46 protein-coding genes and 2 pseudogenes (1 of these 48 running past the window's edge) are annotated in these 57,671 nt (G+C 55.7%); 29 read left to right on the top strand and 19 right to left on the bottom strand.

The genetic code is table 11. The features are described 5' to 3' along the window. Positions 1-501, bottom strand: partial view of a TetR/AcrR family transcriptional regulator gene (locus AQ1_RS15190; protein WP_042087522.1) — the 5' portion only. The gene continues 159 nt to the left of window position 1, outside the view; 501 of the gene's 660 nt are visible here — the first part of the coding sequence; its start codon is at positions 499-501; the stop codon falls past the left edge of the window. A 199-nt stretch (positions 502-700) separates the two neighbouring features. On the opposite strand from AQ1_RS15190, the gene AQ1_RS11805 reads away from it, so the two are divergent. Together AQ1_RS11805 and AQ1_RS11800 are read left to right on the top strand one after the other, a co-directional pair. Next, positions 701-1,942: an efflux RND transporter periplasmic adaptor subunit gene (locus AQ1_RS11805; RefSeq protein ID WP_042087521.1), complete on the top strand. Its 1,242-nt coding sequence runs from the start codon at positions 701-703 to the stop codon at positions 1,940-1,942. A 4-nt stretch (positions 1,943-1,946) separates the two neighbouring features. Continuing rightward, on the top strand, positions 1,947-5,105 hold the full coding sequence (locus AQ1_RS11800) for an efflux RND transporter permease subunit (protein ID WP_161760598.1): 3,159 nt from the start codon (positions 1,947-1,949) through the stop codon (positions 5,103-5,105). Here the strand turns inward: AQ1_RS11800 and AQ1_RS11795 are convergent, their stop codons facing one another. Together AQ1_RS11795 and AQ1_RS11790 are read right to left on the bottom strand one after the other, a co-directional pair. Continuing rightward, positions 5,106-5,339 carry a hypothetical protein gene (locus AQ1_RS11795; protein ID WP_052371251.1) on the bottom strand — a complete coding sequence of 78 codons (234 nt, stop codon included), beginning with the start codon at positions 5,337-5,339 and terminating at the stop codon, positions 5,106-5,108. Positions 5,340-5,381: 42 nt separating this feature from the next. Further along, on the bottom strand, positions 5,382-6,185 hold the full coding sequence (locus AQ1_RS11790) for a hypothetical protein (RefSeq protein ID WP_150007030.1): 804 nt from the start codon (positions 6,183-6,185) through the stop codon (positions 5,382-5,384). A gap of 240 nt (positions 6,186-6,425) precedes the next feature. Here AQ1_RS11790 and AQ1_RS11785 point away from each other — a divergent pair, with 240 nt between their 5' ends. Further along, on the top strand, positions 6,426-7,397 hold the full coding sequence (locus AQ1_RS11785) for a glutaminase (protein ID WP_042087514.1): 972 nt from the start codon (positions 6,426-6,428) through the stop codon (positions 7,395-7,397). Here the strand turns inward: AQ1_RS11785 and AQ1_RS11780 are convergent. After that, positions 7,342-7,656: a hypothetical protein gene (locus AQ1_RS11780; protein WP_042087513.1), complete on the bottom strand. Its 315-nt coding sequence runs from the start codon at positions 7,654-7,656 to the stop codon at positions 7,342-7,344. The genes AQ1_RS11785 and AQ1_RS11780 overlap by 56 nt on opposite strands. A gap of 173 nt (positions 7,657-7,829) precedes the next feature. Between AQ1_RS11780 and AQ1_RS11775 the strand changes: the two genes are divergently transcribed. Next, positions 7,830-8,384, top strand: a complete 555-nt coding sequence (locus AQ1_RS11775) for a tetratricopeptide repeat protein (protein ID WP_042087512.1) — start codon at positions 7,830-7,832, stop codon at positions 8,382-8,384. Here AQ1_RS11775 and AQ1_RS11770 read toward each other — a convergent pair. From AQ1_RS11770 to pyp, 3 genes are read right to left on the bottom strand one after another with little or no spacing between them, the layout of a single operon-like run. Further along, entirely contained in the window at positions 8,347-9,930 is a 1,584-nt protein-coding gene (locus AQ1_RS11770; protein WP_042087509.1) for an HAL/PAL/TAL family ammonia-lyase, read from the bottom strand. The two genes, AQ1_RS11775 and AQ1_RS11770, sit on opposite strands and share 38 nt — an antisense overlap. Beyond that, positions 9,930-11,270, bottom strand: a complete 1,341-nt coding sequence (locus AQ1_RS11765) for an AMP-binding enzyme (RefSeq protein ID WP_052371249.1) — start codon at positions 11,268-11,270, stop codon at positions 9,930-9,932. The genes AQ1_RS11770 and AQ1_RS11765 overlap by 1 nt, the downstream gene beginning before the upstream one ends. Further along, positions 11,267-11,644: a photoactive yellow protein gene (gene pyp / locus AQ1_RS11760; RefSeq protein ID WP_042087567.1), complete on the bottom strand. Its 378-nt coding sequence runs from the start codon at positions 11,642-11,644 to the stop codon at positions 11,267-11,269. The genes AQ1_RS11765 and pyp overlap by 4 nt, the downstream gene beginning before the upstream one ends. Positions 11,645-11,866: 222 nt before the next feature. Here pyp and AQ1_RS11755 point away from each other — a divergent pair, with 222 nt between their 5' ends. Continuing rightward, positions 11,867-12,622, top strand: coding sequence for a DUF4197 domain-containing protein (locus AQ1_RS11755; RefSeq protein ID WP_052371248.1), 756 nt, complete (start codon positions 11,867-11,869; stop codon positions 12,620-12,622). Positions 12,623-12,651: 29 nt separating this feature from the next. Here AQ1_RS11755 and AQ1_RS11750 read toward each other — a convergent pair whose 3' ends face one another. Then, positions 12,652-14,184: an acyl-CoA carboxylase subunit beta gene (locus AQ1_RS11750; RefSeq protein ID WP_042087505.1), complete on the bottom strand. Its 1,533-nt coding sequence runs from the start codon at positions 14,182-14,184 to the stop codon at positions 12,652-12,654. 119 nt (positions 14,185-14,303) lie between these two features. Between AQ1_RS11750 and AQ1_RS11745 the strand changes: the two genes are divergently transcribed. Beyond that, a complete protein-coding gene (locus AQ1_RS11745; RefSeq protein WP_052371247.1) occupies positions 14,304-15,044 on the top strand; it encodes a putative metalloprotease CJM1_0395 family protein in 741 nt (246 codons plus the stop codon). Positions 15,045-15,060: 16 nt separating this feature from the next. On the opposite strand, the gene dapE is transcribed toward AQ1_RS11745, so the two are convergent. From dapE to AQ1_RS11730, 3 genes are all read right to left on the bottom strand, one after another. After that, positions 15,061-16,236 (bottom strand): succinyl-diaminopimelate desuccinylase, encoded by a 1,176-nt coding sequence (dapE, locus tag AQ1_RS11740; RefSeq protein ID WP_042087502.1) that lies wholly within the window; start codon positions 16,234-16,236, stop codon positions 15,061-15,063. A 13-nt stretch (positions 16,237-16,249) separates the two neighbouring features. Beyond that, the gene (dapD, locus tag AQ1_RS11735) at positions 16,250-17,116 is read right to left on the bottom strand and encodes a 2,3,4,5-tetrahydropyridine-2,6-dicarboxylate N-succinyltransferase (protein WP_042087500.1); all 867 of its coding nucleotides are present in this window, start codon (positions 17,114-17,116) and stop codon (positions 16,250-16,252) included. Between the two features lie 132 nt (positions 17,117-17,248). Continuing rightward, positions 17,249-17,911 (bottom strand): pyrimidine 5'-nucleotidase, encoded by a 663-nt coding sequence (locus tag AQ1_RS11730; protein WP_042087499.1) that lies wholly within the window; start codon positions 17,909-17,911, stop codon positions 17,249-17,251. 128 nt (positions 17,912-18,039) lie between these two features. Between AQ1_RS11730 and AQ1_RS11725 the strand changes: the two genes are divergently transcribed. Both AQ1_RS11725 and AQ1_RS11720 read left to right on the top strand, forming a co-directional pair. After that, positions 18,040-19,797 (top strand): sensor domain-containing diguanylate cyclase, encoded by a 1,758-nt coding sequence (locus tag AQ1_RS11725; RefSeq protein WP_161760594.1) that lies wholly within the window; start codon positions 18,040-18,042, stop codon positions 19,795-19,797. Then, complete coding sequence (locus AQ1_RS11720) at positions 19,797-21,029, top strand: DUF2336 domain-containing protein (protein WP_042087492.1); 1,233 nt, start codon at positions 19,797-19,799, stop codon at positions 21,027-21,029. The genes AQ1_RS11725 and AQ1_RS11720 overlap by 1 nt, the downstream gene beginning before the upstream one ends. Before the next feature lie 13 nt (positions 21,030-21,042). Here the strand turns inward: AQ1_RS11720 and cysK are convergent, their stop codons facing one another. The 3 genes from cysK to AQ1_RS11705 all read right to left on the bottom strand — a co-directional run bounded on the left by cysK (position 21,043) and on the right by AQ1_RS11705 (position 23,808). Continuing rightward, positions 21,043-21,963, bottom strand: coding sequence for a cysteine synthase A (cysK, locus tag AQ1_RS11715; RefSeq protein ID WP_042087491.1), 921 nt, complete (start codon positions 21,961-21,963; stop codon positions 21,043-21,045). Positions 21,964-22,039: 76 nt separating this feature from the next. Continuing rightward, positions 22,040-22,912, bottom strand: coding sequence for a serine O-acetyltransferase (locus AQ1_RS11710; protein WP_081837309.1), 873 nt, complete (start codon positions 22,910-22,912; stop codon positions 22,040-22,042). A gap of 158 nt (positions 22,913-23,070) precedes the next feature. After that, positions 23,071-23,808, bottom strand: coding sequence for a lysophospholipid acyltransferase family protein (locus AQ1_RS11705; protein ID WP_161760592.1), 738 nt, complete (start codon positions 23,806-23,808; stop codon positions 23,071-23,073). Between the two features lie 159 nt (positions 23,809-23,967). Here AQ1_RS11705 and AQ1_RS14695 point away from each other — a divergent pair, with 159 nt between their 5' ends. The 4 genes from AQ1_RS14695 (at position 23,968) to AQ1_RS11685 (ending at position 29,741) form a co-directional block, all read left to right on the top strand. After that, entirely contained in the window at positions 23,968-25,923 is a 1,956-nt protein-coding gene (locus tag AQ1_RS14695) for a sensor histidine kinase (RefSeq protein ID WP_161760590.1), read from the top strand. A gap of 103 nt (positions 25,924-26,026) precedes the next feature. Further along, on the top strand, positions 26,027-27,250 hold the full coding sequence (locus AQ1_RS11695; protein ID WP_042087489.1) for a D-alanine--D-alanine ligase: 1,224 nt from the start codon (positions 26,027-26,029) through the stop codon (positions 27,248-27,250). Then, positions 27,243-28,067, top strand: coding sequence for an alpha/beta fold hydrolase (locus tag AQ1_RS11690; protein WP_161760588.1), 825 nt, complete (start codon positions 27,243-27,245; stop codon positions 28,065-28,067). The genes AQ1_RS11695 and AQ1_RS11690 overlap by 8 nt, the downstream gene beginning before the upstream one ends. Continuing rightward, positions 28,068-29,741: a Mur ligase family protein gene (locus AQ1_RS11685; protein ID WP_042087487.1), complete on the top strand. Its 1,674-nt coding sequence runs from the start codon at positions 28,068-28,070 to the stop codon at positions 29,739-29,741. A gap of 358 nt (positions 29,742-30,099) precedes the next feature. Here the strand turns inward: AQ1_RS11685 and AQ1_RS11680 are convergent, their stop codons facing one another. Beyond that, complete coding sequence (locus tag AQ1_RS11680; protein ID WP_052371243.1) at positions 30,100-30,468, bottom strand: energy transducer TonB; 369 nt, start codon at positions 30,466-30,468, stop codon at positions 30,100-30,102. A gap of 358 nt (positions 30,469-30,826) precedes the next feature. Between AQ1_RS11680 and AQ1_RS14690 the strand changes: the two genes are divergently transcribed. Continuing rightward, positions 30,827-31,543, top strand: a complete 717-nt coding sequence (locus AQ1_RS14690) for a peroxiredoxin family protein (RefSeq protein ID WP_052371242.1) — start codon at positions 30,827-30,829, stop codon at positions 31,541-31,543. A 5-nt stretch (positions 31,544-31,548) separates the two neighbouring features. Beyond that, positions 31,549-32,295: a glutathione S-transferase family protein gene (locus AQ1_RS11665; protein WP_042087484.1), complete on the top strand. Its 747-nt coding sequence runs from the start codon at positions 31,549-31,551 to the stop codon at positions 32,293-32,295. Between the two features lie 3 nt (positions 32,296-32,298). On the opposite strand, the gene AQ1_RS11660 is transcribed toward AQ1_RS11665, so the two are convergent. Further along, positions 32,299-32,652 carry a DUF2794 domain-containing protein gene (locus tag AQ1_RS11660; RefSeq protein ID WP_042087548.1) on the bottom strand — a complete coding sequence of 118 codons (354 nt, stop codon included), beginning with the start codon at positions 32,650-32,652 and terminating at the stop codon, positions 32,299-32,301. 184 nt (positions 32,653-32,836) lie between these two features. On the opposite strand from AQ1_RS11660, the gene AQ1_RS11655 reads away from it, so the two are divergent. From AQ1_RS11655 to AQ1_RS11630, 6 genes are all read left to right on the top strand, one after another. Next, positions 32,837-35,152, top strand: coding sequence for an NADP-dependent malic enzyme (locus AQ1_RS11655; RefSeq protein ID WP_042087545.1), 2,316 nt, complete (start codon positions 32,837-32,839; stop codon positions 35,150-35,152). Between the two features lie 189 nt (positions 35,153-35,341). Next, positions 35,342-36,649: a M24 family metallopeptidase gene (locus tag AQ1_RS11650; protein WP_042087544.1), complete on the top strand. Its 1,308-nt coding sequence runs from the start codon at positions 35,342-35,344 to the stop codon at positions 36,647-36,649. A 110-nt stretch (positions 36,650-36,759) separates the two neighbouring features. Beyond that, a complete protein-coding gene (locus AQ1_RS11645) occupies positions 36,760-37,770 on the top strand; it encodes a thiamine pyrophosphate-dependent dehydrogenase E1 component subunit alpha (RefSeq protein ID WP_042087481.1) in 1,011 nt (336 codons plus the stop codon). Continuing rightward, on the top strand, positions 37,758-38,735 hold the full coding sequence (locus AQ1_RS11640) for an alpha-ketoacid dehydrogenase subunit beta (RefSeq protein ID WP_042087479.1): 978 nt from the start codon (positions 37,758-37,760) through the stop codon (positions 38,733-38,735). The genes AQ1_RS11645 and AQ1_RS11640 overlap by 13 nt, the downstream gene beginning before the upstream one ends. A gap of 3 nt (positions 38,736-38,738) precedes the next feature. Next, complete coding sequence (locus tag AQ1_RS11635) at positions 38,739-40,187, top strand: NAD-dependent succinate-semialdehyde dehydrogenase (protein ID WP_042087477.1); 1,449 nt, start codon at positions 38,739-38,741, stop codon at positions 40,185-40,187. Positions 40,188-40,210: 23 nt separating this feature from the next. Then, positions 40,211-41,488 (top strand): dihydrolipoamide acetyltransferase family protein, encoded by a 1,278-nt coding sequence (locus AQ1_RS11630; protein ID WP_042087475.1) that lies wholly within the window; start codon positions 40,211-40,213, stop codon positions 41,486-41,488. Here the strand turns inward: AQ1_RS11630 and AQ1_RS11625 are convergent. Continuing rightward, the gene (locus tag AQ1_RS11625) at positions 41,481-42,512 is read right to left on the bottom strand and encodes a LacI family DNA-binding transcriptional regulator (protein ID WP_042087474.1); all 1,032 of its coding nucleotides are present in this window, start codon (positions 42,510-42,512) and stop codon (positions 41,481-41,483) included. The two genes, AQ1_RS11630 and AQ1_RS11625, sit on opposite strands and share 8 nt — an antisense overlap. 304 nt (positions 42,513-42,816) lie before the next feature. Here AQ1_RS11625 and AQ1_RS11620 point away from each other — a divergent pair, with 304 nt between their 5' ends. The 5 genes and pseudogenes from AQ1_RS11620 to AQ1_RS11600 all read left to right on the top strand — a co-directional run. Further along, positions 42,817-43,758: an NAD(P)-dependent oxidoreductase gene (locus AQ1_RS11620; protein ID WP_042087472.1), complete on the top strand. Its 942-nt coding sequence runs from the start codon at positions 42,817-42,819 to the stop codon at positions 43,756-43,758. A gap of 139 nt (positions 43,759-43,897) precedes the next feature. After that, the gene (locus AQ1_RS11615) at positions 43,898-44,644 is read left to right on the top strand and encodes a sulfite exporter TauE/SafE family protein (RefSeq protein WP_042087470.1); all 747 of its coding nucleotides are present in this window, start codon (positions 43,898-43,900) and stop codon (positions 44,642-44,644) included. A gap of 217 nt (positions 44,645-44,861) precedes the next feature. Further along, positions 44,862-47,336, top strand: coding sequence for a TonB-dependent receptor (locus AQ1_RS11610; protein WP_081837305.1), 2,475 nt, complete (start codon positions 44,862-44,864; stop codon positions 47,334-47,336). A 25-nt stretch (positions 47,337-47,361) separates the two neighbouring features. Beyond that, on the top strand, positions 47,362-48,318 hold the full coding sequence (locus AQ1_RS14685; protein WP_081837304.1) for a RidA family protein: 957 nt from the start codon (positions 47,362-47,364) through the stop codon (positions 48,316-48,318). Between the two features lie 32 nt (positions 48,319-48,350). Then, positions 48,351-48,566 (top strand): annotated as a pseudogene (locus AQ1_RS11600) (transposase); the annotation flags it as partial. 28 nt (positions 48,567-48,594) lie between these two features. Here the strand turns inward: AQ1_RS11600 and AQ1_RS14935 are convergent. Both AQ1_RS14935 and AQ1_RS11590 read right to left on the bottom strand, forming a co-directional pair. Beyond that, positions 48,595-48,974 (bottom strand): annotated as a pseudogene (locus AQ1_RS14935) (transposase); the annotation flags it as partial. After that, entirely contained in the window at positions 48,919-50,595 is a 1,677-nt protein-coding gene (locus tag AQ1_RS11590) for an alpha-glucosidase (RefSeq protein ID WP_462687138.1), read from the bottom strand. The pseudogene AQ1_RS14935 and the gene AQ1_RS11590, both read right to left, overlap by 56 nt. A gap of 215 nt (positions 50,596-50,810) precedes the next feature. On the opposite strand from AQ1_RS11590, the gene AQ1_RS11585 reads away from it, so the two are divergent. From AQ1_RS11585 to AQ1_RS11570, 4 genes are all read left to right on the top strand, one after another. Beyond that, positions 50,811-52,391, top strand: a complete 1,581-nt coding sequence (locus AQ1_RS11585; RefSeq protein WP_042087462.1) for a sodium:solute symporter — start codon at positions 50,811-50,813, stop codon at positions 52,389-52,391. Between the two features lie 28 nt (positions 52,392-52,419). Then, positions 52,420-53,196: a DeoR/GlpR family DNA-binding transcription regulator gene (locus tag AQ1_RS11580; protein WP_042087460.1), complete on the top strand. Its 777-nt coding sequence runs from the start codon at positions 52,420-52,422 to the stop codon at positions 53,194-53,196. A gap of 90 nt (positions 53,197-53,286) precedes the next feature. Next, positions 53,287-54,864, top strand: coding sequence for a glycerol-3-phosphate dehydrogenase (gene glpD / locus AQ1_RS11575; RefSeq protein WP_462687137.1), 1,578 nt, complete (start codon positions 53,287-53,289; stop codon positions 54,862-54,864). A gap of 28 nt (positions 54,865-54,892) precedes the next feature. After that, positions 54,893-57,499 (top strand): TonB-dependent receptor, encoded by a 2,607-nt coding sequence (locus tag AQ1_RS11570; RefSeq protein ID WP_081837302.1) that lies wholly within the window; start codon positions 54,893-54,895, stop codon positions 57,497-57,499. Positions 57,500-57,671: the final 172 nt, after the last annotated feature.

Below are 57,671 nucleotides of genomic sequence, written 5' to 3'. Positions count from 1 at the left end.
CCTGTCCTCGCACGTAAAAGCCCCTTGCGCCGCCGCATGGGCCAGCACTTTTTCAATGCCCGCCGCCAGCCGCCCGGGGCCTTCTTCAAAAAACATCTCCACAAGCTTTGGATGGCTTTCGCAATTCACCGCCAAAAGCCGGAACAAAGCCACTGCATCTTCAGACACCACCAATGTCACATAGCGCCGCCCAATCTCGCGCAGCCGATCTTCCAAAGATCGGGGGGCCGCCCCTGCCACCGGATCATCAGGAAAAAATTCCGTAACCCGATGTTTGATCACCGCCCGAAAAAGCCCTTCCTTATTGGTGAAATGGCTATAGACCGTTTGTTTTGAAACGCCCGCCCGCTGGGCAATCTGATCCATCGCCGCCCGATCAAACCCCATTTCCAAAAACAAATCCCCGGCGGCATCCAATATGGCCTGATGCTTATCCGTGCTGCGCGGCCGCCCGCGCACCGCCAAACAATCGCTTTTCGCTTTTTCCGGCTGCTGTTTCATCCAGACAAAACCCTCAAATTTATTTATTGGACTATAAAGTCCAGTTTTGTTATAAAGCGAGACTGTTGGAAGAGCAAGGCCCAGGAAGAGCGCGATTCTCAAAGGACGGATCGTCTCTTTTCTGATCACAGGCTGGTTCTGAGCACGATGGATAGGCTGACCCTGTGGCTGATAGGCCCCTTTTTTGGATAGCAACGGCATGACCGATTCTTCTTCACCGCTTTGGCACAGATTTTCCCCTTCTGTCTGGAAAAAGCTGGCGATGGCCGCCGGGCTTTTGGCGCTGATCGGGCTTGCCTTTCTCATCATTCTCGATGGCATGGGCAAGGGCCTGTCGCCTTTGGCGGGCTCTGGTGATCAAGGGGCGGAAGAACGGGCCATGCCGGTTTCCGTGCTGGTGGTGGATATGCAGGCGCATTATGAAATCGCCCGGGGCTTCACCGGGCGGGTGGTTTCGCGCCGGGCGGTGGATCTGGCCTTTGATAATGGCGGCATCATCAATCAGATCACCGTGGATAATGGGGCGCGCATCGAAAAAGGGCAGGCGCTGGCTTTTCTCGATACGGATCGGCTGATGGCCCGCAAATCGGAATTGGCAGCGAGCCTCGCCGAAGCCGAAGCCAATCTTTTGCTCAGCCGTAAAACCGTGGAGCGCATCCGCGCGCTGTACAAACAAGGCCATGTGACCGAACAAAGGCTGGATGATGCCATCGCCGATACGGATATGGCTCTGGCCCGGCAAACCAGCGCCGCCGCCGCGCTCAATTCTATCGAGGTCGATCTGGAAAAAGCGGTGTTGCGCGCACCGTTCGATGGGATCATTTCCCGCCGCCTGCGCGATGAGGGCAGCATCATCGCAGCGGGCACGCCGGTTCTTAATCTGATCGAGGGGGGCAGCCTTGAAGCCGAAGTGGGGATGCCCCTCGATTTTTCCCATCGCTTGCAATCGGGCGATCATGTGCCCTTGAAAACGCAGGATGACCATCTGGTTTTTTCCAGGGTAAAAAGCGTGGTGCCTTTGGTGCGGGGGTCCACCCGCACGGCCCTTGTCACCCTTGATATCACCGGCGATGTTGCCGATCTGATCGCCGATGGATCGCTGGTGACCGCCGAAATAGAAGAGCCGGTGGAAACCCCGGGCTTTTGGGTTCCCCTGCGGGCGCTGACCGCCGATGTGCGCGGCCTGTGGCGGGTTTATAAGGTGATCGAAACCGATGCGGGCGATGAACGGATCGTTTTTGAAAATGTCCAGATTCTGCATAGCACCGATGATCGCGCCTTTGTTTCGGGCACGGTATCGGATGGGGATCGGCTGATCGATGGCGGGGTTGCCCGCATTGCCCCCGGCAAGCGGGTAGAGGTGGTGAAAACCAGCCATTTCGATGGCGGGACAGCCGATCCATCAGAAGCCCAATCCCCCCAAACCGAACAAAAAGGCTAGGATGATGGGCAGTCTTTATCGCTATCCGCGCCTGATCATTCTTTTGCTGCTTTTGATCATGGTGGCAGGCAGTGCCGCCATCACCACCATGCCGCGCCTTGAAGATCCGCATATGGAAAATCGGGTGGCTTTCGTGATCACCCGTTTCCCCGGAGCCAGTGCCGCCCGGGTTGAGGCGCTGGTGACCGAAAAAATCGAACGCAAGCTGCGCGAAGTAGCGGAAGTCGATGATATTTCATCAAGTTCGCGGGTGGGATTGTCGTTCATCACCATCGAAATGAAAGACGAAGTGGAGGATGTGGATCGCGTTTCCGCCCTTTTGCGCGACAAGCTGGCCGAACTGACCGATCTGCCCGAAGGAGCCGCCGATCCGGTTTATGATGATGATCGGCTTTATTCCTTCACCGCCATCATCGGCCTTGTCTGGCATGGGGAAAGCGCCCCCAATTATGCCATTCTGGGCCGCCATGCGCGCGAGCTTGATACCCGCCTGAGCAATATTCCCGGCACCGATTTTGTGCGCACCTTCGGGCTGCCCAGCGAAGAAATCGCGGTCACCATCGATGATGATATGCTGGCGGCCATGGGCATGTCGGCTTTGGATGTGGCCAATCGCGTGTTTGCTGCCGATAGCAAAAACAGCGCCGGCACATTATCGGGCGAAGATAATCGCTATGTGATTTCGGTGGATGGGGCCTTTGACAGCTTAGAGCGCATCCGCACCATTCCCATTTCCACCAATGCCGATACCGGCATCGCCACTTTGGGCGATGTGGCAAAGATTGAGCGCACGCACCGCGATCCTCCCGATAGCCTTGCCTATCTTTCCGGCGATTATGGGGTGGTGGTGGCCGCCCGGATGCTGGAAGACAATCGCATCGATGGCTGGATGGAAAAAGTGCAATCGATGCTCGATAGCTATCAGGCCACCCTGCCGGAAAATATCACCGCCGATATCATTTTCGATCAGGCGCAATATACCCATCAAAGGCTATCGGATCTGATGCAGAATCTGATCTACAGCGCCTTTATCGTGATCATTGTACTGCTGGTCACTTTGGGCTGGAAAGCGTCATTCATTGCCGGATCGATTCTGCCGCTCGCCGCCCTTGCATCATTGGCCGTGCTCAATCTGCTGGGTTTTCAGATCGAACAGATGGTGGTCACGGGGATGATCGTCGCCCTTGGCATCATGGTCGATAATGCCATCGTCGTCACCGATGAGGTGCAGGGCCGCCTTTTACGGGGCGAGCGGCGATCCCAGGCCGTGGCCCGCACCATCCGCAAATTATGGCTGCCTTTGATGGGGTCCACCGTCACCACGGTGATCGCCTTCATGCCGATCATCCTGATGCCCGGCAATGCCGGTGAATTTGTGGGCGGCATTTCGGCCAGTGTGATCGCCGCCCTGATCACCAGCTATATCATCAGCTTCACCATCATCGCCGCGATGGCCGGGCGGGTGCTCACCCGATCCGATCCGGTGCAGGATGCCACCCAAGGCCAACATCACAGCCGCACATGGTGGCGCGATGGGGTGGATGCAAAGCCCATTCGGCTGGCTTTTCGCCGCTCGCTGCACTGGTCGATGAACCATCCCCGCGCCTCATTGCTTATTGCCAGCGCCCTGCCCCTGATGGGCCTGCTGCTGGCCAGCACCCTCGATGAACAATTTTTTCCGCCGGCTGATCGCGATCAATTTCATATTGAAATGACCCTGCCGGCCCAAGCCAGCATCGAAGAAACCCGCCAGTTGGTCGAAGAGGTCCATGCCCGGCTGGCCGAAGATCCCGATCTTTTGTCGGCACATTGGTATATCGGCCAAAGCGCTGCCAAATTTTATTATAATCTGCTCACCAATCGTGATGGCGCGGCCAATTATGCTCAGGCCATGATCACCGCCACAAGCCCCGCCGCGGCGGATCGCATGATCGGTCGCTATCAGGATCGCCTTGATCGCGCCTATCCCCATGTGCAAACGCTGGTGCGCAAGCTGGAACAGGGCCCCCCCTATAATGCCCCGGTGGAAATCCGCATCCATGGGCCGGATATCGAAACCCTGCGCGAATTGGGCGAACAGGTGCGCAGGGTGATGGCATCGGTGCCCAGTATCATCCACAGCAGCACCAGCCTTGAAGTGGGGCGACCGGAAATCACCATCGTTCCCAATGAACGCGCCGCCGCCACCCTTGGCATCGATCTGCGGATGATTGCCGATCAGATTCGCGCGGCGGTGGATGGGGCATCGGGCGGCTCGATCATCGAAGAAACCGAAGATGTGCCGGTGCGGATCAGAACCAGCAATGAAGGCCGAACCAGCCTTGAAGGGCTGCGGGCTTTGGAACTGGTCCCCGGGATCAGTAATCGCGAAGCCGATGGCAGCTTTTCCAGCGTGCCGCTCACCGCTTTGGCCCGGCTCGAGGTCAAGCCATCGGTAGGATCAATCCCCCGCCGTAATGGCGAACGGATCAACACGGTACAGGGCTTTATCCCCCCCGATATTCTGCCCGAAACAGCCTTTGCCGAAGTGAACAAGCGTCTTGACGCCGCCAATTTCTCGGTCCCCCCGGGCTATAGCATCGATTATGGCGGGGAAAGCGAAGAACGCAACGAAGCCGTGGGCAAATTGATGGCACAAGCGGGCGTGCTGGGGGTGCTGATGGTGATTGCCATCGTCCTCACCTTCAACAGCTTTCGTCTGGCTGCCATCACCTTTGCATCGGCCATTCAGGCCGCAGGGCTTGGGCTCTTATCCCTGTGGGTTTTTGGCTATCCTTTGGGCTTTGTGGTGATCGTGGGCCTGATGGGGCTGATCGGGCTGGCCATCAATGCCTCTATCGTTATTTTATCGGAACTGAAAAATGATCCCGCCGCGATGGATGGCGATGATGAGGCGATCATCCATGCGGTGATGTCCACCGGGCGGCATATCATTTCCACCACCCTCACCACGGTGGGCGGGTTCATGCCCCTGATCCTATCGCCCAGCAGCTTTTGGCCCCCCTTTGCCGTGGCCATTGCGGGCGGTGCACTTTTCACCATGATCGTCTCATTTTATTTTGCGCCCGCTGCCTTCAAGCTGATGCTGGGGCGGAAAAGCCAGAGCAGGCAGGATGAACTGGCCAGTGCATCGCCCGATCTGCTCAGCCGTGCCGGGGAATGATCACAGCCCATCGATGGCGGCGCTCAGGCGGGCGCCTTTATCGGTTGCGATTCGTTCAAGTGTGCGCACACGTTCTTCCAATTGATCGATGCGCTGCAATTGATCGGCCACCCCCAGCTCTTTCAGTCGGCTTTCCAGATCCTGCATCCTGTTTTTGGTCTTGTTGCGATTTTTCAGCACCTCGCCAATGGTGGCAATCAGCACGATCAGAACAACCATCTCAAACACGCCCATGGCGTTTCTCCTTTTTAATCAGCACCCGCTGACAACGTATTTTTACAAAATCTCGCTGCCCAAATAAACGAAATCACTGAAACTGATATCGGTTTGGCTATCGACCGAAAAAAACATCAATGCCTTCAAAGAAACACCGATCTCGATGGATTGGGGCAGAATATCGCCGCTTTTTGCATGACGGTTGAAGGTGAACAGAGTTTCAAAGGCCTTGATTTTCGCAACCATCGGCTTGGAAAAAGGGGCCGGGGCAAAAATTCGCATGGATGAGACAAAAGGTGCATCGCTCGAAAGATCAACAACCAGATCGCTTTTCAAATGCTCGGCGAATGCAGCGCTCTCCGCATCGAGCCATTGATCCAACTGCCCCTCTATGCGGTAATGCGCTTCTCGATCATTGATCGAGACGAGGGTCGCATCCTGCCAATCCAGCTTTGCAATCATCTCGCCATATAAAGCAAAGCTATCCGAACTCTTGCCAGAGCCCAGATCGGGCTGCTCATAATCCGCCAGATCCTTGACCGAGGGGGCCGCCCCATCCACCGCCAGCAATTCCCATTGGGCCCCATCGGGCTGGCGCGGATCAAAGCGGGTGCGCCGGTCGGTCTTTTCATCATCTGCCACCATCACCAGATGATGCTGATAGCTGTAATGGCTGCGCTCAGGCTTGTTATCCGCCGCATGGGCAATGGCCTGCGCCAAAGGACCATCAGCCCGCGCCTGGCGCTGAGGGGGCGCTGAATCCCCGGTTTGGGCCTGAGCCGTTTGGACAAAGGCGGATGGCTCCATCGAGAAAAGCGCAAGAGTGCACAGCACAGCCATGGCCATTGATTTGATGATGATCACTTTAATCTCCCCACAAAGATGAAGCGGCGCGATGATCTGGCCCCTCAATATATTGAGAACTATAGTATATTGGTATGATATAAAAACAAGGCTTTTACGGAACATTTTCGTCGCCTTCCGCCCCATGGTCCCGCCGTCCTATCCTCTGTCTTTCCTGCTGTCCCCGCCATCCTGCCAAAAAAGCCGCGAAAGACACAGAAAAGCGTGGCCGCCCTTGATCGGCCCCGCTAATGTGCAGCCATGCGATGGGATCGGATCATTAAAGCGGTACACCGAGAGGTGGAACCCATTCTGGGCAAGGGCAAGGTGGCGAGCTATATCCCTGCTTTGGCCAATGTCGATCCCAAATATTTTGCTTTGGTGCTCACCACGCTGGATGGCAAAAGCTATGCCACGGGTCAGGCCGATATCCCCTTTTCAAGCCAATCCATCTCGAAAGTTTTCATGCTGACCCTTGCCCTTGAAGCCTGGGGCGGGCGGCTGTGGAAACGGGTAGGCCGGGAACCTTCAGGATCATCGTTCAATTCCATTGCCCAATTGGAATATGAACAGGGTGTGCCGCGCAATCCCTTTATCAATGCCGGGGCGCTGGCGGTGACCGATGCCGTGATTTCCAAAGCGGGCGAACGTGGTGCCCTTGATGATATGCTGACTTTGGTGCGGCGGGCCAGCCAATCGGATCGGGTGCGCATCAATCCCGATGTGGCGCAAAGCGAACGCCAATGGGGGCATCGCAATACCAGCCTTGCGCATTTCATGAAAAGCTTCGGTGTCATTGAAAATGATGTGGATCAGGTGCTCAACACCTATTTCTGCCAATGCGCCCTGGAAACCACAGCCACCGAATTATCCCGCGCCGGGATTTATCTGGCCAATGCCGGAAAACTGCCCCACACCGATGAAAAAATCACCCGGGCCGAACGGGCCACCCGGATCAATGCCCTGATGATGACCTGCGGCCATTATGATATGTCGGGCGATTTTGCCTTTCGCGTGGGGCTGCCGGGAAAATCGGGCGTAGGCGGCGGCATTTTGTGCATCATCCCCGGTGTCGGCAGCTTATGTGCCTGGTCGCCGCCCCTCAATGCCGCAGGCAATTCTTTGGCCGGAACGCGGGCGCTGGAGCTGTTTGCCCGCCGCGCCGATATCAATGTATTCAAGCGCCGGATGAGCTTTGCCCCCTCAAATGGCGGGATAAAGCCTGCCAATTAAGGGCGATCCAAAGAGCCGCCACCAGATTGCCGAGAATACAAAGAGCGGCGATCCACAAAAACGCCCGGCTCTTGCGCGGCTCGAAAAGCCAGATCACTCCGCCAAAAACGATGAACCCCACGATCACATCGGCAAATAAGGTGGCCCCCCACCATGTTCCGAGAAAGCCGCCCGTATGGGCAAAAAATGGATCAGCCCAAAGAGCCGCCAGAACGATCAGGCTCATGCCCAGCGCCAAACATCCATAAAAAATCCGCATGCATTCTCTGCCTTTATTGAACTCTGCCTATCCCATACGCATCGCGCTGGCTTTTTGATCATCCATCCTGATGAAGGATGCGGGGACGACATCATGAAAGAGGACGGAGCCCACGAAAGATGCTATCATAGCGATCTTATGCTGTGGCCTTTTGATCTTGTGTGGAGGCTTCGATGACCAAGTTGCTCCCCTTTTCTCCCGCCCCTTTTAAACAGGGGGTGATCCTGACCATCCTCGCCTTTGTGCTGCTCCAGGCCATGCCCCATGCTCTGGCGCAAAGCACCGGCACCCGAATCGAAAAAGCCCCCGACCGGCCATTGAACATCATCCGTTTCGATGAACCGGCGGAAATCGCTGAAATCCGTTCCCTGCTGGAACAAGGGGCGCATGGCGATGCCATTGATCTCGCCCTCACCCTTTTAGAGCGCGATAAAACCCCGGCCATCCAATATTCCGCATGGAATGCCCTGTGTGCCGCACGCAGCAAGGATAATCAGTGGGATGGCGCTTTAGAAGCCTGCGAAAAAGCCATCCTGATCCGCCCCCGCCATTGGATGGCCCGCAATTCCCGCGCCAATGTCTATCTGATGCAGGGGCGCTATGATCTGGCCCTTGATGATTTCCAGATCGCTTTGGCCAATCTGGCCCCCGGCAGCATGGAAGCCCAAATCGTGGAACATAATATCGCCATCACCGAAAGCCGTCGTCGGGCAAGTGGGGAAGGCTGAGTAGAGCTGCCACCCGCTCGATCTCAGCCCCCAAGGGCCGATCCTGCGATAAAGGTGGGCAGATATCCAAAATCCGTTCGCCAAATGCCCGGGTGGCACTGGCAAAGCCATCCTCGCCCCGCGCCCGATAAAGGGCCATGGCATGGCTGGCGGTGATCGCCTCGATCGCCAGAAGACGCCATAAAATATCCAGCAGACGCGCGGCTTTTCGGGCCGCGATGGTGCCCATGGTCACCACATCCTGATTATCGGCATTGGTGGCGATGGATTGGATCGACATCGGGGTTGCCAGCCCCCGCATTTCCGCGACCAGCGCCGTGGCGGTGACCTGCGCCCCCATCAGCCCGCTCGACATCCCCACCGTGCCGGCGCTCAAAAAGGCGGGCAGCCCGCCATTCCGCACCGGATCGGTCAGCCGATTGATCAGCCTTTCCCCATGCACTGCCAGCTTAATCAGCGGCAGCATCAGGCAATCGCTGACATAGGCCACATGCTGGCCATAAAAATTGCCGCCATGAACGGCATGGCCCGCCGCCACATCGATCAGGGGATTATCGCTGACTGCTGCCAATTCCCGTGTCACCACATCATGATGAAACTGCAACAGATCGAAAGCCGCACCCAATTCCTGAGGCAAACAGCGCAGGCTATAAGCATCCTGCGGGCAGGTTTGGGCCGCCAAAACCCCATCGCCTGCTGCTTCGATCCCTGCTTTTAACACCGGATTGGGCCATTCCGGGGCCATCACCCTTTGGCTATCGTGCAAAATATGGCGCAGGCGGGCGGCCGTTTTGGCCTGACCGGGATGGGGCCGCGCCCTTGACAAGGCATCATCATAGGCCTCCATCCGGGCTTTGCTCACATCCGCAATCAAGGCCGCAATGAGCAGCGCCTGATCAAAAGCCCGGGCCGCACCACCATCATTCAGGGCGGCAATCCCGGTCATCGCCGAAGTGCCATTGACCAAAGCCAACCCATCCTTGCGCCCGGGGTCAAGGGGGACCAACCCGGCCTTCGCCAGCGCCTCGCCCGCCGGCCTTTTCTGGCCATCCAGCAGAACCTCTCCCTCCCCCATCAAACACAGGGCCATATGGGCCAGTGGGGTGAGATCGCCGCTTGCCCCCACCGTGCCCATTTCGGGAATGCAGGGGATGATCCCATGATCAAGGCACCCGAGCATCAGATCGATCACCGTTCCGCTAACCCCCGATCCCCCTTGAGCCAGGCTGGCGATCCGCGCCGCCATGATGGCGCGCACCTGCACGGGCGGCAGCGGCTGGCCCACCCCGCTTGCCAGATGATAAATCAACTGCCGTTGCAGCAATGCGGTTTGATCCGGGGCGATATAATGCTGGGCCAGGGGGCCAAAGCCCGTGGTGACCCCATAAACCCGCCGCCTTTGGGCAATCAGATCATCCAAAAGCGCTGAGGCCCGCTTTATCCGCAATCGTGCCGCATCCGAAACGATAGCCTTAGCACCATGGGCAATAGCCTCGATATCGGCTGGGTTTGGGGTGCCCCCCAGATCGATCACGCGCGCCATCATCAAATCACCCAATCCATCGCTTTTCCCATCCCGGTGCGGGGCAAGGCCGGGCCCATTGTGAAAGATCGCGGGCATTGCGCCGGGGCAAGCTTTTGGGCACACCAATGCATCAGGTCGTCGCCCAGATTTTGGGCGGATCGTGGATCAAGATCATCAACCGGCACCACAAAGGCTTTGAGCCGATCCCCTTCATCGGGCCGCATCAGGCGCACGGCGGCCTTTGAAACCTTGGGATGGGTTTCAAGAAGACGAGCGATTTCAGCAGGATAGACATTGATCCCCAGCACCTGAATGGCTTCATCCCGGCGGCCATCGGGGCGGAAACGGCCATCCTCATCCCAGATGAAATGATCCTGCACATCCGCCACCCGGCCATCGGCGCGGTGGATTTCGTCCTCGCCAGCGGATCGCTGCCATCCGTCCATCAGGCGAAAAGAGGGTTCATCCATCCGCCGCAGGCCAAGGCCCGCCGTTTCGGTGGAGCCATAGATTTCATAACCGATCAGGCCGCTGGCCATGATCTGCGCGGCCACATCCCGATCGAGCGGCGCGGTTGAGCTGATCGCCACAGCCTGCGGCATGGCCGCCAATCGCGGGGCTGCCAGCCGCCAAAAGCCGGGATGGGCGATGATCCAATCCCCGGCCTGCACCTGCCGCGCCAAGGCCGCAGGGGTTTGACGACGCAGATCGAGACGCTGCAGCGCATCCCCATCATGATCGGAGGAAGGGGTAGCGGGAAACGCCCGCGCTGCGCCCAAAATCGTGAAAATAAAGCCATAGATATGGTGCGATGGCACCAGCGACAAAATGCGCCGGGGTGCACCCATCCCTTGGATCAGGCCATCAATTTCAGCCCGTAAATCATCGAGATGATGGCGCACCGGCTTGGGCGTGCCGGTACTGCCCGAGCTGAAGAAAACCATGCCATCATCAACCGTGCCCGCCAGTTTTTCCCGGCCATGGATGATCAGATCGATCCAATCCCCAAAGCGCCGCCGGGCCAGCAGATAATCATCGATCCCTAAAAGATCGAGACCAAAGCGCTGAGAGACCGCCCCGGCGATGCTCAATAATTCCATGGAATCAAGGGCCAAAGCCCGGGGGCCATCTGCCGCCCGATCATCAAGGGGCAAAGCATCCAGCGCCGCCCCCTGATCCTTGGCCAAACAATCGTGAAATAAATCCGCAAGGCCCCGATGGCCGGGCCTGAGATGCGCCAGTTCATCGATCAAAATATCACATAAAAGCTGGCGGATCAGGGGCCTGCGCCACCAGACCAAAGCAGGCGGCGCAGTGCCTTGGGATAAAAGCACGGGTTTTGTGGAGCTGTGTTGTCTCACAGGCGCTTGACAAAAACCCAATAGCTATCGCCCATCAGGGCTTTTTTCATATGCACTTTCACCTTGGTTGGCTGCATCTGATAATCGAAAATATATTCAAACATCACATTGAGATCACCTGCCGCAACACCCTTTTTGAATTTGCCTTCAAATTCAGGCGTGGCTGTGCAAGGGGCCACATCCTTGAAAAAATTCTTGCCCAGAACAGCGCTCGGATCCCGTCCGGTAATCTCGCCTTCAGCGGCATTATATTGGATGACCGTGCCATTTTTATCGAGTTGAATGGCCCCAAAGGCCAGCTTATCGATCTCGCCCTCTTTCAGTTTCGCGAGGCTGTTTTCAATATTATCTTCGCCAAAAGCAACGACCTGCATCATAAATCCTTAAACTATAAGATGTTGACCACTGATCACCCACAGCATATGGCTGTGGTGACAGGCCTCATTTTCTAGTCTGGAATTCTTACAATTCCCTTAAATCAGGGTCGCCAAAAGAAATAACAATAATCTTGCGTGAAACATGTCTTTTTTGGGCTTTGACGCCTCAGCCCTAAAGGCGCAGGATGCGGATGGTTATGGGCTGCAAGGATGATCAGGATGCACTTCACTGTTTTAAAGCTGCTGCTGATTTTTGTGCTGATCCTGGCCTTTAACGCCCCTGCTTTTGCGCTGGAGGCCGGGCAAAGCCTGCTGGATCGATCAAAAGCATGGATGCAAAAATCCCCATCCACCTCGTCGTTTAAGGATTTAACCGACAGCGACATGACCAAGGGCCTGCTGGAAGCTCTTTCCATCGCCACCGAACGCACGGTATCAAAGCTTGGGGCCGCTGGGGGCTATCTGGAAAATCCCAGCGTGCATATCCCTTTGCCGCGCTTTTTGGGAAAGGTGGATAAGGCCCTTGGGCGCATCGGCCAGAATGATCTGACCCAGGATCTTGAAATCCGCCTCAATCGGGCTGCCGAAGCCGCCGCCCCGGCGGGCCGGGCGCTTTTCATGCAGGCCATCGCCGATCTCTCCATCAAGGATGCCAAAGCGATCATCACCGGCCCCGATGATGCCGCCACCCGCTATTTCAAGGCGCAGATGTCGCCTGAATTGTCAAAAGCAATGCACCCGATCATCGAGGGCAGCCTGCGCGATGTGGGGGCCATCGCCCTTTATGACAAAAGCCTTGAAACCTATGGCGATATCCCCTTCATGCCCGATGTGAAGGGGGATCTGATTGCCTATAGCACCGAAAAGGCGATGGATGGCCTGTTTCATATTCTGGCCATCGAGGAAGCCGCCATCCGTGCCGATCCCTTGAAGCGCGGCAGCGATCTGCTGCAAAAGATTTTCGGCGCGCCATAAGCCCCATCGCCCTCAGAAAAACTGCACCCTCAAAGCGGGATATTATCGTGCTTCTTCCAAGGATTTTCGAGCTTTTTACTGGCCAGAATGCGCAAGGACCGGCATATCCGCTTCCGCGTTGAATGAGGCATGATCACCTCATCGATGAAGCCTTTCGACGCTGCCACAAACGGATTGGCGAACAAATCTTCATAAGCCCGGGTGTGTTCGGCGATTTTATCGGCATTGCCGCGCTCGGCCCGATAAATGATTTCCACCGCGCCCTTTGCCCCCATCACCGCGATTTCGGCGGTGGGCCAGGCATAATTCACATCGCCGCGCAGATGCTTTGAGCTCATCACATCATAAGCGCCGCCATAGGCTTTGCGGGTGATGACGGTGATTTTCGGCACCGTCGCCTCGCCGAAAGCGAATAACAGCTTCGCCCCATGCTTGATGATCCCGCCATGTTCCTGTGCTGTGCCGGGCAAAAATCCGGGCACATCCACGAATGTGAGGATGGGGATATTAAAGCAATCGCAAAAACGCACAAACCGCGCCGCTTTTTTCGAGCTATCGATATCAAGGCAGCCCGCCAGCACCATCGGCTGATTGGCCACCACCCCCACAGTTTGGCCATCCATGCGAGCAAAACCGATGATCATATTGCGGGCATGATTGGGCTGAAGCTCGAAAAAATCGCCCTCATCGACGATTTTTTCAATCACTTCATGCATATCATAGGGCTTATTGGCATTGGATGGCACCACACTATCCAGCGATATTTCCAGCCGATCAGGATCATCGAAGCTGGGCCGCTGCGGGGCCGCCTGCCGATTGCTCAGGGGCAGAAAATCAAAAACCCGCCGGGTCTGGATCAGGGCTTCCACATCATTTTCAAAGGCCACATCGGCCACCGAAGATTTCGTGCTATGGGTGATTGCACCCCCCAGTTCTTCCTGGGTCACCACTTCATTGGTCACGGTTTTCACCACATCGGGGCCGGTGACGAACATATAGCTCGAATCCTTCACCATGAAGATCATATCGGTCATGGCCGGAGAATAAACCGCCCCACCCGCGCACGGCCCCATGATCACCGAGATTTGCGGCACCACGCCAGACGCCAGAACATTGCGCTGAAACACATCCGCATAGCCCGCCAAGGAAGCCACGCCTTCCTGAATCCGCGCCCCGCCCGAATCATTGAGGCCGATCACCGGCGCCCCGGTTTTCATGGCCATATCCATGATCTTGCAGATTTTCTGGGCATGGGTTTCGGATAAGGCCCCGCCAAAAACCGTAAAATCCTGGCTGAACACATAAACCAGCCGACCATTGATGGTGCCGGATCCGGTGACTACGCCATCGCCCGGCACTTTCTGGTTTTCCATGCCGAAATCCGTGCAGCGATGGGTGACGAACATATCCGTTTCTTCAAAAGATCCTTCATCGAGCAGAACATCGAGGCGTTCCCGCGCCGTAAGCTTGCCCCGCGCATGCTGGGCATCGATGCGTTTCTGCCCGCCGCCCAGGCGCGCATCCTGACGCCGACGTTCCAGTTCCTGAAGAATCTCTTTCATGCCAGTCTCCCCGTCATTAGGCCTAGCCAAACGGCCCTTGGTTATTCTGCCTAACAGCCCTTATCAAATATCCATCATGATGGGGAGATTTTTAACGCCATCCGCGCTATGATTACGCCATGATCATCAATGCGGCGTCTGCAATTCCTGTTGCGGCTTTTGCCCCGGCGGCCATCGTGGCAGCAGGGGGCGATGCTGCGCAAACGGGTGCTAGCACTGCCACCCAACAACAAAATGCTGCGAATAATCCTCGCGCCTTCAATCCGGCCAATCAAACCAGCCTGATCGCGGGCCCCACCGCCATCGTCGCCCAGCAGATTTCGCCCCCTTCAGCCGCGCCTGAAGAAGCGCCCGATGCCCAAGCAACGGAGCCAGACACGGCCGCCGTGCGCCTGCCCACCCAATTAAGCGATGAAGAACGCGCCGTGGTGAATGATCTGCGGGCGCGGGATCGAGAGGTGCGCGCCCATGAAGCCGCCCATGCCACCGCCGGTGCGGGGATCGCCGGCCAGCCGCAATTTGAATTCACCACCGGCCCCGATGGCCGCCAATATGCCATCGCCGGTGAGGTGGCCATCGATACCAGCCCCGTGGCCGGTGACCCTGAGGCCACCGCTGAAAAGATGGAGCAAGTCATCCGCGCCGCCCTCGCCCCGGCAGAACCATCGCCGCAGGATCGGGCGGTGGCTGCCCAGGCCCGGGCGCAATTACAGATCGCCCGCGCCGAAGCCGCAGCCCTTGAGCGCGCCGAATTGCGCAATGAAAATCCCGCATCCGGTGAGGCGATCACCGCCAATGCCCCCGGTGCCATCGCTTCCGGGACCCCGGCTCCCGGGCTGAGCCTGTCGCTCATCGCCTGAAGGCTAAAGGATTCTTTCAGGCATAAGCGAATAACCGCCGCAGGATATCGCCATAAATATCGCCAAGGGCGGCAAGATCAGACAGCGAAACGCATTCATTGGCCTTGTGCATGCTGGCCCCCACCAGACCAAATTCCGCCACCGGGCAATAATTTTTGATGAAGCGGGCATCGGATGTGCCGCCGGTGGTGGAAAGTTCGGGGCGGCAGCCCAGCCGGGCCACGATGGCTTGGGAAATGGCTTCGGAAAAAGGCCCGGGCGGGGTGAGAAAGGCCTCACCCGATATGGCAATCGTCAATTCATAGGGTACACCCACCGCATCGAGCCGGTCGCGCACCCAGCGTTCAAGGCTTTCGCCGCTATGGAGATCATTAAAGCGGATATTAAACGCCGCTTCGGCCATGCCGGGGATCACATTGGTGGCATGATTGCCCACCTCGATGCTGGTAATTTCCAGATTGGATGGCTGGAAATGGGGTGTTCCTTCATCGAGCCGTTCGGCCCCCAAGGCATCGAGCAGGCGGATCAAACCGGGAATGGGATTGTGCGCCAGATGGGGATAGGCCACATGGCCCTGTTGGCCCTGCACCAAAAGCCGGGCATTGAAGCTGCCGCGTCGGCCGATTTTCACCATTTCCCCCAGATGCGAGGGATTGGTCGGCTCCCCCACCAAGCACATATCGGGGATATGGCCTTGGCCCGCCATCCATTCCAGCACCTTCACCGTGCCATTGATCGCCGGGCCTTCTTCATCGCCGGTGATCAAAAAACTGAGCGAGCCGGAAAAACCATCCCCCATCTCGGCCAGATAATCGCGGGCGGCGCAGATAAAGGCGGCAATCGCCCCCTTCATATCGGCAGCGCCGCGCCCCATCAGCACATCATCTTCGATGATCGCGGCAAAAGGATCCACCTGCCAGCGTTCGGGGTGGCCCACCGGCACCACATCGGTATGCCCGGCAAAACAGATATGGGGTGACCCCGTACCGATGCGGGCAAAGAGATTATCCACCCGCGCCGTGCCCGGCGATTCAAAGGGCAGGCGGGTGCAATCAAATCCCAGATCGGTGAGCACCGCCTGCACCAGATCAAGCGCCCCCTCATCGCGTGGGGTGACCGATGGGCAGCGGATCAAAGCCTGCGCCAAGCGCACCGCATCCAGCCCGCCGCCTTCAAGCGAGATATCCGACATGTTCACCATGCCATCAACTGCGCAACAAGGCATTGACCGAGGTTTTCGCCCGGGTGCGGGCATCCACCCGCTTCACGATCACCGCGCAATAAAGCCCCGGCCCCGGCGATCCATCAGCCAGGGGTTTGCCCGGCAAGGTTCCCGGCACCACGACCGAGTAGGCGGGCACCCGGCCCATGAAAATCTCGCCGCTTTCCCGGTCGATGATTTTGGTGGACGCCCCCAGATAAACCCCCATCGACAACACCGCCCCCCGTTCCACGATCACCCCTTCCGCCACTTCGGCGCGGGCCCCGATGAAGCAATCATCCTCGATGATCACCGGGCTGGCCTGCAAGGGTTCCAGCACGCCGCCGATCCCAACGCCGCCCGACAAATGCACATTGGCCCCGATCTGTGCGCAGGAGCCAACGGTGGCCCAGCTATCGACCATGGTCCCCGGCCCCACATGGGCACCAAGATTAACAAATGACGGCATCAGCACCGCACCTTTACCGATGAAGGCAGAATGACGAACGATGGCCCCGGGCACAGCGCGAAAACCGGCCCGCCGGAAATGCGCTGCCGTCCAGCCCTCGAATTTCGAGGGGACCTTATCAAACCAGGCCGTATTGGTGCCCGGCCCGCCTTCGATCAAAACCATATCATTAAGGCGAAAGGATAATAAAACCGCCTTTTTCAGCCATTCATGAACCTGCCATGGGCCGTCATCCCCCTCGCGGGAGGCGACCCGAAAGCGGCCCTCGTCAAGCCCCGCAAGGCAGGCGGCCACCGCATCGCGCACTTCCCCGGTGGTTTGGGTGTTGATTTGATCGCGCTGCTCGAAGGCATCATCGATGATCTGGCGTAAATTCTGGGGAGAAAGGTCTTGATGGGGCATGGATCGGGGCTTCTCGCAAAAGGCTGTTGATAAACGCAATCCTTAAAGCCCGGAGCATAGCCAGCGAAGCCCGACTGTCAATCTTCCCTGTTCTTTCCCAATCCCACAAAAAAGCGATGGGCCGGGCGGCGTTTAAAGCTGGGCGCGCAAAAAGGCCGACAGATCATCGGTTTCATGATGTACGGCCTTTGGTTCATGCTCCATCGCCCCATAGGCATAGCCGGTGCGCAGCCACACCGTGGTCATCCCCCGGGCGGCGGCGGGCACCAGATTACGGGCCATATCTTCAAACATCACCGCTTTTTGCGGATCGATCCGATACTGTTCTAAAAAGCGATCATAGGTCACGCCTGCCGGTTTGGGATGATAATCGGCTGCCGCGATATCGAACACATCCTCGATCAGATGATCGATCCCCAAACGCGCCATCACCCGCCCGGCATGGGGCACCGAGCCATTGGTGAACACGATCTTGCGCCCCGGCAGTGCCGACAAAACATCCGCCAGCTCAGGGTTGGGCGGCACCGGGCTGACATCAATATCATGCACCTGATCAAGAAAGCTTTCGGGGTGCACATCATGATGATCCATCAAACCGCGCAAAGTGGTGCCGTGGCTCAGAAAATATTTCTTTTGCAAAGCCCGGGCAGCCTCCAGATCAAGGCCCAGAAGTTCGGCAACAAAAGCGCTCATCTTCACATCGATCTGGCTGAAAAGATCACAGCTTGGTGAATAGAGCGTATTATCCAGATCAAAAACCCAGGTTTCAACATTCTGTATTTTGGGAAATACCATATTTTCTGCCAATATCTGCTCGCTTATGCGCGTTTCATCGTTCAGTCTTACCGCATGATATTAAGCCCGCTTTAAGATCAAATCCCTTAAAATCACGCATTATGAACACATCCGGCATCACATCGAAAATGGATAAGAGCGGCAATGGCTTCAAGGGCGAAGGCGAAAATGCCTCGCTTTTGATCGCCCGTGCCGAATGTCCGGCCATGCTGGTGCATGTCAATGGCGCGGTCATCCAATCCAATGAACAGGCCCAACCGCTGGCCCGGGCAATGGATGATCGCGATCCCGATTTGCGGGGGCTTATCTTCAGCGCCGCCGCCAATGGGGCACCGGCCACCGGACGGGTGATATTGGGCGAGCCGGAAGCCCAGCATCTGGTTTATGAAATTCAGGTGATGCCCTATGAAAGCAGCCATCTGCTGATCACCGCTCGCGAGGTGACCTTTGAAAACAATCTCACCCGGGCCTTGCTCAAAAGCCGCGATCTTTACAAGGATCTGATGCATTGCTCGGCGGATTTCGGATGGGAAACCGATGCCGAAGGGGCCTTTAGCTATGTCAGCCCCACCGGGGCTTTGGGCTTTGCCGCCAAAGATATGAATGGCCGCCGGGCGGAAAACCTGTTTCAACTAAGCCCCGAAGATGCCCGCATCGTTTTCTCTACCCGCCTGCCCCAACGCATGACCAAAGTACGGGCCTGCGATCATCAGGGCCACCCGGTTCTGCTGTCGGTGTCCTGCGTGCCGGTCACCGATCCTGAAGGCGCATGGTGCGGGGCGCGGGGTGTGGCCCGCGATATCACCCGTGAAAATGAGCGCGAGATCGCCCAAAAGCTCGATCAGGCGCGGCAATCGCTTTTGGCCCGCATCGTGCTCGATATCCGCATGGAGGCCGACCCGGCGGAAATCGTTGCCTCTGCTGCCGAGGCGGCGGCTCAGGCCCTGCGATCCCATCATGGCTGGGCTTTGCGCCATGAAGCCACAGATGATACCAATCCCATGATCCACCATAGCCCCTTGGATCAAGGCGGCGATCTGGTGGATATGGCGCTTTCGGCCCTTGATCAAACTCTCCGGAATGGGGGCGAAGATGGGAGCCAGGATGGCATCGAGGATGCACGGGTTGAACTGGGCCATGGCGATATTCCCTGCCTGATCGCCTTTGCGGGGCCCGCCCAGGGCATTTCCGCCACCATCGTTTTTACCCGCGATGCTTCGGCCGAGCCATGGCGCGCCCATGAGGTGGAACTGGTGCATGGCATTTGCGGGCATCTGGCAATTGCCCTGAAACAGGCCGCTATGGTGCATAAGCTGCGCATCCTGTCGCGCGTCGATGATCTGACCGGGCTGCTCAATCGCCGGGCTTTGTTCGAGGAGATGAGCGCCCGGCTTGGGCATCAGAAACGCAGCCGCAGAGAAGGCTGTTTTCTGTTCATCGATCTGGATCATTTCAAGCAGGTGAATGATCGTTTGGGCCATGCCGCCGGCGATGCCGTGCTGCGCAAGCTGGGATCTTTGCTGCGCAACAAAAGCCGGGTGGGCGATCTGGAAGGCCGCATCGGTGGTGATGAATTTGGCCTGTGGCTGCAGGATACCGATTTAAGTGGTGCCGAGATCAAGGCGCAAAATCTGCTGGAACTGGTGCCCCTCTTGCGGGAAACGGCGGGGGATATGAACTCGCCTTTGTCGATGTCGATCGGCATTGCCCGCAGCCGTCCCGATCATCCCGATAGCCCCGAACATCTGGCGGATCGCGCCGATCATGCCCTTTATGCCGCCAAGCAACAGGGCCGGGCGGCGATTGTCGTCGCCCCCGACGACGGGGAAAATAATGTCGTCGCCCCTGATGAGGTGGCCTCCCCCCAAAAGGAAGGCGCCGCCTGATGAGCACCGACCTTCCCCCCATGGATGAGGAGTATCTGAAGGCCCGCAGGCTACTGGTGGAGGGCGAGGTGGAAGATCGCATCACCCTTGCCAAGGATCACAAAACCCGGCCCGAGGTGCTCTATTTTCTGGCTGAGGATGAAAGCCCCGATGTGCGCCGGGATGTGGCCGCCAATGCCAGCACGCCCCATCAGGCCGATCTGATATTGGTTGGTGATGATGATGATGGGGTGCGGGCGGAACTGGCGCGCAAAATCGCCCGGCTGGTGCCCGGCCTTGATGCCATGGAAAGCGGCCGCCTTCATGATCATGTGCTGGCAATGCTTGATCAGCTTGCCAAAGACAGTCTGCCCAAGGTGCGGGCCATTCTGGCCGAGGAAATCAAGCGATCCGCTCTGGTGCCGAAAACGGTGATCCTGAAGCTGGCGCGCGATCTTGAAGAAACCGTTTCCTGCCCGATTTTGGAATATTCGCCGCTTTTGGATGATGATGATCTGCGTGAGATCATCGCCGCCGGGCTATCGCAACAGGCGCTGGTTTCCATCGCCCGGCGCGATCAATTGAGCGAAAACGTCTCGGATGATATTGCCGGAAGCCTTGAAATCCCCGCCGTTGCAGCCCTTCTGGCCAATCCCAGCGCCCAGATTCGCGAAGAGACTTTGGATCAGATCATCGAGCAGGCGCGCCAAGTCAGCGCGCTCCACAAACCCCTGGCCCTGAAGCCCGCGCTTTCAATCCGGGCGATGAAGCGCATCGCCAGCTTTGTCGCCAGCGCTTTGGTGCATCAGATGATCGAAAGCAGTGGGCTGAACCATCAGGCCGCCGATGGCCTTTTGGATGAAGTGCGCAAGCGGATCATGACCGAACGGGTGGATGATAGCGAAGCCCAAAGGCTGGCGGAACAGGCCCGCGATCATTACCGGCGGGGGATGCTCACCGATGACTTCATCGCCGATAGCATCACCGCCAATCGGCGCGAGCTTTTGATCCAGTGTCTGGCGGTGATGAGCGAACTGGAACCGCGCATCGTGCGCCAGATTCTGTTTTCCAAAAGCGGCCGGGCGGTCACCGCACTGGTCTGGAAGGCCGGGCTTTCCATGCGCACGGCCTTTCAGATGCAAACCGAAATCGCCCTCGTCTCGCCCGCCCAGCGCATTGCGGCGCAAGACGGGAAAGACTATCCGATGGATGAGGACGAAATGGTCTGGCAGCTCAGCTATTATACCGAGTAGGTTCGCGCCCGGCTTATTCGGTGGGCAAAAAGCCTTCGATGGAAAGATAGCGCTCGCCCGTATCATAGCAAAAGCCAAGGATGGTGCTGCCCTTATCGATTGAGGGCAGTTTTTTGGCAATCGCCGCCAAAGTTGCCCCCGATGAAATCCCGATCAGCATCCCTTCTTCACGGGCGGCCCGGCGGGCCATTTCCATCGATTCCTGCGGATTGACCTCGACCACCCCATCGAGCAGGGAGACATCAAGAATATCGGGCACAAAACCGGCACCAATGCCCTGAATGGGATGCGGCCCGGGCTTGCCCCCTGAAAGCACCGGCGAGGCTTCCGGCTCGACCGCCAGAACCTGCAGATCGGGATAGGATTTTTTCAAAATTTCCGCGCAGCCGCCAATATGCCCCCCGGTGCCCACGCCGGTGATCATATAATCAAGGCCATTGGGAAAATCGGCGAGAATTTCCTGCGCCGTGTGCTTGCGATGGGCATCCAGATTGGCAGGATTGGTAAATTGCTGCGGCATCCAGGCGCCGGGGGTGCTTTCAACCAGCTCCTTGGCGCGGGCAATCGCCCCCGACATGCCTTTTTCCCGCGGGGTCAGCACAAATTCGGCACCATAAGCCAGCATCAGCCGCCGACGTTCGATCGACATGCTTTCCGGCATCACTAAAATGAGCTTATAGCCCTTCACCGCCGCCACAATCGCCAGACCAATGCCGGTATTGCCCGAGGTCGGCTCGATGATCACCCCGCCGGCTTTCAGCGCCCCCGATTCTTCCGCTGCCTCGACCATGGCAAGGGCGATCCGATCCTTGATCGAGCCGCCGGGATTGACCCGCTCCTGCTTGATCCAAACCTCGTGGCTATCGCCGAATAATCGGTTGATCCGCACATGAGGGGTATTGCCGATAGTCTCTAAAATCGTTTTCGCGCGCATGGCTGTCGTCTCCTGTCAATCAAGGTCATCATTGATGCCGCACGCGGCGCGCGCGGTTGTATCTGCTGATCAGAGTTCAGATGGTAAAATCATCGGATCGTTCGGGTTCGGGCTCGGCCAAACCCTGCCACCCCACCGAGCGATACATCACCCGGCTGCCCGGCGGCACGCTTTTGGTGAGCCACACATTGCCGCCGATCACCGATCCCCGGCCAATCACCGTCTCCCCGCCCAAAATCGTCGCATTGGCATAGATCACCACATCATCCTCGATGGTGGGGTGCCGCTTGGTATTTTGATAATCCCGCTTCACGCTCAAAGCACCCAAGGTCACCCCTTGATAAATTTTCACATGATTGCCGATCACTGCCGATTGGCCGATGACCACCGATGTGGCATGATCCAGAAACAGGCCATGGCCGATGGTGGCCCCGGGATTGATATCAACCCCTGTCAGGCGATGGGCATATTCGCTCATCAATCGCGGTAATAGCGGCACATTTTCGCGCACCAGCCGATTGGCCAGCCGATAGGCCGCCACCGCATAAATGCTGGGATAGGCCAAAATCACTTCATCCAATGATCCCGCTGCCGGGTCTCCGGCCAGAGCGGCTTCGGCATCTTCGCGCACCGTATCGGCAATTTCGGGCAAAGCGCGGGCAAAACGCAGGGCAATGCCCGCAGCCTCGGAGCACTGTTCGGGCATCACTTCGCACAGCACATAGCGCAAGCGCCCCATCATCTGGATCATCCGGGCTTCGATCTCGCGCGCTGATTTGGGCCTATGGGGCGAAAGATGGGGGAAAATCAGGCCCATGCAATCATCAAGCAGGCGGCCCGCCTCTTCCATATGGATATCGGGGATCTGGCCATAATGGCCATGCCGTTCAATGAGCGCTTTGGCCACACCCAAAAGATCCGGCGGCGCATTTTGCATGACCTCATCCATCAGCGAAAATCCTGCTTTAAGGGCATAGACCCTAAATCTTTATCACAATCTGAGCACACATCCATTTATTAAGGAGCCAGATCGCGATACGCAAGGCACAGCAAAGCCATGGTCACAAGAGCGTGACCAGAAAGCCGGGCCAATCGGGGTGCAAGGGATCAGCCCAAAAGCGCAGGATAATGCTGATGGGCGGGATCATCGCGCATCAGTTGATCGGATAAATCCATGACCTGCGTATTCACCTGCTTCATGAAATGGGCTTTATCGGTGCTGTGGGCCAGCGGGGCGCCAATGATATAAACCACCCGCCCCGGCCGCCTTTTGCCCAAGCCCCGGGGCCAGTGCAGGCCGGAATTGGTGGCCATCGGCACCACCGGCAGGCTGCCATCCTCCTGCAGATAATAGGCCCCGCTTTTCAAAGGGCGATGCTGCCCCGGCAATGTGCGGGTGCCCTCGGGAAAAACCACCAGCGGCCGTTTGCCTTCGCGGATCGCGCGGATGACCCGGGGCATTTCCTGATGCGCCTGCCCCGATTGCCGATCGATGCGCACGATATCCAGCTTACGCAGCAACAAACCGATCACCGGCACCCGAAATAATTCTTTTTTGGCCAGTGCCGTCATATCAGGCAGATGATGGAAAATCACGATGGCATCCAGATCCGACATATGCTTTGAAACAATGATCAAGGCTTCATTGGGGCGCAGATGTTCAGCCCCCCGCACCTCAACCGTGATCCCGGCAATCACCCGCGCCATCCATAAAACCGCATGGGTCCAGAGCCAGATGCCCCGGCTCATCGCCCGCCGACCGGGTAAAGGAATGGTGATTAATAAACCTGTCGCCCATAACAAGGTAAAAGTGTAAAATGCGAGATTGAAAAGGATTGACCGCACGATTTTTATACTCCACCACCATTTGTAAAAGAAATGCCCCTGCATGAAGATGCCGCATCCTTTTGCATTGATCCTTTTAAAGCCTTGAAAGCCTGATCAACAGCAAAAAAACAGCCCCCCCCATCGCCATTGATAACACGCCCCATGAAAAGCCCTCTTATGTCAGCACCCCAAAAGGAACAAAGCCCGGAAACGCAAACCGGGCCCGAACCCGGTTTTTATGCCGGGGAAAAAGCTTTGGCTTTGTCATGGCCGCACATTCTTTTCCTGCTGATCGCCTATTGCGCTTTCCATTATGGGCTTGATCTGCACGCCAAATCGTTTCAAACGCCTTTATCGGTCACCACATGGTATCCGGCCATGGGGCTGGCTATTGCCTTTATCCTGTGTTTTGGGGCGCGGCTGATCTGGATTGTGTGCTTAGGCTTTTTGATCGGCAATATTGGGATCTGGGAATATTGGCAAATCAACCCGATCACCCTGCTGCCCGCATTGGCCAATAGCGCTGCGGTGGCGCTCGCTGCCTGGTTTCTTATGCCCCTTGCCCGGCTGAAGCCCCATGATTGGACCTTTTATCATCTGGCACGGCTGCTGGGCGGGGCGCTGATCGCCGCCACCATATCGGGGATGAGCATCATCGGCCTGTGGTATGGATTGGGCCGCATGTCATTGTGGCGCGCCGCCAATGCCTTGGCGGAATGGCTTTTGGGGGATGTTATCGGTATTCTTATCCTCACCCCTTTGCTTTTGGTGATGATGGCCCCGCTGATGATCAGGCTTTTAAGCCCCGAAGGGGGCCAAGCCTTCCTTCAGGGGCTGCTGCGTCCCCTCATCCGCCCCAAAAGCGGCTGGCCCCAGCATCCGCTGATGATCCCGCTGGCAATCACCTTCGCAACCGCCCTCATTCTTTATGTGGTTTTTCTCTCGCCCATCGGGAAAACCCAAAATCTGCTGTTTTTATGTTTCCTGCCGCCCATTTGGGCCGCCTTGCGCTATGGCTTTCCGGGGGCGATGATCAGCGCCACTCTGGTGGCTATCGCCGGGCTGGGGATTGCGGTTTATCTGGTCGATCCCATCCTGATCATGCCCAGCCGCACGGAAATCCACATCTTTCAGCTTTTTTTGCTGGTGCTGGTGCTGATCAGCTACATTCTGGGCATGGCGGTGGATGAACTCGACCGTGCCCGCGCTATCATCGAAGGGCAAAAAGCCAATCTGGAAGAAACGGTCAAGCGCCGCACATACGCCCTGATCAAGGAAAATAGCGAAAGACAAAAAGCCGAACATAATCTGCGCCGGATGAATGAAAAGCTGGAACAGCGCGTTCTGGACCGCACCAGCGCCCTGAAGGATGCCCTTGTTCGCGCCGAACGGGCCAATGATGCCAAATCCCAATTCCTGCACAATATGAACCATGAATTGCGCACCCCGCTCAATGCGGTGATCGGCTTTTCCGAAATGCTGCGCCGTGAAGAACTCGGCCCCCTGGGGCATCGGAAATATGCCGAATATGCCCATGATATCAACAAGGCGGGGCATCATCTTTTATCCCTGGTGGGGGATCTTTTGGATAGCGCCTCGATGGATGATCATGATGATCTGCCGCTGGATATGAAGCCCCATGATCTGCATCATATCCTTTGCGAGGCCTGCCGCATGGTGCAGCCAAAAGCCGATGCCAAACAGATCACCATCGATCTGGTTGCCCCTCTAAAAAATCGCCATGCCCTTGCCGATTATCACCGGCTTTTGCAAATCCTGCTCAATCTGATTGATAATGCGATCAAATTTTCTCCGCCCCACAGCAGCATCAGAATTTATATGGAACAAGAGGCCGATGAGGTGATCATCAGGATCATCGATCAGGGCCCGGGCATCCCCGAAACCCAGCTTCTCTATGTTTTTGATCGCTTTTGGCGGGGCAATCAAAGCCAATTGAGCAATCCCGGCGGCATGGGGCTGGGATTGGCCATTGCCCGATCCCTTGTGCTCAGGCATGGCGGCAGTCTTGAGCTTTATAATGAACCCAAAGCCGGGGCCTGCGCCTGCCTCATCCTGCCCATCGCCGATAAATCCCCAGCTGATGCTGCCCCAGAGGATCCCAGCCAAGAGTGAAGACGCTGCAGCTCCTTGTCGCCATTTGCAAAACATGCCCCTATGATGCCGCCTTTCAATGTCTTAAAGGCAATCATAAACAGTTTTGAGGCAGGCCGGATTGATGACCAGTAACAGAAAGATCATTGCCGTTATTTTCGGCGGACGCAGTGTGGAGCATGATGTCAGCGTGCTGACCGGTTTGCAGTGCCTTGATGCCCTTGATCAAAGCCGCTATCAGGGCCTGCCCGTTTATGTGGACCCCGAAGGCCAATGGTGGACCGGCGATCTTTTATTGAAGCGAAGCCTTTATCCCCATAGCGAAGCAACCCGCAAACAGCTTTCCGCCATCACTTTGCCCCTTGGCACCGCCACCCACGGGTGGCCCCATCTGCTGACCATGAAAAAAGGGCTGTTCGGAGAAAAAGTGGACAGCATCCCCTTTGATCTGATGCTGCCGGCCATTCATGGCAGCAATGGCGAGGATGGCAGCTTGCAGGGGCTTTTGGCCTTTGCCGGGATTCCCTTTGCCGGATCGCGGGCGCTGGGATCGGCGGCAACGATGGATAAGCATATCACCAAACAGATGCTGGGCCTGCGTAATCTGCCGCTTTTGCCCCATGTTCTTGTGGATCGACCCCCTGAGGGCCAGTTTCTGGATCGGGCCGATCTGCTGCCCCGGCTGGAAGCCATATTGGGCGACCAGCCCTTTCCGGTGATCGCCAAGCCCCGCCGCCTTGGGTCGAGTGTGGGGGTGCAGATCGCCCGGACTATCGATGATCTTGAGGCCGCCCTGTCGCTGATTTTTCGCATGGATCATGGGGCCCTGATCGAACCTTTGGTGCCCCATCTGGTGGAATATAATGTGGCGGTGATGCGCCGGGGGGGCGAGATCTGCACATCGGCCATCGAAAAGCCCCTGAAATCAAGCGACTTTCTCGATTTCAACACGAAATACCGGGCGGGCGAAGGGGGCGGGCCCAAGCTTGATGATGCCCCCAGTCTGGGGATGGCGTCCTTGAGCCGGGATATCAATCCGCAGGATCTGAGCCCCGCCAATGAAGCCCTGTTGCGCAGCGCCGCCAGCACGGCTTTCGATCTGCTCGATCTGGCAGGAACGGTGCGGATCGATTTTCTGTGCAATAGTCAAACCGGCGATCTATGGCTTAATGAAATCAATTCCATCCCCGGCTCTTTTGCCTATTTCCTGTGGCAGGATGCAAGCCCGGCGCTCAGCTTCAGCGATCTTGTGAGCCATCTGGTGGAAGAAGGCTTCGCGCTGAGCAAACAGGAACGCGCCGATACCAATACCGCCACCGGCAATGCCCGGATTTTTGGCCATGGTTAAAGCGGCGGCCCTAAGCGATCAGCCGACATCGGCTTTGTGGTATTGCCATCCCTTATCGGTTACCCAAAAAAGGCCTGAGCCGAGAAAACCCGCTGATCCAGCCACACAATCTCCGCCCCTGATCATCTGGCTGCATGGCTGGGGGCAAAGCGGGGCCAGCCTTTTGCCTTTGGCCCGGCTGTTTGCCGCCGAGGCCGAAAACCGGGTTTATGATCTGCCCGGTTTTGGCAAAACCCCCATGCTCCAAAGCGGTGCGGGCAGCGATGATTATGCCAAAGTCCTTTATCAGCAGCTTGATCACAATCGCCCGGTGATTTTGGTGGGTCATTCCTTTGGGGCGCGGATTGCGGTGCGCTTTGCGGCCCGTTATCCCGATCACATTGCGGGCCTGATCCTGATTGCCGGGGCGGGGCTGAAACGGCCGCGCAGCCTGCCTTTCCGCCTGCGGGCTTTGGGCCTGAAACAATTGGGGCGGCTGGCCCGCCGCATCGATGGGCTGGTTGGCAGCCATTTTGAAGATCGCTATAAAGCACGCTTTGGCAGTGCCGATTATCGCGCTGCCGGGGCTTTGCGCCCCACGCTCCTGTCCGTGGTGAACGAAGATTTAAGCCCGCAGGCGGCCCGGATTTTGGCGCCTTGTTTATTGCTTTATGGTGCCCTTGATGATGCCACCCCGCCCAGCATGGGCCAGCACTATCAAAAGCTGATCAGGGGGGCGGATTTTCACTGCCTCGATGGCTTTGGGCATCTTGATATTCTCAGCCGTGGGGCTTTTCAATGTCAGCAGCGCATCGCGCATTTTCTGGAGCGGCTGTGAATGAGCATTTCCTTTATCCTTCAAGCTCTGCTGGTTTTCCTTTGGACTCTGGCCATCGTTTTTTTTGTGCTCCACCGGGGCCGGGCCTATCTGATGTATTTCCAGCAGGAAGAATATGATGGCAGCCGCTTTCGCCATTGGTTGAAGGATCGCCATGGCCGGGATCGCCTCACAAGCCTTGCAGCCATTCTGGCAGGGGGCCTTAGCTTTGGCGCTGCCTATGGGCTTTCATGGCTCGATACGCCGGCACTGATGATCCTGATCGCGGGTTTATATGAGGGTTTCCGCCGCAGCCGAAAGGCGCTTTTGACCGCGAAAAAACCTTTGGTATCAACTGAACGGGCGCGCCGCATCCTTGCTGTTTATCTCGCCCTCATGGCCTTTCTTGGCAGTGGCTTTCTGATCATCGCCCATTGGCAGCCGGTACCGCTGATTGCGATGCTGGTTTTATTCAGCCTGATTGCGGCCCAGATCGCGCCTTATGCCCTTCTGGCCGCCAATCGGCTGTTAAGCCCCTTTGAACAGCGGGTAAAAGCCCGCTATCTGGGTGAAGCCAAAGAAAAACTGGCCCATTTGCAGCCCTATATCATTGCCATCACCGGCAGCTATGGCAAAACATCCACCAAATCGATTTTGGCGCATATCCTGTCGAGCGCCGCCCCCACTTTGGCCACCCCCGGCAGCATCAATACCGATATGGGCATCACCCGGGTGGTGCGCGAACAGCTCAAGCCCGACCATCGTTATTTCATCGTCGAAATGGGGGCCTATGGTCCCGGGTCCATCGCCCGCTTATGCCGTTTGGCCCCGCCGAAACTCGCCATCATCACGGCTGTGGGCTGGGCGCATTATGAACGCTTCAAAACTGTTGATCGGGTGTTTGATGCCAAATTTGAAATGGCCGATGCCGCCCGCGCCAATGGCGGCAAAACCATCGTTAATCGCGATGCCGTGCCCCAAAACAAACTGGATGAGCGCCTGTCCCGCGATGACAGCCTGATCCTTGTCAAAACCAATCCGCACGCCGAAGCTGTGCATGAAACCATCACGGGGCTTTCGGTGCAATCCGCCAAGCAGGACCGGGATGGCATCAGCCTTGTGATCAACGGCTCTGATTTCGGCGAGATCAGCCTTCGCGCCCCTCTCTATGGCCTTCATCAGGGGCAAAATATCGCCTGCGCTACCGCCGCCGCCCTGCAAATGGGGATGCCCATTTCATCGATAAAGGCAGCCCTTGCCACCGTGCCCCAAAGCCGCCATCGATTGGAAGTGATTGAAGCAAAGGGCATCACCATCATCGATGACGCCTATAATTCCAATCCGTCGGGCTTTGCCTCGGGGCTGGAACTGCTCGATATCCTGCAAAAGCCCGGCGGGCGACGCCTGCTGATCACCCCCGGCATGGTTGAATTGGGCAGCCGCCATGATGAAGAGCATCGCACCTTAGGGGAATTGGCGGGCCAGCATGTGGATATCGCCCTCATTGTCACCCCGGAACGGATTTTATCGTTCATCGAAGGGTTCAACAGCCGCAAAAACGATCAGGCCCAACTCTTGCGCTTTGCAACGCAAGACGAGGCCCAGAACTGGATCAAGGATCACGCCCGGGCCGATGATGTGATTTTATATGAAAACAACCTGCCCGATCTTTACGAGCAATTACCGGGCTTTTAATAGCGCGGGATTAGGGGATGGCCGTGGCCTTCATCGTCGCTGAGCCCTTTCTTTCGTCACCCCACAAGAATCGTCACCCCGGGCCCCCTCTTTCGTCACCCCGGGCGGAGACACGGGGTCCACCTTGTGAAGAGCTCGTGCGTGGCAAAGAGTGGATCCCGGCTCAGCGTCGCATCCCTTCGGGCTGCACCGCGTCCGGGATGACGTGAGGTGTTGGCGTCAAATAAACCGCGTCACCCCACAAAAAACGTCACCCCGGGCTTGACCCGGGGTCCATCTCGTGAAGGGCTGAACACGCCAAAAATGCACCCCGGGGCAAGCCCGGGGCGCTGATTTATAGGATGAAGCCAAGAGTGGCTTATTGCAAAGTCCAGTTAAGAGGCAGAATGATCGTCAGGCGATCATCGGACAATTCAGCCGGTGGCTTTGGCAGGGGATTGACCCGGCCCATCAAACGTTCGATTTCCGAATCGAGCACATTATGGCCAGTGGGCTGGAGAATTTCATAGGATTGAATGGCGCCGGTGCGATCCATCACAACCTTCACCCGGGCCGAGCCTTCGAGCTGGCGCATCATGGCCGAGCGGGGATAAACCTGCTTTGAAGCAACGGTGCGTGCGATGGCGGTTTGCCAATCCGCAACACTGGCTGCTTTAACCACGCCAAAAGAGGCGGACAGGGCGGCTGTCGTCATTAATGCAACAGCAAGAGCTTTGCGTGCGAACATGTTTTTGCCTTTTGTGAACAAGGGTTCAAATTCTGCGCGACATGACAATCGACCCATCTCCGCGCCCCGACCTTTTGCGCCGCAACATATTAAGAGTTTGCCAAGAAATATCCCTAATATAACATTTATTTTCCGATAAAATTTGATCGATCGCCGCCGCTCTGCAACCGGCATGAGGATCGCTGTCACTTTCGCCGCAGATCATCTCGTAAAGCGGGGATGATCACTTTACCGTGGCCCCCTGCTGTGGCCTTGTGCCTCAAAAATTCCGATCCACGCTTTCATCCAGGAGAATCTTATGTTACAGTGTGCAAACGTTTGCTCGATAAGGGTTGGTCTATCAAAGGAATGCGCTGCTATGAATAAGCCGATGATCTATAATGCGCCACGCTTTACCGTGAAACAATATGATTGGGATCTGTTCAAAGGCCCAAGGGCTGGCGAAAAGGCTCAGGATTTCGCGCTGACAGCCCAGGATGGCAGCACGGTTCATCTAACGGATTTCAAGGGCAAATGGGTGGTTGTGGAAACCGGCTCTGCCACCTGTTCCATGTATACCAAAAATATTCCCGGCATGAAGGAACTGCGGGCCGAATTCCCGGATGTGGAATTCATTGTTGTTTATGTGCGCGAAGCCCATCCCGGCGAACGTTTGAGCCAGCATCAATCCTTCGAGGAGAAAAAGAAGGCGGCCAGCCTTCTCGCGCCCCGCTATGAGGAAGATCGTCCGGTTTATATCGATGCCTATGAGGGCGATATGCACAAGGCTTATGGCGGGATGCCCAATATCGTTTATGTGATCAATCCCGATGGAATCGTGCATTATCGCTGCAATTGGGCCACGGTGGATGGCGTGCGCGAAGCTTTGAGCGACCGCGAGCATCTGCATACCGTTGAAAATGCCGATATGCACAAGCTGAAAGCCAGCCGCGGTATGATGGTGGCCCTGCGCACCATGTGGACCGGCGGCTTTCTGGCTTTATGGGATTTCATCATTGCCACGCCCAAGCTGATGAAGCGGCACAAGCTGGTGGATGACTATTATAACAAGCATGGCAAATTCAGGAATTCCTGAGCCTCATGCCCATCATCACCCCAGAAAACAAAGAGGCTGCATCGCTTTTAGGGGTGCACCTTTATCACAGCCCTTTTTCCAATTGTTCCCAGCGCACCCGATTGGTGCTGGCGGAAAAGGGAATCGCCTGGGAAAGCCACGAAATCAACCTGATGAAATTCGAGCATCTCACCCCATTTTATCAGGGAATTCATCCCAAAGGGGTGGTGCCGGCACTGGTTCATGATGGCGTGGTGATCGTTGAATCCCATGATATCATCCGCTATCTGGATGATCATTTCCCCGGCCCGAAGCTGATGCCCGCATCCCATGATGAAGCGGCGCGGATCAGGCCCTGGATGGAATTGGGCGATGCATTGCAGATGAGCATCAAAAGCCTGACCTATGATCGCCTGTTCCGCGATAAATTCCCGCCCACAGAAGAAAAATGCGCCTTTTATGCCGCCCATCAGCGCAATCCCGATCTGGTGGCTTTTTACCGTCGGTTTCTTGATGGTTTTGATCCCGAGGATCTGAAGCACTATGACGAGGCGGTGGCGGATTTCCTCGCCCGCACCAATGATCAACTGGGAAAAACCGCGTGGCTTGCGGGGGATGCCATCACCCTGGCCGATTTTTCCGCCGTGGTGAATGTGCATCGGGCCACCAAGCTGGGCCATGATCTGGCGGCCTATCCCGCCACCCTTGCATGGTATGAAACAATAGAGGCGCGGCCCAGCTTCCATCAGGCGATCACATCCTATGTGCCCTGATGATCAATCGATCAATTTGAGCAGATGCCGATCAAACAGGCGCAACACCTGATCAAGATGATGGCCCCGCCGCAGCACCTGCCCTTCCATCCCCAAAACCAGCCATGCCCCCTGCCGATTGGCCCGGGCGGGGATTTTGATGATACGATAGGCCGGTCGCTCGCTGGTCCGGCGAAAGATGGCAAATTCCGCCTGATCCCGCCCGGCATGAAGGCCATAATCGCGCCACAGCCCGGCGGCCACAAAGCGACCATAAAGATCGAGAATCCGCATCAATTCAGGGCGGGCAAACATCACCGCAGGCTGATGGCCCATGATGGCAACCCCATCTGAATTTTGTGTCACATGAAAATTCATCATCCCCTTTATTGTGCGTCCTGTGCTGGGGCTTGGCAAGCACCCAGGCGCTGGTCCCGGCCCATTTGCTGCGCTGCGCCATAAAATAGTTTGCAAATCCCTGTCGCACAGGGTGCGTTCGTGAAATTGCTGCGCTATAAGATGCAGCATCAGATCCCGTCCACAGCTACGAATGTCTTATTTTATGTCCGATACAGATAAGCTTTATGAATCCGCCCTGCGTTATCATCGCATGTCACCCCCCGGAAAGCTCGCTGTTGTCGCCACCAAGCCGCTGGTCACCCAGCGCGATCTGGCGCTGGCTTATTCCCCCGGCGTGGCAGCGGCCTGCAAGGCGATCATGGATGATCCCGATGAAGCCGCCAATCTCACCGCCCGGGGCAATCTGGTTGCGGTGATCAGCAATGGCTCGGCGGTTCTAGGGCTGGGCAATATCGGGCCGCTGGCCTCAAAGCCGGTGATGGAAGGCAAAGCCGTTCTGTTCAAGAAATTTGCCAATATCGATTGTTTCGATATCGAAGTGGATGCCAAAGACCCGGATCTGTTTTGCAAGGTGGTGGCCGCCCTTGGCCCCACATTCGGGGCGATCAATCTTGAGGATATCAAGGCGCCTGAGTGTTTTATCATCGAAGAGCGCCTGCGCAAGGAAATGGATATCCCGGTTTTTCACGATGATCAGCATGGCACCGCCATCGTGGCCGGGGCGGCGATCTATAATGCCTTGAAGGTGGTGGGGAAAAAGATCGACGAGATCAGGCTGGTCTCCACCGGGGGCGGGGCCGCCAGCCTTGCCTGTCTCGATCTGCTGGTCTCGATGGGGCTGAAGCGCGAGAATATCATTCTGTGCGATATCGAAGGCGTGGTTTATGAAGGCCGCAAGGAAGACATGAACCCCTATAAAAGCCGCTATGCCCGGCAAACCGATATGCGCACGCTGGATGATGCGATTGCCGATGCCGATGTGTTTCTGGGCCTTTCAGCACCCAAGGTTTTAACGCCCGATATGGTGAAGAAAATGGGCAGCCAGCCGATCATCATGGCGCTGGCCAATCCCGAGCCGGAAATCATGCCTGATCTGGCCCGCGAAGCCCGGCCTGATGCGATCATCGCCACCGGACGTTCGGATTTCCCCAATCAGGTGAATAATGTTTTGTGCTATCCCTTCATCTTTCGCGGGGCTTTGGATGTAGGGGCCAGCGATATCAATGAAGCGATGAAGATCGCTGCGGTGAAGGCGATTGCCTCTCTGGCCGATAAGGAAGTCTCGGATGTTGTGGCCCGCGCCTATGAAGGCGAGCCCTTGCGGCTGGGGCCGGACTATCTGATCCCCAAGCCATTTGATTCCCGGCTGATGACCGAAGTGGCCCCTGCGGTGGCCAAAGCAGCGATGGAAAGCGGGGTGGCCCGTCGGCCTATCGAGGATTTCGATGCCTATCTCGCGCAATTAAATACCTTTGTTTTCCGTTCTGGCAATTTGATGCAGCCCATTTTCGAGCGTGCCCGCAGCCATAAAAAGCGCCTGTTGCTGGCCGAAGGCGAGGAAGAGCGGGTTTTGCGTGCGGCTCAGGCCCTGCTCGATGAAAATCTGGGCGATATCACCCTTGTGGGGCGGCCTGCCGTGGTTGAAAGCCGGATCGAAAAGCTGGGCCTGCGGATGCGGGCTGATCGCGATTTCGAATTGGTCAATCCGCAAAATGATGCCCGCTATGGCGACTATTGGCGGGCTTACCATCTTTTGATGGAACGGAAGGGCGTTTCCCCCGATGAAGCGCGCACGGTGATGCGCACCAATAATACCGCTATTGCCTCTTTGGCCTTAAAGCGCGGCGAGGCCGATGCCATGGTGTGCGGGTCTGTGGGGCGTTTTGACAGCCATCTTCATCATATTCTCGATATTGTGGGCTTGTCTGATGGGGTGAAGGCGGCATCCGCGCTCTCGGTTCTGATGCTGAGCAAAGGCACCTTCTTTTTATGCGATACCTTCATCACCAATGATCCCAGCGCCGAGGAAATCGCCGAGGTGACGATGCTGGCCGCCGATGAAGTGCGGCGCTTTGGTCTGGAGCCGAAAGTGGCCCTGCTTTCACATTCCAATTTCGGCACGTCGAAATCAGCCAGTTCCGCCAAGATGCGCACGGCACTGGCCCTGCTCCATGAAGCCGCCCCCGATCTGGAGGTGGAAGGCGAAATGCATGGGGATGCGGCCATTGATGAAGCGATCCGCGATCATATCTTCCCCCATTCCCGATTGAATGGCATGGCCAATCTGCTGGTGATGCCCAATCTCGATTCGGCCAATATCGCCTATGAGCTTCTGAAGGTTCTGGGCGATGGCCTGCCCATCGGCCCGCTGCTTCTGGGCACAAGAAAGCCGGCGCATATCGTCACCCCATCGGTGACCGCGCGGGGGCTGTTGAATATCGGCGCTCTGGCCCTTGTGGATGCCATTGATCCGCCGGAATTGCGCCGCTCTCTCTCGGTCGATTCCTTACAGGATTAAAGGGCCGCTCTTTCGGTTGGACTGAAAGATCTTGCATCCTGATCATTGACGGGCGTTTTTATCTGTGTATGATAAGGCAAACGTTTGCATGTACACACATCAACACAAGGCTGAGGGAAAATCATGAGCTCTGATGACCACAAGCATTCGCACGATAACAAAGCCCGCGATCATCAGCATGAACAGACCATGTTGAACAAGCCCCGGGCGGTTTCGGATCGTTTGGAAATTCTGCCTGATGACATCAATCCCCATCATGATTGGACGCGACTGAATGCCCATGGCGTGATGAATGTGGATTTCGAGGAACGGGTCGATTTCCGGCGCCTGCATCGCTATCGCCTGTCCCGCGCCCGGCAGGCTTTGCGCAATTCCGAGCTTGGCGCCCTTTTGTGCTTTGATAACAACAATATCCGCTACATCACCTCGACCATGATCGGGGAATGGTCGCGGGATAAATTCTGCCGATACACGGTGCTGACCGGCAATGGCGAACCGCATCTGTGGGATTTCGGCTCGGCGGCGGCACATCACCGGATCTATGCCCCCTGGCTTCAGCCCGTTTGCTGTCATGCCGGGAATGTGGGCCTGCGCGGCACCATCCCCCCCGATCAGGGGCTGATCAAGCGGGCGGCGCAGGAAATTCATGATGTTCTGCGCGAACAGGGCGTGGCCGATATGCCCGTGGGTGTGGATGTGATCGAACCGCCGATGATGTTCGAGCTGCAAAGGCTGGGCCTTGATATTCGCGATGGCCAGCAGGTGATGCTTGACGCCCGCGAAATCAAAAGCCGGGATGAGATCATGCTGCTTAATACGGCGGCGGCGATGGTCGATGGGGTGTATCAGGATATTTATGAAAAGCTCAAGCCCGGGGTGCGGGAATCCGATATCGTGGCCATGGCATCAAAGCGCCTGTTTGAAATGGGCTCCGATGATGTGGAGGCGATCAATGCGGTATCCGGCGAACGCTGTGCGCCACATCCCCATAATTTCACCGATCGCATCATCCGCCCCGGCGATCAGGCCTTTTTCGATATCATTCAAGCCTATATGGGCTATCGCACCTGCTATTACCGCACCTTCAATGTGGGGATGGCAACACCCGCCCATCATGATGCCTATACCAAAGCGCGGGAATGGATGGATGAAGCCCTGAGCCGGGTGCGCCCCGGGGCCAGCACCGATCATATCGCGGCCGCTTTCCCTAAGGCGGAAGACTTCGGCTTTCCCAATGAAATGGAAGCCTTTGCCCTGCAATTTGGCCATGGGCTTGGTGTCGCCCTCCATGAACGGCCGATCATTTCGCGCCTTGTTTCCATGGATTATCCGATGGAAATCAAGGAAGGCATGGTGTTTGCGCTGGAAACCTATTGCCCGGCCAAGGATGGCTCGGGGGCGGCCCGGATCGAGGAAGAAGTGGTGGTGACCGCCAATGGCGCCAAGGTCATCACCTTGTTCCCGGCGCAGGAATTACCCATCGCCAACCGCTATTGAACGATACGCCCCGATCCTTGGGATCGGGGCTTTTCACGACCCTTCCCCGAAGCTTTCACGGCCTTGCGTCGATCCTTTGATCGGGGCCCATCACGAAAAGGACAGGATCCTTGGCAAAAAAACCCACGAGAAAAAATGACGATATTGGCGAGGACATCCGCCTTGCCCTTTATCGAACACAGCAGGAGGTGCGACAGGTCGAAAAGCGCGCCTATGACCTTTTCCTGCAGAATATGATCAAAGGCACCAGCCATCTGTGCATCGGCCAGGAGGCCATCGCCGCCGGTTTCGGGGTGGCCATGAAGCCCGGCGACTGGAGCTTTTGCACCTATCGCGGCCATGGCCACACTTTGGCCCGGGGCGCTTCGATGACCGGCGTTCTGGGTGAATTGATGGGCCGTGATTGCGGCCTTCTGGGCGGTAAGGGCGGCTCGATGCATCTCACCGATGTCACCAAGGGAGCGATGGGCTCTTATGCCATCATCGGTGCCCATCTGCCCATCGCCATGGGGGCCGCATGGAAAGCCCAATATAAGAAAACCGGCGAGGTTTCGGTGTGTTTCTTTGGCGATGGCACCACCAATATCGGGGCCTTTCACGAAGCCGTCTCGATGTCGGCGGTGTGGAAACTGCCGGTGGTGTTTGTCTGCGAAAACAATCTCTATATGGAATATACCGCCATTGGCGATGTCACGCCTGTGAAAAATCCGGCGGCGGATCGGGCCTCGGCCTATGGCCTGCCTTCGATCATCGTGGATGGCAATGATGCCGATGCCGTTTATCGGGTGGCCCAGGAAGCCTTTGCCAAGGCCCGGGCGGGCGATGGCCCATCCCTGATCGAATGCAAAACCTATCGCCATCATGGCCATAGCCGCGCCGATCCGGGCAAATATCGCCCCGATGCCGAGGTCAAGGAATGGATCGCCAAAGACCCGATCCCCTTTTACCGCCAGCGGATGCTGGATTTCGGGATCAGTGAAGAGGCCATCAAGACAATTGAAGACGATGTGGCAAAGGCAGTGAATGCCGCCACGGAAGAATCCAAAAACGCACCGCCCCCATCCGAAGATCTGATCTTGAAGGATGTATGGGCTGACGGAGGCTGGGCATGGCGGAACTGACGTATCGCGACGCGGTGGCACAAGGCATCGCGCAAGAAATGGAACGCGACGAGGATGTCGTGTTTCTGGGCGAAGACATCGGCGCTGCCGGTGGTGTTTTCAAGGCGACCGTTGGGCTTTTGGACCAATTCGGGCCGACGCGCGTGCGCGATACCCCGATTGCCGAACAGGCGATATTGGGCACCGCCATGGGGGCGGCGATGGTGGGCCTGAAGCCCATCGCGGAAATCATGTTTTCCGATTTTTTCGCGGTTTGCTGGGATATTGTGGCCAATGAAATTGCCAAAACCCGCTATATGACCAATGGGCAGGTGTCCTTGCCGCTGGTCATTCGCACCGCCAATGGCGGCGGCCTGCGTTTTGGTGCCCAGCACAGCCAAAGCATCGAAAACTGGGCGATGATGATCCCCGGCCTGAAGGTGGTCGCCCCCTCATCACCCGCCGATGTGAAGGGCCTTTTGGCGGCCGCCATCCGCGATCCCGATCCGGTGATTTTCTTTGAACATAAAGCCCTTTATCCGGTGAAGGGCGAAGTGCCCGATGGCGAATATGTGGATAAGCTGGGCGAAGCCAAAGTTCTGGTGCAGGGCGATGATCTGACCATCGTGGCACTGGCCAATATGGTGCCGCGCGCGGTGGAAGCCGCCCAGCGCCTGAAGGACGAGCATGGCATTCATGCAACGGTGGTGGACCTGAGATCGCTGGTGCCTTTGGATACCCAAACCATCTTCCGGGAAGTCTCCAAAACCGGGCGTTTGTTCACGGTCGAGGAAAACCCGAGGCTGTGCGGCTGGGGGGCGGAAATATCCAGCCTTGTGAGCGAGGAACTGTTCTGGGATCTGGATGCGCCGATCACCCGCATCACGACGCCCCACATTCCCTTGCCCGCCGCCGATCATCTGGAAGATATGACCATCCCGAGCGTTGATCGGATCACAGATCGCATTCTCAAATCATTGGGGTAAATCATGGCCAAAGCCAATATGCCTGTGGAAACGGGTCTTTATATCAATGGTGAATGGCGGCCGTCTTTGGATGGCGCCCGGATCGAAGTGATCGATCCCGCCACCGAAGAGATCATCACCGATGTGGCATCGGCATCAAAAGAAGATGCCCTGCTCGCCGTGGAGGCCGCCCATGCCGCCCAGCCCTTATGGGCGGCCCGCCCACCCCGCGAACGGGCTGAAATCCTGCGCCGGGCCTTTGATCTGATGACCGCTCGGGCCGAGGATTTCGCCCGGCTCATCACCCTTGAAAATGGCAAGGCGCTCCGCGATGCAAGGGGCGAGGTGGCCTATGCCGCCGAATTTTTCCGCTGGTATGCCGAAGAAGCCGTGCGCAATCTATCGGATATTTCCACCGCCCCTTCGGGCAAAAACAGGATCCTGGTTTTGCAGCAGCCCGTGGGCGTGGCGCTTTTGATCACGCCATGGAATTTCCCGGCGGCCATGGCCACCCGCAAGATCGGTCCGGCGCTGGCGGCGGGTTGCTCGGTGATTTTAAAGCCTGCATCGGAAACCCCGCTCACCGCACTGGCCATTGCCAGCCTTCTGGAAGAAGCGGGCGTGCCCAAAGGGGTGGTGAATGTGATCCCCTCGGCCCGTTCATCGGCCATCGTACCGGCTATTCTGGATGATCCCCGGGTGGGGAAGCTGTCATTCACCGGGTCCACCGGGGTGGGGCGCATCCTTTTGGGCAATGCCGCCAAAACCATCGTGAATTGCTCGATGGAACTGGGGGGCAATGCCCCGCTCATCATTTTCAATGATGCCGATCTCGATACCGCCGTTGAAGGAGCCATGACCGCCAAAATGCGCAATGGCGGCGAAGCCTGCACGGCGGCCAATCGCTTTTTTGTGGAAGATGGCATTGCCGATGATTTCATCCGCGCCTTCAGCCAGGCGATGGCCGGGCTGAAAGTGGGCAATGGCCTTGATGATGGGGTGGAATTGGGCCCGCTGGTGAACCGTGGGGCCCGCGATGATATGGAAAAGCTGGTGGAGGATGCCCTGGCGCACGGCGGCAAGCTGGAAACCGGCGGCACAAGGCCCGATCAGCGCGGCTTTTTCTATAATCCCACAGTGATCAGCGATCCCGGTGCCGATGCTTTGCTTTTGCAGGATGAAATCTTTGGCCCCATCGCCCCGATCCAGCGATTCGATGATCTGGATGATGTCATTCGGCGCGCCAATGATACGGAATACGGCCTGATTTCCTATGTTTTCACGGAAAATCTGAAAAAGGGCCTGCTGGTCTCGGAACGCCTTCAATCGGGCATGGTGGGGCTTAATCGCGGCGTGGTTTCTGATCCGGCGGCCCCCTTTGGCGGTGTCAAGCAATCGGGGCTGGGCCGTGAAGGCGCGCATGATGGCATGCTCGAATTTCTGGAAAAAAAATATATTGCAGTGAGCTGGTAAAAAGCTGGCAGGAGAGTGACCTTATGGACGTGATCATGCCCCAGCTTGGGGAATCGGTAGAAGAAGGCACCATTGCCCAATGGCATAAAAAGCCCGGCGATAGCGTTGCCATCGATGAGATTCTGCTTGAGATCGAAACCGACAAAGTGGCGACCGAGGTGCCATCTCTCGTCGCCGGAGTCATGAAGGATATCCTTGTCGCCGAAGGGGAAACAGCCAAGGTGGGCACGGTTTTATGCGTCATCTCCACGGCTTCTGATGAGAAGGCGACGGGCGATGACAAATCGGCAGGTGATGAGAAGTCGGCAAGTTCAAAAGGCGCAAAAGCAGAAACCGCAAAAACGGAGTCCGCAAAAGCCCCCAGCCGGGTGAAAGCGCCGCTGCCCAAAACCGCACCTGATGGCACCCCCCTCTCCCCCGCCGTGCGGCGGCTGATTGCCCATCATGATCTTGATCCCGCTGCCATCACCGGCACCGGTCGCGATGGCCGCATCCAACGCAATGATGTGATGAAGCATCTCGATAGGGCAGGCCCAGAAGCCGCTGCCCCAATGCCCGGGGCCTTCCCCCCGGTGAAGCCATCAGGGCGCGATGTGGAGCGCCAGCCCTTCTCATCCCTGCGGCGCAAAATTGCCCAGAATATGATCCAGTCGAAAAACACCTCGGCCCATGTTCTGCAAGCGGTGGAGGCCGATTTTTTCGGTGTTGAGCGGGTGCGGAGCTTCATGAAAGGCGCGTGGCGCAGTGCCGAAGGGGCATCCCTCACCTATCTGCCCTTCATTGCCCGGGCGGTGTGCCTTGCCTTGCCCGATTATCCCGATCTCAATGCTGAACGGGATGGCGATAGCCTGTTGCGGCATCGGCATATCGATATGGCCTTTGCCATCGATCTTGATCATAAAGGGCTTATGGCACCGGTGCTGCGCAATGCGGATGCATTGAAGGTACCCGCCCTTGCCCGTGGGATCATGGATCTGGCCGACCGGGCGCGCAGCAATCAGTTGACCGCCAATGAGCTTTCGGGCGCGGGCTATACCATCACCAATAATGGCAGCTTTGGCACGCTCATCACGGCACCGATCATCAATCAGCCGCAGGTGGCCATTTTATCGACCGATGGCATCAAAAAGCGGCCCGTGGTGGTGGAAGGCCCCAATGGCGATGAGATTGCCATTCGGCCTATCGGGGTGCTGGCCCAAAGCTTTGATCATTGCGTGGTCGATGGGGCCTATTCCGGGGCTTTTCTCAATCGCGTGAAAGAGATCATCGAAACCCGCGATTGGGCGGCGGAATTCATCTAGGCCCATTGCACCGGGCGGTAGAGCCGCGCACGACGAGATGGGGTGTCACCCTATGCTGTCTCGTCTTGTCGGGCGTTTGCTCAATCAGTTTCAGCATCGCGGATGCGGCTTCTTCGCCCATCTTGTGCAAGGGGATATGCACCGTGGTGAGGGGTGGTTTGAACTTGTCGGAAAAGGGCATGTCATTATAGCCGGTGACCGAAATATCCTCAGGGCAGGAAAGCCCCGCCTCAATAATGGCATCATAACAGCCAAGGGCGAGCAGATCGTTCGCCGCCACCACCGCCGTGAATGGCTTTTCCCGCTCGAACAAACCGCGCAGGGCCGCCCATCCTTCTTTTTCGCTATAATTATGGCAAAAGGCGATCAGATCCTCATCAGGATCGAGCCCCTCTTTTTGCATCGCCTCCATGAAGGCCAGATAGCGGCGAAAGCCGGTGGAAATTTCCTGAGGCCCGGCAATATGCGCAATCTTACGATGCCCCTGATCCAGAAGATGCCGCACCGCCATGGCAATGCCGGCTCCATCATCATTCACCACCGATGCCACCGCATCATCATCCAAAGAGCGATTGATCAACACCACATGATAGCCTTCATCGATGCAACTGCGGATCAGATCATCAGCCCGATGCGCGGTGGCAAGGATCAGGCCATCGGTTTGCCGGGCCTTCAATCGCTCAACGATGCGCCGCTCTTCCTCCACACGATTATCGGTATCGCCCAGAATGGCGGTATAGCCCGATTGCTCAAGGCGATGTTCGATCCCACGAATGATTGGCGGGAAAATGGGATTGCTCAGATCGGGGATCAAAACCCCCACAGTGAACGACCGGTTGACGCGCAGGGAATAAGCAAAAGGATTGGTTTTATAGCCCAGTTCAGCCGCCGTGCGGCGAATGCGATCGGCCACTTCCTCGGAAACGGCATAGCCTTTTTTATTATTAAGAACCCGCGAGACTGTGGACAAATGCACATCGCAGCGCTCTGCCACATCCCGCAGCGTTGCCCGCGCTCGTGCCATATCTCTATCCCCGGTTTTTGATCTTGTCGCCAGATCGCCTGTCACTCATCTTCGCTATTCATAGCCGATTTTGCCAAAGCGTCAAATTTTACAAACTCTGTTTCACACAGACTTGTAAAGCTGTTGCACAGACGGATGTTTCAGGCTATATCTACGCAAAGCTTTGCGTAACAACATAAGCGCCAGATTTCGACACCCACTTCACACGGCCGGCGGGCAATTCATGCCTGTCAGCCAAACAGCCAGAACCACAAAGGGCAGGCAGCCTTTAAAAACCGGTTCAGAATAAAAGAAAGGTCACATCATGTCAGGGACATCAAAAGAACAGCTTCATATCGGCTGGATCGGCACGGGCCGCATGGGATATGCCATGGCAGGCCGATTGCTCAAGGCCGGATATACAGTTTCGGTTTACAACCGGACCCGCGCCAAAGCCGAACCCCTGGCGGACCTGGGCGCCAAAATCGTCAACAGCCCACGCGATCTGGCGCACTGCGATGTCACCTTCTCGATGGTCTCTGGCCCCGCCGATCTCAAGCAGGTCGTCTCGGGCGCGGAAGGCGTTTTATCCGATCCCGATCATGCCCCGAAAATCCATGTGGATTGCTCCAGCGTTTCCGCCGAAGGCTCAGCGGATGTGCGCAAGGATCTGGCAGCACGGGGCGCAGACATGATCGCCGCACCGGTCTCTGGCAATGCCAAGGTGGTGGAAGCGGGCATGTTATCGATCGTGGCTTCCGGGCCGGAGCAGGCGTTTAAAACCGTTGAGCCCCTGCTCGATGCCTTGGGCGAAGGCGTGTCTTATGTGGGGGATGGCGAATTGGCCCGGATGGTCAAGATCTGCCACAATATCCTTTTGGGTGTGGTGACCCAAAGCCTTGCGGAAATTACGGTGCTGGCGGAAAAGGGTGGTGTGAAGCGCCATGCCTTCCTCGATTTTATCAATAAAAGCGTGATGGGATCGGTTTTCACCCGCTATAAAACACCGGCTTTCGTCAATCTGGATTGGAAACCCACCTTCACCCCCGCCCTTTTGAAAAAGGATCTGGATCTGGGGCTGGCGGCGGGCCGCGATCTGGGGGTTCCCCAACCCCTGACCGCGATGACCCGTGAACTGGTGCAGGCGATGATCGGCCATGGTTATGAGGATATCGATTTCGGTGCCCTTTTGGAACTTGAAGCCAAAGCCGCTGGCCTTGACCTCAAATCTGAAAATATGACCGTTTCTGACGGGCTGAAAAAATAAAGCCTTCCGCGCATCCGTCTTTTAAAGCCATATCTATGGCTGCGGCCCGCCCGTTCCCTTTCATAAGGACAGGGGCGGGCCTCACCCTCTATCATGACGGCCCCTTCCGCCCTGATCCCGCAATGGATGCGCTCTCGTGATGAATGATCCCCTCACCCTTCTTTTGATATTCGCAGCCCTTGCTTTGGGGGGCATCTCGAAAGGCATAACGGGGATCGGCCTGCCTTTGCTGGCGGTGCCCTTATTATCGATCTATCTGGGCGTTGAACATGCGGTGGTGCTGATGGTGCTGCCCAGCCTGTTTTCCAATGGCTGGCTGGTTTTTGTCCATCGTCGTCAGGCCCCGCCCGCCCGGCTTCTGACCCCGTTTCTTCTTGCGGGGATCATTGGGGGGGCTTTGGGCACCTGGCTTTTAGCGATCATGGATGATCGCAGCCTCACCCGGATTCTGGCCCTGTGGCTGGGGCTTTATCTGCTGCAACTGGTGCTGAAACCATCCTTTCGTATGCCCCAAACACCCTTTTTGGGGCCGATATTCGGCCTTTTATCCGGGGCTGTTCAAGGCGCCACCGGCATTTCCGCACCCCTCATTGCGCCTTATCTCACCGGCCTGGGCCTTACCGCCCAAAGCTTTGTGTTTTCCATCGCGCTTTCTTTCACCCTTTTTTCCGCATCCCAGATCACGGCCCTTTTTGTCGCCGATCTCTGGACAATAGACCGCTTGGTCCAAGGCCTTTATGCCCTTGTTCCGGTGATGATATTCGTTCAGATCGGGGTGTGGCTGGGGCGGCGCTTTAATGCGGAAACATTTCGCATCGCCCTCCTGATCATATTCATCCTGATGGAAATCGAGCTGATTTATTCCGGGTTTATTTCACAAAGTTAACCTGTTTTTCATAAGAGCATCACATCTTTGTTATTGCGCTTGGCAATTTCATCGGTTAGCCTGACAAATGCAAACGTTTGCCCTAATTGGTGTCTCTCATGGATGCCCACAAGGGGCATCTTTCACATGCAGATGCCGCAAAAGACGGTGTGACCGCATGGACGACAAGGGCCAGAAGGCTTGGAAAAGTTAAACTGAACCTCGGGGAGTATCATCTATGCCTATCAAAACGATAAAGTCCCACGATCCGCATAAAGCCATAGTCTCACAAAGCTGGGCCACTCAAAGCCGAGCTACACAACGCTGGCCCGCCAAAACCCTCTCAGGCGCATCGCTGATCGCTCTATCCATCGGCCTGCTGAGCTTAGCTTTGCCCACGCAATCCTTTGCCCAAACGGAATCACAGGCTGATGCCCAAACCGATAGCCCTTCAGCACCGGTGGTTTTTGAGGGCCTTGAGGAAATCACCATCACCGCCCAGCGCTATGCGCGCCGGGTGCAGGATGCGCCGGTTTCAGTGACGGCCATGACCGCCGATTATATGATCAAACAGCGCATCGAAACCGCCGATGACGTGATCCAGAATACGCCCGGTGCCACCTTTGTCGGCTTCAATAAAACCCAGCCGGAATACAGCATCCGGGGCATCAGTTCCCGCACCGAGGGCAGTTCACTTGAGTCCGCCATTCTCACCGTCATCGATGATGTGCCGATTTCAAAAGATATCCTGAAAAATCCGGCCATGTTCGATATGCAGCGTGTGGAAGTGCTGCGCGGGCCACAGGGCACATCCTTTGGCCGGAATGCCTCGGCGGGTCTGGTCCATCTGGTGAGCCAACGCCCGACATTTGATCTTTCCGGGCGGCTGACCGTTGGCGCAGGCAGCCATGAACGCTATGAAACCGATGGCTATATCAATGTGCCGCTATCGGAAAAGATCGCCGCGCGCATCGCGTATAATTTCGATACATTCGATGGCTATACCGAATCGGTTTCCACCGGCAAAGGATTGGATGGACAGGAAAATATCGCCATTCGCGGTTCTTTGCTGATGGAGCCGACCGAACGCCTGAGCATCTATCTGAAAGCGGAATACAACAAGGACGATGACGAAGCCCCGGTGCGGCGCTCACGGGATTGTTCGGTGCCTCAGGTCATCGCCGGGTCTGATGGGGCCTTGCGCGCACAATTTGCACCGCCGGGTCATCCGGCCTGGGCGCAAACCTTCTTTGATCCCTGCGACCCTTGGAAAACCGAGATTTCCGAAGGCGATTTCTTCCTCAAGCGGGAAATGATCAATCTGACCGGCGAAATAAGCTGGGAAGTGGCCGATGGCTATAATATCACATCGGTAACCGGCTATGTGGATGGCGATGTGGATCAACTGCAGGATGCCCATGGCACCCCGGAAAATGTGCTGTTTCAGGCTGGCACCCAAACCGCCGATATCTTTACCGAAGAAGTGCGGATCGATAATCACGGCACGGGCAATCGTTTTCGTTGGCTGGCCGGTGCCATGTATCTCACCGATGATCATGACTGGTTCAGCGAAAATCAGTTTTTCCAAAATGGTGCCGCCGGACGGCCCGATACCCGCGATACCAAATTCACCACCACCTCCACCGATAGCATCGGTATTTTCGGTGAATTAAGCTATGACGTGACGGAAAAGCTCAATCTGACCTTCGGGGCCCGCTGGGCGCGGGATGAAAAAGACGGCACGATCGTCCACACTGCCTTTGGCTTTGGCGGCCCGATTGCCCAGATCCAAGGCTGTAATTTCAATCCGCCCTTCCAGTTCACCTGCGGCAATGCCGCCAATCCGGTCGGCTTTTCCACGCCCGTTGTCGTCACAGATAGCTGGGAAGATCTGATGATGAAAGCCACCGCCGAATACCGGCTGAATGACGAGCATATGTTTTATGCCCAATTTTCCCAGGGCTATAAGGCTGGCGGTTTTCAGGTCGAACCACCCACTTCAGAAGCCGCTACTGTTCCCTTTGATGAAGAAACATCGAATAATTACGAGCTTGGCTGGCGCGGCAGTTTTGGCAATCGAGCGCGTTTAAGCGTCACCGCTTTCTGGCTCGATTATAATGATCTGCAATTGCTGCAGTTCCGCGACACGGCACAAGGCTTTTTCCAGATCATCACCAATGCCGGCAGCGCCCGGACCTTGGGTGTGGAAGTGGAGGGCACCTTCCTCATCACCCCCAATCTGCGCCTTGAAATCGGCGGCGCACTGCAAGATCCCGAATTGACTGCCGATGTGGATATCACCGGCGACGGGGTTCCCGATGCCACCGATGGCTTCCGCCTTGATAATGCCCCAAGATGGACCACCACCATTGCAGCCGAATATAATTTCGATCTCGATGATGGTTCGGTGCTTACCTTGCGCGGGGATTATCGCGGTCGGGGCAATGCCTGGGATGACATCATCAATCGCGAACTGACGCAGGTGGGCGATAGCTCAAAGCCCATGCGGATGCGCCCCAGTGCCCATATCTTTGGCTCGCGCCTGACATGGGAATCCGCCGATACGAACTGGCTTGCTTCCCTTTGGGTACAAAATCTGTTCGAGGAAGAGGAAATTCTCAATATCGGACCGCCGCAGCCCAATACCGTGGATCGTCCCACCATGTTTGGCCGTCCGCGCACCTGGGGCGGGAATGTCACCTATCGTTTCTGATGCGAAATAAAGGGATCAGGCCATCATGAACCCAAGAGCCGACAGACGCGGGTTTCTCTCAAATCTGTTTAACGGGGTTTTGGGTGGAAGCCTGATCCTATCAGCCAGCGGGGTGGCGGTGAAAGCCGCCCCCTCTTCTGGAGACGACCGACAAGACCCCATCCCCGGATCGGCCACGGGCACATGGGTGAAGGCCGATGCTGCAGCGGATATGGTGTTTTTATCGGGAGCTGCGGCCCTCGATCTTTATCATCACCATCCCCATCAGCCGCGCGATGAAATTCTGCCCGATGATATCACCGCCCAAACCCATATGACCCTGCGCAATCTTGATGAGGTGCTGCGCATCGCCGGGCTTTCATGGAATCATGTGCTTCATGCCTTGATTTATGTGCGCGCGATGGCCGATTACCCGGCCATCCTTACTGTGCTGCGCCGCTATTTTGGCGATTGGCATCCCGCCCTTTCCGCCATTGAAATCAGACGTTTGAGCGCCCCCAACTCGCTCCTTGAAATCGAGCTGATGGCCATTGCCCCCCCATCGCATCCCGCTGCCAAGGCTGATCCCAAAAGGAATGGAAAGATGAACGATATCGATGTCATTCACACGCGCCCCGCTCTTGCCGATAGCATGATCTTTGCGCCGGGCATTCGCATCGATGCCGGAACGGATATGATCTTTTTATCGGGGATCACCGCCGCCCCTTTGAATCAGGATGAACCTTTATCCCCCCTGCCCGACGATTTCGATGCGCAGGTGCGGATGGCCACACAGAATATCGATCAGATTCTAACGGGTATCGGGGCGGACAAAAGCCGCATCATCCGCATCGTTTCTTTCTACACCGAAGATTTCAGCGGCCGCGAAATGGGGCGCTATCTGGAAGGCTGGCGGCCATGCAGCTCGGCCATCGGGGTCAATGCCCTGCCCATGAAGGGGGCGAAAATCATGTTCGATCTGATCATCGCCGCCCCTCATTGATTTCACCATCAAACAGCAAAAACTGAAAGAGCATGTTCAGAGAGGATCAGATCATCAAGATGCTCAAGGAGCAGGAGGCGGGTGCGCTGACGGCGGAAGTTTGCCGGCGCCACGGGATTGGGAAAAGCACCTTTTACAAGCGGAAGAGCAAGTACGGCGGGATGGACGTTTCGGACGCCAAACGGCTGAAGGCGTTGGAGGATGAGAATGCAAAGCTGAAGAGGCTTTTGGCCAAGCAGATGCTGGATGGTGAGACCATTTCCGCCATTGGCCCGAGAGACAATGGCGAACGCAAGTCTGAACCGTGGCCTCCGGGAAGGCGGCGGTGATGGCCTCGGGAAAGCACTTCAGCCCGTCCACGACCGCGATCAGGATGTCCTGGACGCCCGGCTCTTTAGCTAATTCATCACTGATAACCAGAACTTGGCACCGTTGTCGGGGGAAACGATCCCCCGGATCGTTTCCTGATCCCTCCAACTTTCAGCAACCCACAGACCCAAAACCTCACGCACCCCGTCACGGGTGACGCCCAAGGCCACGTAAACCGCCTTGTTTTTCACCATTCGGCTATCGGCATCACGGATTTTAACCCGCAGAGCGTCAAAAATCACGATGGGACACATCCGCTTCAGCGCCCGGCTTTGCCAGTCGCGCACTGTCAGTTCGGCAAAAGATCCAACTGGCAGGCGGGAGTTCCAAAACATTCTGGCTCATGTCAGTTTGCTGATGGCATAACAGTGGGATCACGATCTTATCAGACAGGCTTAGGACATCCTTATGAATTTGTGCGGGTTTGTTGCCGAGATTGAAAAGGCACAAGATCTGTTCGGATTGATGAGAGCGGATGAAAGCCAGAAGCGGGGCGGGTGTTTCGAGAAAAGTCATCTCGCCATGCTTTAAGGCCGGATGTTGATTCCGGATGTTTATCAGGTTTTTTGTGCAGTTCAGCACTGATGATGCATCGGACTCCTGTTGATCCACTGCCAGGGGTCGATGGGCGGGATCGATAGGCAGCCATGGCTCTGTGGTGGAAAAATCACAAAAAGGGTCCTTGGCATTCCAAACCATCGGTGTGCGACAGCCATCGCGCCCTAAAGTGAGAGGCCAAAAGCGAATGGCCTCGGGATCTTGAAGGCGATCATAAGGCACATTGGCCTGGGGCAGCCCCAATTCTTCGCCCTGATAGATAAAAATCGTGCCGCGCAAGCTGAGCAAAAGCGCCTGATAGAGCTTTGCGCGCTGTTGATCGGATAACTCTGAATTCCATCGGCTGATCACACGGGGTACATCATGATTGGAAAAAGCCCAGCTTGGCCATGATGCGCCGGCGCGTTCATTCCAATCTTTTAGGGGACCTGAAAGCATTGCCGCATCGGGGACACCTTTAGCTGCAAGATAAACAAAATTATAGGCGGTATGCAGCCGCTCCGGGCCATTGGTATATTCTGCCGTTCGGGCAATAGGATCATCATCTTCGATTTCCGCAACGATCATACGAGCGCCATAGGAGTCGAGGAGATTTCTTAACCGTGCAATGAAAGCCAGATTATCGGGATGAGATTTATCATGAACATGGCGCTGATATCGATAGGGCCTGGGTTCTTGTGGATAGATAGCCGGCGGATTATCGCGCAATAAGGGATCGCACATATAGAAATTTGCAACATCCAGCCTGAATCCATCAATACCAAGATCAAGCCAGAAACGGGCAACATCGAGCAGAGCCTCCTGAACTGCAGGCGTCCGCACGTCCAGATCGGGCTGCTGGCTGAGAAAATTATGCAGATAATATTGCTGTCGCTGGCTGTCCCAACTCCATGCCGGACCGCCGAAAAAACTCTGCCAGTTATTGGGGGCTGAGCCATCGGGCTTGGGATCGGCCCAAACATACCAATCCGCTTTAGAGTTTATGCGACTGCTCCGGCTTTCCTTAAACCATTCATGTTGATCGGATGTGTGGGAATAAATTTGATCGATAATCAGTTTTAGCCCGCGCGCATGGGCTTCATAGACTAATTTTTTAAAGCTATCGAGTGTTCCAAAAATGGGATCAACAGCACGATAATCAGCAACATCATAGCCAAAATCAAGCATGGGAGAGACAAAAAAAGGGGAGAGCCAGATGCCGTCAACGCCCAAAGATGCAATATAATCGAGACGATCAATAATACCCTGTATATCCCCGACACCATTTCCGCTGCTATCTTGAAAGCTGCGTGGATAGATCTGGTACATTACCGCGCCTTTCCACCAATCCTCATGAGCGCCTGATTTCACATCCAACTCCTTATTAAAAAAATCGATGCCACTGTCGCAGCATGGGGCAGAGCATTTTGTGAATCGCTTGTAATTGCAAGATCAAAACCAACAAAAGCAGATCACAAATTGACGAATATGAAAAAATACGAACATTATAGGTGCGACAAATGAAACAAGCTGATTTTTGCTGCTGCGGCTGATCGCTGGCATGTGGCTGATATGGGGAGGTTTTGATGCAGGAATTTGGCGGGCTGGGTGCTATTGATTATGCGATTTTAGGCATCTATTTCATCGGAATGTTGGCCTTAGGAGCTTGGCTTTCGCGCAGTAACAAAGGGGCTGACGACTATTTTCTGGCTGGCCGCTCCATGCTTTGGCCCTTCATCGGCCTCTCACTTTTTGCTTCCAATATTTCAAGCACCACCCTCATCGGCTTGTCGGGTGATGCCTATGCCACCGGCATTGCGGTTTATAGCTATGAATGGATGGCTGCCGTTATTTTGGTTTTGTTTTCTCTTTTTTTCCTGCCGATGCTCCTGAAAACGGGGGTTTATACCATGCCGGAATATTTCGAGCGGCGATATGATCGGCGGGCCCGGGTATATCTCGCTTCACTCACCCTGTTTTTAAATATTGTGGTGGATACGGCAGGCAGTCTGTTTGCCGGGGCCATGGTATTGCAGATGATATTTCCTGATCTCCCTTTATGGGTCAGCATTACCGTTCTGGCCATTGTTGCAGGGATTTATACGATTGCGGGGGGGCTGGCAGCCGTCATCTACACCGATAGTATCCAGGCCGTTCTTCTGCTTATTGGGTCGGCTGTGATTTCTGTGATGGCCTTGGATGCGGCAGGAGGCTGGCAGGCCGTGTTAGCAGCTATTCCGGCGGAAAAACTGAGCCTCATCCGGCCTTTGGATGATCCCGCCTTACCGTGGTTGGGCCTGCTGACGGGTGTTCCACTTTTGGGATTTTATTATTGGGCTACGAACCAAACCATTGTTCAGCGTGCTCTTGCGGCAAAATCATTGGATCATGGCCGTTGGGGCGCTATTTTCGCAGGGTCATTGAAGCTGCTGCCTTTGTTCATCATGGTTTTGCCGGGCAGTTTTGCGATTTTGATATATCCTGATCTCCCCCGTCCTGATCTGGTGTTTCCCACTTTGATGTTCGATCTTTTGCCGACCGGGCTTTTAGGATTGGTTTTGGCCGGCTTCATTGCGGCCATCATGTCGGCTGTGGATTCATCGCTCAATTCCGCCTCAACCTTGGTGACTATGGATTTTATTCGTCCCAGATTTCCTGACATCGATAGCCGCCAACTCATGACGATTGGACGAATCGTTATGGGCCTGTTCATGCTGTTTGCCATTTTATGGGCACCGCAGATCGCCCGGTTTGAGTCGTTATTTCAATATCTTCAAACGATGTTTTCTTATCTGGTACCGCCGGTTGTCGCTTTATATCTTTTTGGTGTTTTCTGGCCTCGCGCTACCGCTCATGGCGCGGTGATGGGTCTTTTATTTGGCCTTCTTGGCGGCATTGTGCTTTTTATGTCTGTCGTTGTTTTTGAGATATTTACGCTTCATTTCCTTTATGTTGCACCCATTTTGTTCGTTTTCAGCTCTATCGGGCTCGTTATGGGCAGTTTGCAAACCCCCGCGCGGGATCGTTCCGAGATTGCCGATGTTCTCTGGTCTCGAGATGTCATGGATGCCGCTCCGCGCACGGGATCCCGTCGTTTCAGCAATCCCTGGAGCCTAGCTGTGCTGCTCATGCTTGCCACAGCGGGAATTGTCTATATTTTCCGCTAAGGTTTTGGAAATTAGGGCGAGGGTTTCGATGACTCTGAATGCGCGACAAAAAAAAATACTTGAATTGGCACGGGCAACAGGTGAAGTGGAAATCGATGTTTTGGCACAAAAATTTGATGTGACATCGCAAACGATCAGGCGTGATATCAATGCATTATGCGATAATCGCCTGCTCGAACGTTATCATGGCGGTGCCACTTTACCGGGGACTGTGGAAAATCTGCATTATGGAATTCGGCAACATGTGCACAGCGATTCTAAAGAAGCCATCGGTCGTGCCTTAGCCGAACAGATTCCCGATAATTCTTCACTTTTTATCAATGTTGGAACAACGACAGAGGCGGCTGGCCATGCCTTGATCAATCGTTGCAATGGATTAAAGATCATCACCAATAATCTGAATGTGGCGATTGAAGCTTCCAATAAGGCGGATTTCGAGGTGATCGTCACGGGTGGGCGCGTGCGCGGAGCAGATAAAGCCGTGGTGGGGGCTTCGGCTGTGGATATGATTGAGCAATTCATGGTCGACTTTGCCATCGTCGGTATTTCAGGTATCGATTCTACGGGAAATTTGCTCGATTTTGATTATCGCGAAGTGCGAGTGGCACAAGCCATTCTGCGCAATGCCCGGACCGTTTATCTGCTGGCCGACAGCACTAAATTTGGACGCAACGCCTTGGTTAAAATGGGGCATGTCTCTCAATTAACAGCGCTTTTTACCGATCAACATCCCCCTAAACCCATTGCAGATCTGCTCGATCGCCATGGAGTGCGTGTTATTGTCAGCGGTCCCACAGCCCCATGATGCGTCTATAATGCTCGATATCAATCATATGAACATTAAAATGGCCATTGATTTTCATTTATGATCGATTAAGATGCCTTCAAACGAAAGATGAAGGCTTCAATGCGCCATACAAACAATATTGAAAAAATTTTTGATGTTGCGATCATTGGGGGTGGTATCAATGGCGTTGGCATTGCCCGGGACATGGCGGGGCGTGGTCTGTCGGTTTTGCTCTGTGAAAAAGGTGATCTGGGGGGCGCAACTTCATCGGCAAGCACCAAGCTGATCCATGGCGGCTTACGTTATCTTGAACATCTGGAATTTCGATTGGTGCGCGAATCTTTGTCGGAACGCGCAATTTTGATGAAAAGCGCACCACATATCGTCACCCCATTGCGCTTTATCATGCCAAAGGTAGCGGGGGGGCGTCCGCGCTGGCTCCTTAAATTGGGCCTTTATTTATATGATCATCTGGCGGCACGGGGGGATATTCCTTCAGCCAAAGCCCTTGATCTGAAGCAAGATCAGGCCGGGGATGCTCTGGTCTCATCTTTGAAGCGGCCGGCGCTCAGCTATTGGGATTGCTGGACCGAAGATAATCGTCTGGTTATTTTGAATGCTATTGATGCGCGGGACCGTGGAGCCAGCATCTACACGCATATGCGCGTAGAAAAGGCGAGGCGCCATAATGATCTTTGGCATCTTGATGCGCTTTCTGCCCCGTCTGATGAACCGCCTTTGGCCTATGGATTTAAAGCCAGGTCACTCGTCAACGCAGCCGGGCCTTGGGCCGGACAAATCCTGTCAGACCAGATTGGTTACGATATCCCTAAGCGCCTGACGCTCGTCAAAGGCAGTCATATTGTTGTCCCCCGGCTGTTTTCTCATGAAAGTGCCTATCTTTTTCAAAACACAGACGGGCGCATCATTTTTGCGATCCCTTTTGAGCAAAATTTTACACTGATCGGTACCACAGATATTGTTTTTAAAGGCGATCTGGACAATCCTGAAATTTCTCAGGAAGAAATAGATTATCTTATTGATGTAGCAAGTAAATTTTTTAAAAAACCACCGGATCGGTCGGATATTATCTTTAGCTTTACAGGCGTGCGCCCCCTTTATGGCGCAGAGGATAATCCCTCAAAGGTGTCACGCGACTATCATCTCGAACTGGATGCGCCGGATAACAAGGCACCGCTTCTGAATATTTTTGGTGGCAAGCTCACGACCTATCGCTGTCTTGCGCAAGAGGCGGTGCATGCTTTGGGGCGTACGATGCCTATTTCGTCAAAAGATTGGACAGAAAAGGCGATCCTTCCGGGCGGCGATCTTCCTTATGGGGCTGATTTTAAAAGAAACCTTGAAGATTTTATGGGTTGTTACGCGTGGCTGCCAGAGCCTTTGGCGCGGCGGTATCTGCGCACTTATGGAAGCCTCGCCGACCGGCTTTTGGAAGACTGCAATAGTTTTGAGGATCTGGGTGCCGAGATCGCACCTGATGTTTACGAAGCTGAGCTTGCTTATGCCATGGCGCATGAATGGGTGCGTGATGGTGTCGATTTTCTTTATCGGCGCACAAAACTGGGGCTTTCAACCCCCGAAAAAGACCGTCAGTCCGTTGATCGCTGGCTGCATGAACAGGCCTCGAACAACGTACAAAAGCAAGAAACGCAATTAAAAATTTAATCAAAACAAGAATCTATGGGAGTTTCCAATGAAAAAGAGAATTCATCACTATTTTTGGCTTTCAGGCGCAAGCTGTGCACTAATGCTGGGGGCTTTACAGGCGCATGCCCAACAACAAAATGATGAGGGTGCGCTGGCCCAACAGGAACAGCCCATTCGTGCCATTGAAGAAATCGTGGTCACCGGTCGTCTTTCCTTAGGTTCAGAGGTTACGCAATTTTCCTCATCGGCATCAATTACAACATTTGATGAAGAAGGCTTGCGTGAATCCGGCCCGCTGACATTGGCTGATGTTTATTCTGAAGTGCCAGGCGTTTGGGCAGAGTCTTCAGGAGGTCAATCCGCGTCCAATGTTTTTGTGCGGGGCATTCCCGCACCGGGACAATTTCTGTTCACTAAAATTAATGTGGATGGCCTGCCCGTTTTTGAAGAACATGGCATAGGTTTTTTAACGCCTGATGGCCTTTATCGTCTTGATGAGAATACCCGCCGGGTTGAAGCCGTGCGTGGCGGATCGTCGGCTGTTTTTGCATCCAATGCTCCGGGGGGTATTTTCAATCACATCACGAAAAAAGGCACCGAAGAGTTTGAAGGAATCATCAAAGGCGAATATGGCGATTTCAATCATTTCCGCGCCGATGCCTTTATTTCCGGCCCTATAGCGGAGGGAACAACCTATACATTGGGTGGTTTTTATCGGGCATCTGATGGGGTGCGCGATCCCGGCTTCAGGGGCGATGAAGGCGGCCATATTCGGGGCAGCATCACGCAACAATTGAACAAGGGCGAAGTGACCTTTTATGCGGATTACATCAATGATCGAAATCTTTTCCTGCTGCCCATCCCTTTAGGGCTGGATGAAGATGGAGACCTGACCAGTATTCCCGGGCTCGATGCCAATGAAGATACCTTGGTAAGTGATGATCAAAGGCTCGCAACCTTATTACAGCCGGGAGGCAATCGCGAAACTTTTGATCTGACGGATGGCATTCATAATGAAGCGATCACTGTTGGCAGTGATTTTCAATATGATCTGGGGGCCTGGAAGCTGGCGAATAAAACCCGCTTCATGGATGGCGAAACAAATTTTATCAGCGCTATTCCGTTCAGCATCTCTGAAGCCGCATCCTTCATCGATGGGCAATTGGCCCGGGCGCAAGCAGCTTTTGAGGGCACGGAACGTCTGGCTCTAAGATTTCAAGGGGATGGTGTCGGGGCCAACTCGACCTTTGATTTCGCCCAGAATGGCGCGGGCGGCAATAATGGCAATGGCCTTTTGGCATTGAGTGGCTTTTTCGGGGTCAAAAGTGATTTCGATAATTTTCAGAATGATCTGCAGGTCGGTCGATCGGTTGATTTTCTGGGGGAACATTTTCTCACTTTTGGCTTTTATGCCAGCCTTTATAATATCGATCAAACGCAGCAGGTTGCCACATTTCTGCAGGAAGTCGATGGATCGCCACGCAATCTCGATCTGTTTGCAGTGAATGGAGCAGGGGATGTGATCGGAGCTGTCACACAGAACAGCTTCATTCAATTTGGCAATGGATTTGAAAACTATTCAGGTGATGGCGAAGTTTTTGCGATTTATGCTGCTGATGAATGGCAGGCAACGCAGCGTTTGCGGATTGATCTTGGCTTTCGATTTGAATCACAGGTTCTGGAAGGACAGGTTGAAACACCGGGCGTTTTTGATGAAAGCGAAAACAATCCCTTGATCCCGGCCAATGGCCTGGAAACGTTGGCAGATGATAATATTCTATTTGGCACGGGAGCTTTCAGCAGCTTTCGGGAAAAATATGAAGAATTTTCCTATTCCATCGGCGCCAATTACGAAATTGATGATTGGATCGCAACTTATGCCCGTGTAAGCGATGGGTTTCGTACGCCGACCCTTGATGATCTGGCCGTCGCTGAATTGGGTGAGGGGGGAACAGAAGATCTTCTGGTCAATGATATTTTCCAAGTCGAAGGCGGTTTCAAGATTGATTTACCTTATCTGCAGGCCTTCTTTACCGCCTTTTTCAGCGATTTTTCCGATCAGGTCTTTACTGAACCGGTTCTTGATAATCAGGGCAATCTGATTAACACCACTATCGTGCAGAGCGCAGAAACAAAAGGTATTGAAGCAGAAGCCTTAGTTGGTCCCTTTTATGGCTTTTCGCTCAAGTTGAAAGGCACGTTTCAGGATGCCGATCTAACTGCTTTTGATGTCAATAGCACAGGTGCAGGCATTGATTTGACTGATACCAGCTTTGCTGGTCTTGATGGTAATAGAGTGCCGCGCATTCCCCGGGTGATGGTGTCCGTTCGGCCCAAATATGCCTTCAGCTTTGATCAGGCCGATGGCTCCCTGTTTTTGGATGTGAACCATACGGGGAAGCGGTTTCAGGATTTCTCCAATAATATCATTTTGCCATCCTTCACGACAGTTGGAGCCGGGATGACACTGAATTTCCTTAAGAATTTTGAATTTACCCTGATTGCGGACAATCTGACCAATAGCATTGGTTTGACCGAAGGCAATCCGCGAACAGATTTGCTGGCTGGACCGGCTGCGGACTCATCAATTGCTACATTTGGTCGTCCAATCGTGGGCCGGAATTTCCGCTTCAGCCTCGCTTATCGTTTCTAAACGCATGATCCTGGCATTTGCAGATACATTTTAAGGGCCTGCCGCCTTGCTGGGGCGGATCGGAAGATGATCCGCCACCAGTCCATCTGCCCGCCCAAGACCGGAATGTGCCAGCGGCTGCGTGATCTGGCCCATGGTCATCCCCCCATTTTTAATGGGAGGGGGGTCTTCA

The organism is Iodidimonas nitroreducens, from assembly GCA_000710935.1.
GTDB lineage: Bacteria > Pseudomonadota > Alphaproteobacteria > Sphingomonadales > Rhodothalassiaceae > Iodidimonas > Iodidimonas nitroreducens.
This window is presented reverse-complemented; position numbering and strand designations above follow the sequence as displayed.

What these genes read in the sequence shown, in the direction of transcription:
- pyp (WP_042087567.1), bottom strand. Translation starts at nt 11,644, where the DNA reads ATGCAGGTCGTTGCTTTTGGCGAAGATAATATTGAAAACAGCCTCGCG.
- AQ1_RS11770 (WP_042087509.1), bottom strand. Translation starts at nt 9,930, where the DNA reads ATGATGGCGCGCGTGATCGATCTGGGGGGCACCCCAAACCCAGCCGAT.
- AQ1_RS11755 (WP_052371248.1), top strand. Translation starts at nt 11,867, where the DNA reads ATGCACTTCACTGTTTTAAAGCTGCTGCTGATTTTTGTGCTGATCCTG.
- AQ1_RS11610 (WP_081837305.1), top strand. Translation starts at nt 44,862, where the DNA reads ATGCCTATCAAAACGATAAAGTCCCACGATCCGCATAAAGCCATAGTC.
- AQ1_RS11800 (WP_161760598.1), top strand. Translation starts at nt 1,947, where the DNA reads ATGGGCAGTCTTTATCGCTATCCGCGCCTGATCATTCTTTTGCTGCTT.
- AQ1_RS11580 (WP_042087460.1), top strand. Translation starts at nt 52,420, where the DNA reads ATGACTCTGAATGCGCGACAAAAAAAAATACTTGAATTGGCACGGGCA.
- AQ1_RS11685 (WP_042087487.1), top strand. Translation starts at nt 28,068, where the DNA reads ATGAGCATTTCCTTTATCCTTCAAGCTCTGCTGGTTTTCCTTTGGACT.
- AQ1_RS11650 (WP_042087544.1), top strand. Translation starts at nt 35,342, where the DNA reads ATGTTGAACAAGCCCCGGGCGGTTTCGGATCGTTTGGAAATTCTGCCT.
- AQ1_RS11635 (WP_042087477.1), top strand. Translation starts at nt 38,739, where the DNA reads ATGGCCAAAGCCAATATGCCTGTGGAAACGGGTCTTTATATCAATGGT.
- AQ1_RS11690 (WP_161760588.1), top strand. Translation starts at nt 27,243, where the DNA reads ATGGTTAAAGCGGCGGCCCTAAGCGATCAGCCGACATCGGCTTTGTGG.
- AQ1_RS11695 (WP_042087489.1), top strand. Translation starts at nt 26,027, where the DNA reads ATGACCAGTAACAGAAAGATCATTGCCGTTATTTTCGGCGGACGCAGT.
- AQ1_RS11625 (WP_042087474.1), bottom strand. Translation starts at nt 42,512, where the DNA reads ATGGCACGAGCGCGGGCAACGCTGCGGGATGTGGCAGAGCGCTGCGAT.
- AQ1_RS11795 (WP_052371251.1), bottom strand. Translation starts at nt 5,339, where the DNA reads ATGGGCGTGTTTGAGATGGTTGTTCTGATCGTGCTGATTGCCACCATT.
- AQ1_RS11720 (WP_042087492.1), top strand. Translation starts at nt 19,797, where the DNA reads ATGAGCACCGACCTTCCCCCCATGGATGAGGAGTATCTGAAGGCCCGC.
- AQ1_RS11710 (WP_081837309.1), bottom strand. Translation starts at nt 22,912, where the DNA reads ATGGATGAGGTCATGCAAAATGCGCCGCCGGATCTTTTGGGTGTGGCC.
- AQ1_RS14695 (WP_161760590.1), top strand. Translation starts at nt 23,968, where the DNA reads ATGTCAGCACCCCAAAAGGAACAAAGCCCGGAAACGCAAACCGGGCCC.
- AQ1_RS11615 (WP_042087470.1), top strand. Translation starts at nt 43,898, where the DNA reads ATGAATGATCCCCTCACCCTTCTTTTGATATTCGCAGCCCTTGCTTTG.
- AQ1_RS11775 (WP_042087512.1), top strand. Translation starts at nt 7,830, where the DNA reads ATGACCAAGTTGCTCCCCTTTTCTCCCGCCCCTTTTAAACAGGGGGTG.
- AQ1_RS11785 (WP_042087514.1), top strand. Translation starts at nt 6,426, where the DNA reads ATGCGATGGGATCGGATCATTAAAGCGGTACACCGAGAGGTGGAACCC.
- glpD (WP_462687137.1), top strand. Translation starts at nt 53,287, where the DNA reads ATGAAGGCTTCAATGCGCCATACAAACAATATTGAAAAAATTTTTGAT.
- AQ1_RS11805 (WP_042087521.1), top strand. Translation starts at nt 701, where the DNA reads ATGACCGATTCTTCTTCACCGCTTTGGCACAGATTTTCCCCTTCTGTC.
- AQ1_RS11750 (WP_042087505.1), bottom strand. Translation starts at nt 14,184, where the DNA reads ATGAAAGAGATTCTTCAGGAACTGGAACGTCGGCGTCAGGATGCGCGC.
- AQ1_RS11730 (WP_042087499.1), bottom strand. Translation starts at nt 17,911, where the DNA reads ATGGTATTTCCCAAAATACAGAATGTTGAAACCTGGGTTTTTGATCTG.
- dapE (WP_042087502.1), bottom strand. Translation starts at nt 16,236, where the DNA reads ATGTCGGATATCTCGCTTGAAGGCGGCGGGCTGGATGCGGTGCGCTTG.
- AQ1_RS11640 (WP_042087479.1), top strand. Translation starts at nt 37,758, where the DNA reads ATGGCGGAACTGACGTATCGCGACGCGGTGGCACAAGGCATCGCGCAA.
- AQ1_RS11655 (WP_042087545.1), top strand. Translation starts at nt 32,837, where the DNA reads ATGTCCGATACAGATAAGCTTTATGAATCCGCCCTGCGTTATCATCGC.
- AQ1_RS14685 (WP_081837304.1), top strand. Translation starts at nt 47,362, where the DNA reads ATGAACCCAAGAGCCGACAGACGCGGGTTTCTCTCAAATCTGTTTAAC.
- AQ1_RS11725 (WP_161760594.1), top strand. Translation starts at nt 18,040, where the DNA reads ATGGATAAGAGCGGCAATGGCTTCAAGGGCGAAGGCGAAAATGCCTCG.
- AQ1_RS14690 (WP_052371242.1), top strand. Translation starts at nt 30,827, where the DNA reads ATGAATAAGCCGATGATCTATAATGCGCCACGCTTTACCGTGAAACAA.
- AQ1_RS11680 (WP_052371243.1), bottom strand. Translation starts at nt 30,468, where the DNA reads ATGTTCGCACGCAAAGCTCTTGCTGTTGCATTAATGACGACAGCCGCC.
- cysK (WP_042087491.1), bottom strand. Translation starts at nt 21,963, where the DNA reads ATGCGCGCGAAAACGATTTTAGAGACTATCGGCAATACCCCTCATGTG.
- AQ1_RS11630 (WP_042087475.1), top strand. Translation starts at nt 40,211, where the DNA reads ATGGACGTGATCATGCCCCAGCTTGGGGAATCGGTAGAAGAAGGCACC.
- AQ1_RS11585 (WP_042087462.1), top strand. Translation starts at nt 50,811, where the DNA reads ATGCAGGAATTTGGCGGGCTGGGTGCTATTGATTATGCGATTTTAGGC.
- AQ1_RS11745 (WP_052371247.1), top strand. Translation starts at nt 14,304, where the DNA reads ATGATCATCAATGCGGCGTCTGCAATTCCTGTTGCGGCTTTTGCCCCG.
- dapD (WP_042087500.1), bottom strand. Translation starts at nt 17,116, where the DNA reads ATGCCCCATCAAGACCTTTCTCCCCAGAATTTACGCCAGATCATCGAT.
- AQ1_RS11620 (WP_042087472.1), top strand. Translation starts at nt 42,817, where the DNA reads ATGTCAGGGACATCAAAAGAACAGCTTCATATCGGCTGGATCGGCACG.
- AQ1_RS11660 (WP_042087548.1), bottom strand. Translation starts at nt 32,652, where the DNA reads ATGAATTTTCATGTGACACAAAATTCAGATGGGGTTGCCATCATGGGC.
- AQ1_RS11570 (WP_081837302.1), top strand. Translation starts at nt 54,893, where the DNA reads ATGAAAAAGAGAATTCATCACTATTTTTGGCTTTCAGGCGCAAGCTGT.
- AQ1_RS11665 (WP_042087484.1), top strand. Translation starts at nt 31,549, where the DNA reads ATGCCCATCATCACCCCAGAAAACAAAGAGGCTGCATCGCTTTTAGGG.
- AQ1_RS11780 (WP_042087513.1), bottom strand. Translation starts at nt 7,656, where the DNA reads ATGCGGATTTTTTATGGATGTTTGGCGCTGGGCATGAGCCTGATCGTT.